This window comes from Streptomyces sp. NPDC005566 (assembly GCF_040605575.1).
Lineage (GTDB): Bacteria > Actinomycetota > Actinomycetes > Streptomycetales > Streptomycetaceae > Streptomyces.
Window position 1 is genome coordinate 1 of sequence record NZ_JBEXDB010000018.1, and the last position, 55,058, is coordinate 55,058.

A 55,058-nucleotide genomic window follows, 5' to 3' on the forward strand; every position below is an offset into this window, starting at 1 on the left:
CGCCCGGTTACATTCCGAACCCGGAAGCTAAGCCTTTCAGCGCCGATGGTACTGCAGGGGGGACCCTGTGGGAGAGTAGGACGCCGCCGAACAATTATTCCGGGAAAGCCCCGTGCCCTTGTGGCACGGGGCTTTTCTGCGTTCTGAACCCGTTCACGACCCCTTTCGGGTTGTCAGGCCATGTCAGGCCGGGGTCACCAGGTGCGTGTCGTAGGCCAGGATGACCGCCTGGACGCGGTCTCTCGCTCCCGTTTTCGCGAGGATGCGCGTGACGTGCGTCTTCACGGTCGATTCTGCGAGGTGGAGCCGCTCGGCGATCTCCGTGTTGCTCCAGCCCTGCCCGATGACGGTGAGGATTTCTCTTTCCCGTCCGGTGAGCGAAGCGATCCGCGTGTCCTGGGTGGCGGAACCGCCGGGGGCGGACGGCAGATGCTGTACGTACGCGTCCAGGAGTCGGCGGGTCAGGCTCGGGGCGACCACCGCGTCACCGCCGGCCACGGCCCGGATGCCGGAGAGGAGTTCCTCCGGCAGGGCATCCTTCACCAGGAAGCCGCTGGCGCCTGCGCGCAGCCCGTCGTACGCGTACCGGTCCAGGTCGAACGTGGTGACGATCAGGACGCGGGTGGGGGCACCGGCCCTGACGATGCGCCGGGTGGCTTCGATGCCGTCCAGCAGGGGCATGCGGATGTCCATCAGCGCGACGTCCGGCTGATGCCGGGCGACCAGCTGGAGTGCCTCGTGGCCGTTGGCGGCTTCGCCGACGACCGTCATGTCGTCCTGGCTCTCCAACAGCATGCGGAAGCCGAAGCGTTGCATCGCCTGGTCGTCGGCGATGAGCACGGTGGTCACGAGGGGGAGTCCTCCAGAGGGAGTCGGAGCCGTACCTGCCAGCCGGTCGTGGTGGGCGGGCCCGCTTCGAGTGTGCCGTCGTAGAGGGAAGCGCGTTCCCGCATCCCGGTGATTCCCTGCGCGGTGCCGTCGGGTGGGACGGGTTCGTGTCGCGGGGTGCCGTTGTCGGTGATCAGGGCTTCGAGCTCCGTCGCCCGGTAGGTCAGGGTGACCTCCGCCGCGAGGCCCGGGTGCGGGCCGCCGTGTTTCAGCGTGTTGGTGAGGGCCTCCTGCACCACCCGGTAGACCGTCAGTTGCCTGCCTGCGGTGAGTGCTTCGGGCGGAGGCGTCCCGTGGCGGTGGAGACGTACCGGGAGGCCCGCTCGTCGTACACCCGCGAGCAGGGCGTCCATGTCGTCCAGGGTGGGTTGCGGGGTGCGGTCGGCCTCGGCGGGTCGGTCGCGCAGGACACCGAGCAGCCGGCGGAGTTCACCGAGGGCCTGACGGCTCGTCGTTCCGATGGCTTCCAGGGCCTGGGCGGCGTGTTCGGGGCTCTTGGCCGCGGCGTAGGAGCCGCCGTCCGCGAGGCCCGTGATGACGGACAGGTTGTGGCCGATGATGTCGTGCATCTCCCGGGCGATCCGGGTGCGTTCGGCGGCGGCCGCGAGGCGGGCCTGCTGGTCGCGTTCGAGTTCCAGGCGGTTGGCGCGGTCGACGAGGGCCTCGGTGTACTCCTTGCGCGTACGGCCCACGATGCCGAGCAGGGCCGCGAACGCGAACGCCAAGAGGTGCGGGAGGAAAAGCCGGTCCAAGCCGTCCGGGAAGTGGCCCGAGGCGATCACGAGCGGGGCGATCACGATCGCGCCGGACCATGCCAGGGCGCGCAGCTGCAGCCGCACCGCGATGTTGAAGACCACGATCTCCTGGAGGAACGCGGCTTGGATGACCGCCCCCGACCAGACGTTGATCAGCGAGAACGGGGCCATGAACACGAGCACGGCCAGGGGGTGGCTGCGGCGCCACAGCAGCGGGGCGGAGAACGCCACGCTCATCGTGAGGACCAGCGGCGCGGGCACGTCCGGGTCGACGGCTACGGTGCGCCAGCCGCCGGATGAGATGTCGAGGACGGCGAACAGCACCCAGAAGGCCGCTGTCAGCGCGTTCCAGACGACGGGCCGGCGCCGGTCGTACGCGCGGACGCGCTGGAGCAGGCGCTGGATGTGCCCGGTGAGCGGGGCGGGGCCGGCGAGCCGGTTCGTGTCGTCGTCGTCCGTCACGCGTACATCCTCGCCTCCGGGCCCGGCGGGCGTCATGCGTCGCGGCGTCGCAGGAGCAGGGCTGCCGCTCCGAGGACTGCCGCGCACCACAGCACGAGGGCGACCAGGGCTCCGCCGACGGGTGCGGCGCCGGGGAGCGGGGTCGCGGAGCCGAGTACGCCTGCGGCCTGGGTGGGGAAGTAGCGGACGGCGGCTTCCACCGCGTCGTACGGGAGCATGGTCAGGACCTCCGGAAGGACCATCACGCCTCCGATGAAGGCGCCGATCGCTCCCGGTACCGAGCGGATCAGGGCGCCGAGTGCGAGGGCGATCAGGCTCAGGAACGTGGTGCCGGCGGCGTTGCCCAGCACCGCGCCGAGCACGGCCGGTTCGGTGAGGGAGGCGGCCTGGTCGGTGTCGTGGAGGAAGAGCTGGGCGGCGGCGAAGGTGATGAGTGCGGTGCCGGCCATGACGGTGAAGACGGTGACGGTGAAGACCGCTGCCTTGGCCCACAGGACGGGGAGTCTCGTGGGTACGGCGGTGAGGGTGGCGCGGATCATGCCGGTCGAGTACTCGCCCGCGGTGACCAGGATGCCGAGCACGACGGTGCAGAGCGTGCCGAGTGTGGAGCCGAACAGGACCAGGATGACCGTGTCGACGTCCGAGTCGCCGCCGTCGGACGTGTAGGTGGCGCCCATGATGATGCCGACGGACAGGACGAGGGCGGCGGCGGAGCCCAGGGTGATCCAGCTGGAACGCAGGGTCCGGAGCTTGTGCGCTTCGGAGCGCAGGACCCGGGCCGGGGTGACGCGGTACGCCGGGGTGGGTGCGGGGGCGGTGGTCATGCGGGGACTCCGGTCGGTTCGGGGGCGGTGATCCGGTACTCGACCGACTCCTGGGTGAGGTCCATGAAGGCCTGCTCCAGGGAGGCGGTGCGCGGGGTGAGTTCGTACAGCGGGATGGCGTGGGCGGCGGCGAGGCGGCCGATGTGTGCCGCGTCCGTGCCGCGGACCTCCAGCTGTCCGGGTTCCGCGCCCGGGGCGTGGGTGATGTCGATGCCGGGTCCCCCGAGGAGTGCGCGCAGCGCCGGGGCCTGTGGGGTGACGACCGTGACCGAGGCGCCGCCCGCCGTGGCCACGAAGTCGGCGACGGTGGTGTCCGCGAGGAGCCGGCCGCGTCCGATGACGACCAGGTGGTCGGCGGTGAGGGCCGTCTCGCTCATCAGGTGCGAGGAGACGAACACCGTACGGCCCTGTTGGGCCAGGGACTTGAGCAGGTTGCGGATCCAGAGGACGCCTTCCGGGTCGAGGCCGTTGACGGGCTCGTCCAGGATGAGGGTGGCCGGGTCGCCGAGGAGCGCGGCGGCGATGCCGAGCCGTTGGCCCATGCCCAGTGAGAAGCCCTTGACGCGTGTGTGGGCGACCGCGGTCAGGCCGGCCAGGTCGAGGACGTGTTCGACGCGGCTGCGCGGGATGCCGTGGGTGTGGGCGAGCGCCATCAGGTGGTTGAAGGCGGTCCTGCCGGGGTGGACGGAACGGGCCTCCAGCAGGGCGCCGACCTCGGTGAGGGGTGCGCTGTGGGTGGCGTACGCGCGACCGCCGACCGTTGAACGGCCGCGGGTGGGGGCGTCCAGGCCGAGGAGCATGCGCATGGTCGTGGACTTCCCGGCGCCGTTGGGGCCGAGGAAGCCGGTGACGGTACCGGGCCGGACCGTGAAGTCGAGGTCCTGGACGACGGTGGTGTCGCCGTAGCGTTTGCTGAGTTCGTATGCCCTGATCATGCGGCCGACGCTACGGAGCGGGCCGCCGGTGGTCGTCCGACCGGGGGCGGGACGCCGGTGCTGCCGTAGTACCGGGGTACGACGCGGGGGCGCCGCTACTTCTGCGGTCCGGCCTGTCCTTCGATGACGGGTGTGAGTCCGTCGAGGAGGGCCTTGAGGCCGAGCTCGAAGAGTGTGTCCAGGCGCAGGTCGTAGCCGTCCTCGAAAGCCCCGACCACCTTGGCGAAGGTCGGGAAGCGGCCGGAGTCCACCAGGTTCTTGAGGGTGGAGGCGCGGCTGTCCATCCACTGGTCCTCCGACTGGCCCGTGGTGGCTGCGGCGTTCGCCTCCCGCTCGAGGTGCACCGCAAGGCCCTGGACGTGGCTGTAGAGCAGTACGTGGATGTCGAACAGCTGGGTGGGCGCGAGGCCGTGACCGTCCAGGGCACTCAGCGACCATTCGCCGTGGACCATCAGATTGGGCACCAGCAGGGGGCGGGTGAGGGAGTCGAGCTGGGCCAGCCACGGGTGCTTGCGGTGCAGGGTCCACAGGGTTCGCGCGCCGAGCTCCGCGCGGGCGCGCCAGCCCTGCGGAACGTCGGCGGGGTAGAACGTCTCGCCGAACGCGGCGTCGGCCATGAGCAGGACCAGGTCGTCCTTGCTGGGCACGTACCGGTAGGGCGTCATGGCGGCGACTCCGAGCCGGGCCGCGATGCCGCGCATGGAGAGCGCCGAGAGCCCTTCGGTGTCGGCGATGTCGACGGCGGTGCGGACGATGCGCTCGAGGGTCAGCTCCTGATCGTCGGACGGGGCGGAGAAGGCCGTGGAGGAGGACGGGGCAGGGGTCTGACGCTTGCGGGGCGGTGCGAGGGGGGCGGCCGCGGCAACGACCGTGCCGGTCCTGGGCCGGGCCTCGACCAGTCCCTCCAGGCGCAGGGTGGTCAGGGCCTTGGTGGCGGTGGCGAGCGCGACGCCCCAGTCCTTGGCGATCTGACGGGTCGAGGGGACCCGGTCCCCGGGGGCCAGTTCGCCGTCCCGGATGCGCCGCCGGATCTCGGCAGCGATGCGCAGGTACGGCGGCTCCCCCCGCACGGCTGTGGGCTTCGTCACGCTCCTGCACCTACCTCTCCTGTACTAGTGCAGAGGGTAGCAGCGGGAATGTGGATCCCATGGCAACTGCCCTAGTACAGGGGAGTTCTAGGCCCGGTTGAGGCGATCGCGCGTACGTCGTACGTTCAGTCGCGTACACCGTACGAAAGGAGCTTCTGATGCACACTGTTCTGATCTCCGGCGGCGGCATCGCCGGGCCGGCACTCGCCCACTGGCTGCGCGGCCACGGCTTCGGGGTCACCGTCGTCGAACGCGGGACGGGCCCCCGCGCCGGCGGGCAGGCCGTGGATGTGCGGGGTGTCGCACTCGATGTCGTCGAGCGGATGGGCCTGCTGGAGCGGGCGAGGCAGGTCCGTACCCGCATGCGCGGGATGTCGGTCCTCGACCCGGAGGGTCAGGAGATCCACCGGTCCACGGAGGCGACCTTCAGCAGCGGGCGCCTCGACAGCGAAGACATCGAGGTGCTGCGCGACGATTTGGTGGACCTCGTGCACGAGCACACGCAGGAAGGTGTCGAGTACCTCTTCGGCAACAGCATCACCGCGCTCGACGAGGACGGGGCGGGTGTCGAGGTCGGCTTCGCGCACGGGCCGTCCCGCCGTTTCGACCTCGTGGTCGGGGCCGACGGGCTGCACTCGGCGGTACGGCGTCTGGCCTTCGGGCCGGAGGAACGCTTCGCGCACCATCTGGGCAGCTATCTGTCGGTGTTCCGCGCGGACAACTTCCTCGACCTGGACAACTGGCAGATGTGGCTGAACGACGGCGACGTGGGCTTCGGCATCATGCCCGTACGCGACAACTCCGAGCTCAGGGTCGCCTTCGGCTTCGAGTCCGGCCCGCTCGCCCACGACACCGGTGCACTTCGGCGCATCGTGGTGGACAGGCTCGCGTCCTTGCGTTGGGAGGGTCCGCGCCTGGCCGAGGCCGCGCAGGCGGCGCCCGACTTCTACTGCGACGCCATGGCGCAGATCCGTATGGACCACTGGTCGCGCGGCCGGGTGGCCCTGCTCGGCGATGCAGGCTACTGCCCTTCCCCGCTCTCCGGGCAGGGAACCAGCCTGGCTCTCGTGGGCGCCCATGTGCTGGCCGACTCCCTGGCCCGGGCGCAGGGCGACCACACCGCCGCGTACGCCCGCTACGAGGAGCGGATGCGCCCCTTCGTCACCCTCAACCAGGACCTGGCCACCGAGAACCCCGGCGGTCCGGCCTCCGAGGAGTCCGTCACGCGCGCCAAGAACGCCTTCGCGCTGGACAGCTGAGAAGGCGGTGGAATCCCGTTTGCCTGGACACGTGCGGCGGGGCACCATCGCCGGATGGAACACGTCATACGAGCGGTGAGGGCTGAGGAATGGCCCCTGGCCAGGGAGATCCGGCTGGACGCCCTGCAGGATCCCGTCGCGTCGGTCGCGTTCGCGGAGACGTACGAGCACGCGACCGCCATGCCCGACGCGTTCTGGCAGCAGCGGACGACGGATGCCGCCGACGGTGCGCAGGTCCGGCAGTTCATCGCCGAGGCACCTGACGGCCGGTGGGTGGGTACCGCATCGGTGCTCGTGGAGCGGCCCGCGCAGGAGGTGCGCTTCGGGGAGGCTGCCGAGGTCGACCAGGCACATGTGGTCGGGGTGTTCGTGCGGCCCGAGGCGAGGGGGAGCGGTGTGGTCGACGCGCTGTTCGGGGCGGCTGTCGACTGGGCCTGGTCGCTGTCCGCGCCCCGTGTCCAGCGGGTGCGGCTGTACGTCCACGAGCACAACCCCCGGGCCGCGGCGTTCTACCGGAGGTTCGGCTTCGTGCCGTCGGGGCGCACCGTGCCCGCGCCGCACGATCCGGCCGCGCGCGAACTGGAGTACGTGATCGAGCGGGCCTAGCGGCTGTGTGACCTGGGGGATTTCGGTGGGCTCAGCGGATGCCGGTGCCGGGGGGCTGCAGTTGCTGTGTCCAGCGGGCCCGGCCCTGTTCCTGCGAGCGGAGCAGGACCAGGGTCGGCATCCCGTGGTCCTCACCGGTCGACAGCAGCTCCGGGAGCTGGGGAAGCGGAGCCACGGCTGCGACGTCGTCGAGGACGAGGGTCATTGGTGGGTCGAGCCGACCGTCGGTTGACCGTGCGGCCATGCGGCGGCCGTGCTCGACCACGTGTGAGGCGAGTGCGGTGAGCAGGGGCATCGCACCGGGACGGTGGCGGGGATCCTCGATGGGTTCGCCGACCACAAAGAGCGTTCCCCCCTCACGCGCAAAAGATTCCAGTGCGAGCGAATCGGATCGGTTGGGTGTGCAGGCTTCGCGGATGTGGACCGAGGAGAGGGCCGCGAAGGCCCGTACGGTCAGTTCCTGTGCGCTCTCGCGGCGTTCGGGGTATGCCGTGAGCGCCGACTCCAGCAGTCCGGCGAGTCCGGAGGCGGCCTTGGGGTGGGTACGGAGCAGGCGCACCGGTTCGTGGGCGCTGCCGCCGGACGCCCAGCGGTGGACCTGGCGGAAGGGGCGGCCGTCCACGGCCGCGGCGTGCAGCCAGCACTGCAGAAGCGTTTCGGCGGTGTCGGCCATGGAGCTGTCGGCCCTGGCCGACGGGCGCACCGGGGCGAGCAGGGCGGCGGCCCGGGCGGCCGCGGTGGCGGGGTCCTCGCAGCCGGCGGTTGGCGCCCAGTGGAGGCGGGCCGGGGTGTCGCAGAGATGGCCCGGGTCGTAGACGAGGACCGGACCGAGCTTGCTGCGGGCGTCCTTCGTCTCGGCCCAGACCGTGGGGTCGGACGTGACGACGAGCGCCGGGCCGCCGGCCTCCCGGATGGCCTGGACGACGGTGGGGCGGCGGGTGGCGGCGGTGCCGTAGACGAGGAGAGGGGTGCGGGGAGAGGGGACGGACGCGGGAGCGGGCTCGCGCTCGTACTCGCGGACGGGGGCGGGGACCGCTTCGACGAACGCGGGGGCCGGCGCAGCGGGACGTACCGGCTCGGGCTCGGGTTCCGCACGGCGAACGGCCTCGCGCTCGGGCTCGTACGTTCCGGCCCCCGCGGCCCTCTGCTTCCGCACCATCCGCCAGCGGGCCACCACGCCCACCACGAACACCGTCAGGACCACCAGCACCATCAGCTCGCCGATGAACAGGCCCCAGAACAGGCCGTACCCGGAGAGCTCGCCCGCCGGGGTGTCGGGCCAGGCCGCCGGAAGGTTCTGCGGGTCGGTGACCAGCGCGCGCAGGGCCAACGGCGTCCGCATGAAGGTGACGGCCGTCGGCCAGGCGCCGTGCGCGAACAGTCCGGCCAGCCCCGTGGCCGTCCAGGCCAGCACCGTCAGCCCGAACATGAAGGCCAGGAGGCCGATCAGCAGACCGTCCGGGATGCCGCCCTGTCCCTCGCCGCCGCGCTCCGTACGGGATGGTGCCTGGCGTGCCATGTCATGCCACCGTTGACTCGGACGACTCGTTCAGCCGGTGCTGGTGCTCGATCCGCGCCGCCCGCTGCTCCGCCTCCAGCTCTGCGGCCCGGATGTCCTCCGGGAGCATGTCGGACGTCGAACCCTCTGTCATCGCACGGTCGGTGAACACCAGGGGGCGTTCCGCTTCGGTGATCAGGTGCTTGACGACCTGCACGTTGCCGTTGACGTCCCAGACCGCGATGCCAGGGGTCAGCGTCGGGATGATCTCGACCGCCCACCTGGGCAGGCCGATCACCTTGCCCGTCGCTCTGGCCTCGTCGGCCTTCTGGGCGTAGATCGTCCGCGTCGACGCCATCTTCAGGATGGCCGCCGCCTCCTTCGCAGCGGCCCCGTCGACGACATCGCTGAGGTGGTGGACCACCGCCACGAAGGACAGCCCGAGCCGTCGCCCGAACTTCAGCAGTCGCTGGAAGAGCTGCGCCACGAAAGGAGAGTTGATGATGTGCCAGGCCTCTTCGACCAGGAAGATGCGCTTCTTCCGGTCGGGGCGGATCCAGGTGTGCTCCAGCCAGACGCCGACGATCGCCATCAGGATCGGCATCGCGATGGAGTTGCGGTCGATGTGCGAGAGGTCGAAGACGATCAGCGGTGCGTCGAGGTCGATACCGATCGTCGTCGGGCCGTCGAACATGCCGCGCAGGTCACCGTCGACCAGCCGGTCCAGGACGAGGGCGACGTCCAGGCCCCAGGCCCGTACATCGTCTATGTCGACGTTCATCGCCTCGGCCGACTCGGGCTCCGGGTGGCGCAGTTGTTCCACGATGTCCATCAGGACCGGCTGGCGGTCGGTGATGGTGTCGTTCACGTACGCGTGCGCGACCTTGAGCGCGAAGCCGGAACGCTCGTCGAGGCCGTGGCCCATGGCGACTTCGATGATCGTGCGGAGCAGGGCGAGCTGGCCGGTCGTGGTGATCGACGGGTCGAGCGGGTTGAGCCGGATGCCGTCGTTCAGCGCGGCGGTCGGGTCCAGCCGGATGGGGGTTATACCCAGCTCCTGGGCGATGAGGTTCCACTCGCCGACACCGTCCTCGCCCTGGGCGTCCAGGACGACGACCTGGCGGTCGCGGAAGCGGAGCTGGCGCAGGACGTACGTCTTCTCCAGCGCGGACTTGCCGTTGCCGGACTCGCCGAGCACCAGCCAGTGCGGGGCGGGAAGCTGCTGTCCGTACAACTGGAAGGGGTCGTAGATGTAGCCCTTGCCGGAGTACACCTCACGCCCGATGATCACGCCGGAGTCGCCGAGGCCGGGCGCGGCGGTCGGCAGGTAGACGGCCTGGGCCTGGCCCGTCGACGTACGGACCGGCAGCCGGGTCGTCTCCACCTTCCCGAACAGGAAAGCGGTGAAGGCATCCGACAACGCGGACAGCGGGTCTCGCATGGCGTGACTGCCCTGCCTCTCGGTTGGTGGTCAGCGGCGGATGCCGGTGGCGAACGGCAGGGTGTTCACGAAGGCGCGATGGTGCTCACGGTCGCACCACTCCAGCTTCAGGTACGACTTGCCGGCCGAGGCCCGGATCGTCCGCTTGTCGCGGGCGAGGGCTTCGGGCGACCGGGACGACACGGTGATGTACCCCACCAGGTTCACCCCGGCCGCACCGCTCGCCAGATCTTCACCCCGCTGGTCGAGCCGGCCGTGCGCGGCGATGTCGCGCGGGTCCACGGTGCGGTTCATCTTGGCCTGGCGGCTCGCCTCGGCCTCGTCGTTCGTCTTCTCCGTCAGCATCCGCTCGATGGCGACCTCCGTGGGCTCGAGGTCCATGCAGACCGCGACCGTACGGATGACGTCGGGCGTGTGGACGAGGAGAGGGGCCAGGAAGTTGACGCCGACGGGCGTCATGGGCCATTCCTTCACCCAGGCCGTGGCATGGCACCAGGGGGCGCGGGTCGTCGACTCACGGGTCTTCGCCTGCAGGAACGTGGGTTCGACCGCGTCCAGTTCGGCCGGCCAGGCGTTGCGCTTCGTCATGGCCTGGATGTGGTCCATGGGGTGGTCCGGGTCGTACATCGAGTGCACGAGCGAGGCCAGCCGGCTCTGGCCGAGCGGCTGGCGGACCCGGATGTCCGCCTCGGCGAGACGTGCGCAGATGTCCGTGAGCTCGCGTGCCATGACGACGGCGAGCCCGGCGTCACGGTCGAGCTTGCGGCGGCCCTGGGGGCGGACCGCACGGGCCATGGCGTTTGCCTCGGCGGCCAGATCGCGGCTGTAGTGCATGCAGGCGACGAGATAAGCGCGGTGCTGCTCGCTGGAGGTGGAGACCATCGACTGGAGCTGGTCGTAGGACTCCTGGAGCCAGCCCGGCGCGGCCTTGTCGCCGCGCTGGGCGACGTCCTTCGCGTGGGCGTCGGGGTCGGCGGGGAGCGTTCGGGCCAGCATCTGGATGCGGGTCACGAAGCCGTCGCCGTTGGCCACATGCTTGAGCAGGGTGCCGAACCTGTCGACCAGGGCCTCCTGGTCCTCGCTGTCGCGCAGACCGACACCGGGGCCCTCGATCTCGATCGCGGCGGTGACGGTCCGGCGGTCGGCGTGCAGGAGCACGGCGATCTCGTCCGGTCCGAACGGCGCGGCGAGCCAGCTGATCCGGCCGATGCCGGGCGGCGGGCCGATCTCCACCTCACGCCCGTCGGCGCTGACACCCGCCTCCATGGCGGTGGAACGGTAGGCCGTACCGCGGCGCAGGGTGCGCTTGAAACTGCGGTTGATTTCGAACCACTTGTAGAAGGTGCGGCCCTTGTAGGGGACGTACACGACGGCCAGGGCCAGCATGGGGAAGCCCATGAGGGCCACGATCCGCAGGGAGAGGACCGGGACGAGGAGCCCGCTCATCATGCCGAGGAACGCACCGACGATGATCAGCGCGATCTCGCCCGTCTCACGGTTCTTGCCGACGATCGCGTTCGGCCTGGCGCGGCCGATGAGATACGTACGGCGGGGCGCGATCGTGTGGGACTGGGTCGTCAACGCCCGCCACCTCCTGTGCTCGTGCTACCTGTGCTGCCTGAACCGCCGCCTCGCGAGGAGCGGCTGCCGTGGGGGGTTCCGAAGGTGGGCCCGGACCCGCTGCGGGGCGGAGGTGCGGCGGAGGGGACAGATCCGCCGCCGACCCCGCTCCCCGAACCGCGGGAGCTGTGCGCGGCCACGCCGCCGCTGGCGGGGTTGGCGGGGCGGGCACCGCCGCCTCCACCGCCTCCCTCGCCGCCGCGTCCGCTGTGGGTCTTGATGCCCTGGGAGACGAGCGCGGCCGGGGAGCTGATCAGCGCGGCGGCCTGGGAGCCGTCGGTGGCCTGCTTGCGGTTGGTACGGGCGCCCTGGATCTCGTCGCCGAAACCGGGGACGAAGCGGTAGATCATCGCGGACGCGAAGATGGCCAGCAGGATGATGGCGAGCCCGGACACGACCGCGGACATGGCGTTCGGCCCGTCGTCCTCGGAGAGCGCACCGGCCAGGCCGAGCACGATCACGATGACCGGCTTGACCATGATCACGGCGATCATGATGCCTGCCCAGCGGCGGACGTGGCCCCACATGTTCTTGTCGACGAGCCCGGCGTAGACGACGACGCCGAGCAGGGCGCCGACGTAGAGCAGGGCAGCCCGGATGACGAGCTCCAGCCACAGGATTCCGGCGGCGAGGATCGACACGAGCGACACGACGATCAGCATGATCGGGCCGCCGCCGATGTCGGTGCCCTTCTTGAGGGCCTCGGCGAACGAACCGAAGAAGACGTCGGTCTGGCCGCCGGTGGCCGTCGCGATGCCTTCGGTCACGCCGTCGGTCGCGGAGACGACGGTGTAGAGGATGAGCGGCGTGAACGCGGAAGCCAGGACGGTCAGCCAGAGGAAGCCGATGGCCTCGGAGATCGCGGTGGTCAGCGGAACGCCGCGGATCGCGCGCTTGGCCACGGCGAGGAGCCACAGGACGAGCGTGAGGATGGTGGAGGCCGCGAAGACGACGGCGTACTGCTGGAGGAACCGCTGGTTCGTGAAGTCGACGGTGGCGGTGCCCTCCACGGCCTCACTGAGCTTGCCGACGGTCCAGGACGCGGCGTCGGCGCAGCCGCGGGCCAGGGAGGAGAGGGGGTCGAGGGCGTCGTCGGTGACGGTGGGGGAGCGGCGCCCGCGGGCTGAGTCGCCGTCCACGCAATACTCCTTGGCAGGGCCAATGAGTAGGTCGCAGGGACTGTTGCTTTCGCTCGGGGAGGGAGTTGGAGATGGCGCGGCTGCAGCTCGGGTTGCAAGGAGCACAGAAGTTGCTTGCAGTGCCGCCATTACGGACAGGAACGACCGCAGGCGAAGCGGACGGCTAGCGGGCATAGGTGAAGCCTCCGAACTCCTCAACGGCCTTGCTGATCTCGTCCGAGGTGGAAGCAGCGACATCACCGGGGACCGGGGCAGGGCCGTCCTTCTGCGTGTCACTTGCAATCTTCCAGTCACCATTAGCCCAGGTCAGCTCAGCGGTCCAGGTCTTCCACGAGGTACTCACAGGGTCTGTAGACCCTTGCCCGGACATGCCGATCAGGCCCGTGTACCAGACGTCGACCGTGGCGGTGTCTCCGCGATAGCTGACCACCTTGGTGCCTACGGGGATTGTCCGCGAGACAAATGTGCTGCCCTGTGGCGCCTTGCCCTCAGGATCCAGGCCGAGCTTGGACAGAAAATCAGCTGAATACGCTGCGTCCTGAGGGACTGTGAGTTCAGCGGCAGTCTTGGAGGTGTAGATCGCATTGACGATCTCGTGGCGGCTGTCCTTGTTGAACATTCCCGCAGACCCCAGCGCCACCGCGTAGTTCGCCGCCGCGCTCTGCGCCCCCTGCTCGTCCTGTGCGAAGCCTGACGGGATCGTGCCGTTCTTGCCCTGTACCGGCTTCGTGCCCGTCGCGGCCGTGGGTCCGGTGCCGGCGGCGGGCGGTTCCTTCCCGCTGCCGCCGGAAGCATCGCCCCCGTTCCCGCTCTGGTTCGCGAACGCGATAGCGGCGATGAGGAGAACGACCACGCCCACGATCATGACCAGGGATCGGGAGTTCCTGGCGGGCCGGCGTCCGTAGCCGTCGCCTTCGTCGCCGCCGGGAAGCCGCGTACGGGTCTGGCGCGTGCCGCCGAGCGTGCTGTACATATCTTCCGTACGGCCGCCCGGTTCGTCACCGTATCCGCGTTCGTCGCCCTGGCTCATGCCGCGTACGCCCCCTCAGCCGTGTGCAGTTCCGCGTAGTACGACGGTAGCTGTGCTGGTTGCCGCGTGGGCGCGGTGTGGTGACTCGACATCAGGGGACGCAACCTCTGCCGGTGGGCACGACGGACGGGTGGTGTGGGTGGGCGGGACAGCCCGGGGCAGGGAGGCCGGCAAGCAGGTCAGACAGCCATCCCGTACACAATCGTGAATAGGGTGCCGAGGGAGCCGATGATGAAGACTCCGGTCAGGCCCGCCACGATCAGGCCCTTGCCCTGTTCCGCGCTGAAGGTGTCACGCAGGGCCGTCGCGCCGATGCGCTGCTTCGCCGCACCCCAGATCGCGATGCCGAGGCAGAGCAGGATGGCTACCGCCATCACCACCTCGATCATGATGCGCGCCTCGTTGCCCAGGGTCCCGAACGGCCCCCAGTTCGGGGCGATTCCGCCGATGATGGTGGTGATGTCGCCCTTCTCAGCTGCCAGGATCATGTAAGTCACCGCCCCTGATGGGTAGTTCGCCGCCCGTGCCGTACGACACGGGTCGCCCTCTATCTTCGCTGATGAAACCGGCTCAGCACGACGCCTTCCCGCTCTCTTTACCCGGATCTCGCACGTTTGACCGGGGCGGCCGCCCTGACCTGCGGCTCGTGCGGGAATGTGAGCGCATATGCACGGTTACTCTGTGTATCACGCGGTGTGACCGCTAGCAACGACGGTGGCCATGGGTTCCGGATGCGGTTGCGGCGTTCGCCGGTTGCGGAGTGTTCGTATGCGCTGTTCGAGAGCCGTGAGTGCGCCGGTGGCTTTCTGTCGACGCGTCATCAGGTGACGTACGGGGAAGGGCTCGAGGTTCCCGCAGGTTCAGAGGACCGTCCGGGCCGGGGGCGTGGCGAGGGGCGGGGTCGTCCAGTGCTTCGGCGGCCTGAAATCACACCAGGAACCGTCGAACGGGAAGGCTCCCGCTTCGGCGAGCCCGGCCATCCTCTCGCCCTCGGTGCGGATCGCTGCCGCCTCGTCGGCCGACCAGTAGGCGGGGTGCCCCGTCTTCTCGGCGAACGACCGCTCGTCCTTCCATTGCCAGGTGCGGTCCGGCGCCACGTTGATGTCGAGTTCGTGGTCCGCGACGTCGATGTCCTCGCCGTGGTGGACCCGTTGCTCGAGGTTCACGTACCAGCCGCGGAACTTCTGGCTCCGCCCGAAGAACCAGAACACCGCGTGGCCCGCCCCGGCCGGCTGGTGGATGAGGGCGCTGCCCATGGGCCACCGGCCGGCCTTCGCCGGATAGCCCTCGGTGGGACGGTCGTGCGGCGGGATGTCCCTGAGGTGGGCGCCGCCGGGCAGCTCCGTACGCCACATCGGGGTTCCGGTCTCCAGCCACACCAACTGCCCCTCGTCCGTGCGTTCGACGAGGCGTACGGGGACGGAGGAGCTCAGGTGGCCGCCGATGAAGAGGTTCCAGCGGAGGATCTGCCCGCTCATGCGGCGAGCAGGGCCAGCTCGTCGGCTGTCAGCTGCAGCGCGCCGGCGGCCACGTTCTCGGTCAGGTGGTCGGGGTTGCCGGTGCCGGGGATGGCCAGCACGTGAGGTCCCTGGTGCAGGGTCCACGCCAGGCGCACCTGGGTCGGCGTCGCCCCGTGGGTGCGTGCGACGGTGAGCACCGCCTCGCTGTCGGCGGTGGTGGCCCCCGCCTCGCGCCCGGCACCGGCGATCGCGTAGAACGGCACGAACGCGATGCCCTGCTCGCCGCAGTGGCGCAGAAGAGCGTGGTGCTCGGGCGGGGAGCCGATGCCGTACATGTTCTGGACGCAGACCACGGGCGCGATGGCTTGTGCCTCGGCGAGCTGTTCCGGCGAGGTGTTGGACATGCCCAGGTGGCGGATCAGCCCGGCCTCACGCAGTTCGGCCAGTGCGCCGAAGTGCTCGGCGACGGACGAGGACGTGTGGGTGCGGGCGATGCGCAGGTTGACCACGTCGAGGTGGTCGCGTCCGAGCTGGCGCAGGTTCTCCTCCACCTGCCCGCGCAGTTGGTCCGGGTCGGCCCATGTCCATTCGCCGGAGGGGTCGCGGCCCGGTCCGACCTTGGTGGTGATGACCAGGTCGTCGGCGTACGGGGCGAGCGCGCTGTTGATGAGCTCGTTGGCGGACCGCAGGGGCGAGAAGTAGAAGGCGGCGGTGTCGATGTGGTTCACGCCGAGCTCGACCGCACGGCGCAGGACACGTATGGCGCGGCCCCGGTCGCTGGAGTCGCCGCGTGCGAAGGCCGGCCCGTTCTGCGGGAGGCGCATGGTGCCGAAGCCGATCCGGTTGACCAGCAGGTCACCGAGCTTCCAGGTGCCTGCTGCCGACGCGTCGATCGTCTCTGAGGATGAGGTCATCATCGGATTCTTTCACCGGTCCGCCCCTGGTGCGGCGGTAGTAGGACACAGTGATCATCCCGAGCAGCGGTCCCCAGAGGACCAGCGGCTGGTAGATGACCCCCACCAGATGGTGGCCGAGGCGCGTCATGTCGTCGTGCGGGAACGTCCACCACAGGGGCATCGTCGCCCAGATCGCCGTCAGCGCCGCCGCACCGACGGCAGCCGGCACGACAGCGGCCATGGGGCGGACCCTGCGCCCGCCGAGGACGGGTATCCACCGGGGGAACACCTCGCCCCAGGGCCGTACGAGGCCGAGCGTGAGGAGGGCCGCCAGCTCGGTGACCACGCTCAGCGCCAGCATCCACACCTTCGCGCCGGGCGTCTCGAACGCTGCGAAACCGGCGTGGGTGTACCCAGCTGGGTGCCCGAGCACGAGGGCGATCCGCCACAGGGCGGTCGGCAGCACGATCAGGGCGATCAGGTGCGCGGACCGGACTGCCCAGCGGGGTGCGGGTGCGGAGGGCTCTTGGGTTCGCATACGTCTCATCCTGGAGCCGGCCGCGTGGGGCGTCGTCAGCCTCTGTTCCGGGACTGCCCGGCCCCGGGGAGGATCCGGCGGCCGGACCTCTCCGCCGTGCGGCGGAGAGACCTCGGCCGTGGGGTGCGGGAGGTGAGCTCGCGTGCGGTGGTCGACTTTCCTGCGCCGAAGGTGCCGTTCAGCCAGATGATCACGAGGTCTCCTGGGCGAAGTGGTCGAACTCGCCTGCCCGGACGCCCCGCGTGAACGCGTCCCATTTGGTGCGGGTGGTGGTGACGACCGTTCCGGGAGCGCTGGTCTCGCGGAGGAGGACGAGGTCCCCGGCCCCGAACGCGATCTCGATCCAGGGCCCGGGGCCCTCGGCGTCCTCGGGTGCGGCACGGGTCCAGACGAGGCCGGCGGGGGCCTCAGCCATGGGACGGGGTCTCTTTGACGGTACGGATGAGGGCGGCCCACGCGGTGGGGGTGGCCTGGAGTATCGCGCCGCTGGGGTCGCTGCTCTCGGTCAGGTGAACCGAGCCCTGGTGGGTGGCGACGTGCACACAGGAGTTTCCTTGGGCGCAGTATGAGGACTTGCGCCAGACGAGAGCGGGCATCGTGGACCCCTTCACAGGTTCTGGGCGATGTTGTGGATGAAGTCTCGGGATGTCTCAGGGGCGAGCGCAATCGCTTCCATGCGGCTGAGGAGAACGCGGTACTTCTCCAACTGGGCCTCGGCATCGAGGAACACGGGGCCGTGCGACTGGTCCAGATTGACCGTGTCGAGGTTCGGTACCGCACCTTGCAGGTAGTAGATCGACTGGCCCGACCCGGCGAAGGCCCCGGCCGAGAACGGGATCACCTTGAGTGTGACGTGATCGCGCTCGCTCATCTCCAGCAGGTGCCGCAGCTGCTGTTTGGTCACCTCCGTTCCGCCGAACTGCATCCGGAGAGCGGCCTCGTGGATGACGAACTGTTGGGCGGCAGGGGAGTCCCGGAACAGGACGGCCTGTCGTTTGATCCGGAACGAGACGCGGTGCTCGATGGCGGGTGGAGACAGCTCCGGAACGTCCTGGCGAAAGATCGCGCGGGCATGCTCCGTGGTCTGGAGGAGTCCGGGGATGTGGACGGTGACCGCAGTGCGAAGGTGGCGGGCGTGGTGCTCGACCTCGGCCAGATCGAGGAGCGGCGTCGGCAGGAGATCCCGGTACTCCTCCCACCAGCCCTTCGTGCGGTCGGCGGTCATCCCGCACAGAGCCGTCACGAGGTCCTGATCCGCGCAGTCGTAGTGGCAGGCCAGAGTGCGCACCCGTTCGGGGCTGACGCCGACGCGTCCGGCCTCCATGTTGCTGATCTGGTTCTGCTTCACGCCCAGGAGCTGTCCGGCGTGGGTGGCCGTCAGACCCGCGCGCTCGCGCAACTTGCGCAGCTCGCTGCCGAAGCGGAGTTGACGACCCGTCGGGTTGGTCCTCACGTTCGCCCCCTTGAGCGGCTGGTCACCCACACGGGTGCGAGTTCACGGATTTCTTGAGATTCGGTTAACACGTTAGCTGGAGGTCGCTACTTTGGACCTCGGGTCCCCGCCCGGAAGAACCCCGCTCGACGGAGCGACCTGGTCACTGGGCAATCGCGACAGCACACCGCACCCAACGTCCCTCCGTGAACGGAGACTTCCATGGCCACCGCCACCGTAACGCCGCCCTGGGCGTACACCCTCCAACTCCCGCAGGATCCCCGCGCACCGGGCGTCGCCCGCGCCACCCTCCGTACGGTCCTGCGCGTGCACGGCCTGGCCCAACTCACCGACACCGCTGAGCTGCTGGCCGGCGAGCTGGTCACGAACGCGTACCTGTACTCCAAAGGCGCGTTCTCGCTCAGGCTGCGCGGTGCGGGGCGGCAGCGCATCAGGCTCAGCGTATGGGACACCAACCCGCACATTCCGGCTCCGTTCAGCCGGCCTACGGAGACTCCCCCGGTCCTGGCCGAGCGCGGGCGCGGTCTGCACCTCATCACCCACTGGGCGGAGAGCTGGGGCGCGCACCCGATGGGCAGCGGGCTGCCGGGGCAGGGTGGAAAGCTGCTGTGGGTCGAATGCGCGGTGTGAGGCGGACCAAGGGTCGTCCCGCCCCACCCCGCACGGGCCTGCTCAGCCCACGTACCGGGCCTCGAACGCCCGGAAGGACCGCTCCTGGCGGGCCTCCAGTCGCGCCTTCGGACTGTCCGCGAGCAGTCGTGCGCAGCGCGCCGACTCCAGGACCCGGCACTCCTCGACCAGCCGGAAGCCCCTGCGTACGGGGTCGGGTCGCCACAGGCTGCGGCCCGGCAGGAAGGCGTACTCCAGAGACGCCCGGGCCAGGTCCTTCAGTTCGGGATAGCCGAGCCCGTAGGTGCGGGCCGCGCGGCGGTACTCGTGGCTGATGTCGGTGCGTGACACACCAGGATCGTCCGTGGCCAGCACCACCGGAACTCCGTACGCCCGGTACACCGGGAACGGGTGCTCCCTGCCCTCCACCTGGAGGATCTGCGCGTTGCTGGTGAGCGGCACTTCCACGGCGATCTGCCGACGGGCCATGTCGCGGGCCAGGCGACGCCAGTCGTCCTCATGCACGAGGTCGACTCCGTGCCCGATCCGCTCGGCCTGCCCCGTGCGTACGGCGTCATTGATGTGGAAGGTCAGGTCTTCGGGCTTCACCAGGCCGGGCACCAGTTCGCCGGCGTGCAGGGTGATGTGGGCGCGCGGGTAGACCGTGTGCAGGTAGTCCAGCATGCGCATGTGGAGGCGGTAGTCGCGCAGCGAGATCTTGGCGTCCTCCGGCTGCACCAGGTTCACCGCGAGGAAGCGCCGGTCGCGCTCGGCCAGGCGCAGTCCCAGGGCGATCTGGGTGAAGACGTACTCCGGAGCGTTGTTGCGCAGCACCTGGAAGATTCTGCGCACCGTGACCCGGCAGCCCGGACCGGGGCGGCTGCTCCCGCAGCGCGCGGTCTCCCGGAACTCGGCGTCGGCCGCGTCGGACTCCTGCTCGGCAGCGGTGACCAGTTGGTCGAGCTGCCCTCCGGCGAGCAGTTTGCGGTGCAGGGCGGCGAGGTCCGGATCCCACCCGACCTCGGTCGCGAGCTCTCGGGTGGCGGCCCCGACGGGGGTGACCATGGTCTCCAGGTACGTCTGGTTCTGTACGGCGGCGGTGCCCGCCACATCGGCCAGCAGCTTTCCCGTGTGGCTGGTCGCGGCGCCGAACTTGCCGAACGTGGCGAAGAAGTGGTCGTGCCCCGATTCGCCCTGCGGGAAGTCCTGCATGGACCAGGCCCGGATGACGGCCTGCCGGAACCCGGCATCCGTGAGCGCGTCGGCGGCCGGCCGGGTGCCGGGGCCGCACGGTGGGGCGACGGCGGTCAGGGTGGCGTCGATGCAGAGGCCGTCGTCGGCGGCGAGCTGGACGAGGTACTCGGTCCGCACCGCACCGGAGAGGTGATTGTGCAGGTCACCTCCCTTGGGCAGGTCCCGGAAGAACCGGGCGGCCGCCCCCTCGCCCTCCCCGTGCGCCTCCAGCCATGCGGCGGTGCGGGTCTCGGCGGCGGTCGTGGGCCGGGGCGGTACGGGAGCGGCGGTGGCGGCAGCCCGGGCCGGCGGTCCGGCGGGCAGCGACGAGACGAGGGCCGCTGCGGCGAGCCCTGCGGTCATCAGCAAGCGGCGGACGCGCGATGAATTGCGCTGGATTGAGATCACCTTGTGCATGGTCACGAAGTCCGCGGTGCGCCAACCCGTACCGGGTACACAGCGCTCGATAAACCATCCGTCCGAGGGACCTGAGGGACGACCATCCGCTGGGCACGGGTCAGAGGCGGAGCTCCGGCGGGAAACCGGTCCAGTGGAGCTCGGCGGGAAGGTGACCCATGTCGTTCACCATGACCACGGCGGCCGGCCGGCCGGGCGTGTAACGGATGACGGTCAGTGCCGCGTTGGAGTGGTTCAGGCCCATCCATCGCCACGCGGGGGCGTCGAGGGCGTCCCGTACGAACCAGGCGGCCAGGAACGCGTGGGTGACGACCAGTTCATGGCGGGGTTCGTCGCCGTCGACGGGCCCGGTGAAGCGCGCCGTCGCGGCGCGGGCCAGCTCCGGTCCCCGGTCGCGTTCCTCGGCAGGGAACTGGTCCATGAAGGCCAGGAGACGGTCCGCCGAGTCGGGCGGGAGCTCGTCCCGCTGCGGGAGGTACGGGAGGTAGTCCCCGGCCGGTTCGCAGGCGTACAGGGGGACACCGTCGAGCCGGTCGCGGACCAGCCGGGCGGTCTGCGCGGCGCGGGGGAGCGGGCCGTGATGGATCGCGGAGACGGGGCTGCCCCGGAGCCGCTCGCCGAGCAGCGCCGCCTGGCGCCGCCCGTTCTCCGTCAGCTCGGTCTCGTCCGGCGACGCCTCGCCGTGGCGGGCGAGATAGAGGTAGCGGGTTGCGGTCACGGTGCGGTCCTTCTCGCTGCGGCGCGGATCCTGGGGACGCGGTGGTGGACGTTGCGGGGGATCACCTTGGTTCCGCGACCGGACGGCACACCCGGATCGACTCGTCGCGCGTTCGGGTGAATGCCGGGGCGGTGGTGCCTTGGGGGGCCGGGGCGGAGGGCTCCGGCGGGGGTGGACCCGGCGTGTCGCGTACGCCGGGTTTGGCACAGTGCCGCTCCATGATCAAGGAGCGGGGTGAACGGTGTGTCCGGGGTGCAGGGACTGAGTGATCCGACGGGTCCGTCGGGGCAGGCGCGTGGCGGCGCCGGCCGGGAGCAGCTGAGGCACAGCGACGGGCCATGGCTGCGGGCCGCGGGGGGTGCGGAGGCGCTGCGTACGCACCTGGGCCCCGTGCCCTCGGAGCTGGCGCTGGCTCACCAAGGGCTCACAGCGGGGGCCGGTGACCTGTCGGCGCTGGCCGAACTCGGCACCGTACGCACGTCGTGGGAGCGGCGGATCGCGGCGGCCCAGGGCGAGTGCGCGAGCCTCGCGGGCAAACTGCGGGCCGTCGCGCGGATCCAGGGCGCGACGAACGAGGCCGTGAGGTCGTCGTTCGCACCGGCGGCGCGGTGAAGCCGGCCGCAGGGCTGACCTGGGCGGCGTTACGGGACCTGAAATGCGCCGAACTGGAAGGAGCGGCCGACGGATGGGGCCGCGCGAGCAACCGGGCCGACGCGGCACGCGACCGGATCGACAAACAACTCCTGAACGGGCTGCGCGACACGCAGCAGGGCGAAGCGGCGGACTCGGCGGTCGCGCGGCTGCGGCAACTGAGCCGGAACTTCCAATACGTGTACACGGAGTGCGGGCTGCTCCGTACGACGCTGAACAGCCTGGCCCACGAGATGAAGGCACAACAGCGGGTGCTGGCGGATGCGCTGGACGATGCGGCTGCGCTGAAGTTCACGGTGCACCCGAACGGTTCGGTGGCGTATCCCGCAGCCGGCGAGGGACTGATCGACGGCAAGCCGCTCCGGGGTGGCACGGCGTCGTCGGGCGGGCTGCCGGGGCTGGTCGCACCCTCGGGGCTGATCGCGCCGAACCCGAACACGGCGAAGGCGCAGGACATCGCCGACCGGGTGGCGGGGGCGGTACGGGCAGCGGCCGAGATCGACTGGCGGTACGCGGGGATCCTGCGACGCCTGAAGGCCGAGGAGGGCCTGAAGGTCCCGGACTCGACGTGGAAGGACGCGGCTGGGGACGCGGCAGCGGTCCGGGACGCGGCGCGGTCGTACCTCAGGGACGGCATCCCGCAGGACGCGACCCCGGCCGAACGGCACGCGTGGTGGGCGGGCCTGACACAGGAACAACGCGAGGAGTACCTGGCGGTGTACCCGGACCGGATCGGCAACCTGGACGGGATCCCGGCGGCCGTGAGGGACGCGGCGAACCGGGACAACCTGCAGCTGCTGATCGGGAAGCTGGAGGGGCGGGACGACGAGAGGTCGGTGACGCAGCTGGCGGGGCTGCGGGAGATCGACCGGCAGTTGCAGGCGGCTCCGAAGCCGGGGGAGCCACCCATGTTTTTGCTCGGCATCAGCGATGAGGGTAACGGGAGGGCGATTGTCTCGTACGGCAACCCGGACGCGGCTAGGAACGTATCGGCGTACGTGCCGGGGCTGAACACGTCTTTGGATCGAGAGTTCGCGGAGGGCGACCTTAAGCGTGCCCGTGACACGGCAATTGGTAGTCGCTATTACGACCCCTCTAGTGCAGCGATTGTATGGTTGGGATACGACGCGCCGCAATCTCCAGATGGGTTCGGAAGTTTAGCTGTCATAGGAGAGGACAGGGCTGAGGAGGGTGGGGCCGCATTTACGGGATTCATGGGCGGGTTGGTGGCCGCCAATGAAAACGAGGACCCGCACTTTACGGCGATCGGTCACTCGTATGGTTCGCGAACTGTCGGTGCTGCCACCCAACAGGGTGATGGCATTCCAGGAGTTGACGACATTGTCCTTGTCGGCAGCCCTGGAGTGGGTGTCGATCGGGCACAGGACCTGGGGGTGGGGGAAGGGCATGTATTTGTCGGTGCGGCAGAGAACGACGTGGTGACGAAACTCCCATCCAAGCAGCAGGTGGCTTTAGGTGCCGCCGCGGGCCCTTTTGCATCCGTGGTCGGGGGCATCGCCGACCGCGGTGACGATGATCTCTGGTTCGGAAGGGATCCGGCGAGCGAGGCGTTCGGCGCCAACCGATTCCGTGTTGATGACGGGCCACGTCTTGTGGGCGCCAACGGGCTGTCCATCGACGCGCATTCTCAATATTTCGATCCAGTCAGAGATTCGACATCAGCCAACAATATCGCCTTGATTGCTGCTGGGCGTTCCGAGAAAGTTAAGGCGGAGGAGCACCGGTAATGCGAGGTTCCTGGGGTGTAGTCGCTGCTCTGGTTATTTTTGGGTCGCTCTCTGGTTGCGTGGAGAGCGTCACGCCACTAAGTGGAAGTAAGAGGGCTGATATGGATATGCAGGAGGCGGCGGGGCGCGCCGACGGGATTCTCGACGAAGTGCTGAAGGAGATTCATCCAGAGGTTCGATGGACTCACGGGCCTACCACGACAGGCAGCTGTGATGTGACTCGAAGGCGCGCAGTCATGACCATCGTGTCCCCGGATCGCCGAGGCAGTTTCCTTGGCGTAGTCGACCGCTCCTGGCGAAAGAGCGGGTACAGGATCAAGTCCATCAACAACGATCCAGATGTGCCGGCAATCTTCGCTCAGACGAAGGACGGATTCGGGGTCAGTCTGATCGTCGGAGGCGAAGGGCAAGTGTTCTTCGAGGTCGACAGCCCCTGCGTCCAGGAATCAGAAGTCGCCGAGTCCACCACCAGGCCGACCGCGCCCACCTACGAGGGCATGGAGCACATCCCCCGCCCCAACATCCACTCCGCCTTCTGGTCCGCCGGCGCCCCCTGACCCCCCGTAGCCGCCCCTGACGCCCCCTCATGCCCCCATCCACCCGTACACACCAGCGAATCGCGACGTGAACCCCGCCCGAATGGGGGATGGTTGTGGGGTGCGGAAATACTGGGTGTTCCTCGGCGGCGGCATCGGGCTGGGTCTGTGCTTCATCGCTCTGCTCGTCGTGGGTACGTACTCCGCCGCCGCCGGTATCTCCGGGGCGGGCGGTGCCGTAGGGCTGGCCAAGGGGGCCGTTCCTGCGCGGTATCAGCCGCTCGTGGAGAAGTGGGGCAACCTCTGCCCGGCCATCAACCCCGCCCTGCTGGCCGCCCAGCTGTACCAGGAGAGCGGCTGGAATCCCCGTGCCCAGAGTCATGCGGCCGCGCAGGGCATCGCGCAGTTCATCCCCGGTACGTGGGCCGCGCACGGCGTCGACGGGGACAACGACGGGGACCGGGACGTGTGGGATCCGGCCGATGCGATTCCGTCCGCCGCTTCGTACGACTGCGAGCTGGCCGGGTACGTCAAGAAGGTGCCGGGCGATCCGACCGACAACATGCTCGCCGCCTACAACGCCGGGGCTTACCGGGTGATCCGGGCCGGCGGGGTTCCCGCGATCTCCGAGACGCAGAATTACGTCAAAATCATCCGGTCGCTGGAGAAGAGCTTCGCCAGGCCCGTGGGCCGGGTCGCGCCCTCCCAACAGGCGGCCGGGGCGATCTACTTCGCGCAGAAGAAGCTCGGTACGCCCTACCTCTGGGGCGGCAACGGTACGGCGGCCCAGGGTGGCCGGTTCGACTGTTCGGGGCTGACGCAGGCCGCGTACCGGACCGTCGACATCGAGCTGCCGCGGGTGGCCAATGACCAGTACAACGCCGGGCCGCACCCCTCGCGGGACGAGTTGCTCCCCGGTGACCTGGTGTTCTTCTCGGACGACCTGAACAACTCGCGGGCCATCCGGCACGTGGGGCTCTACGTCGGAGGCGGGTACATGATCAACGCACCGTTCACCGGGGCCGTGATCCGGTTCGACAAGATCGACACCCCTGACTACTTCGGTGCGACGAGAGTCACAGAGGACGGAGCCGCGGCTCTTCCGACCGCTCTCCCGCAGGGCTGACGGACCGTGGACCATGGCCGGAACTCTCCGTAAGGCCCAGGCCCTGAGCAGCGACGATGAGTCACTCTTCGATAACGTCATGGTGATCATTCGGTGGAGAGCGGAACGTACGCAGCCAACAGGCCGTTCCCTGGACTGGGACAGCATGCGCACTGACCATGCGGCACTGGCCAGGACAGTCACGCGGCACGGCGCCGACGGCGTCACGCAGTACTGAATCGCACCGACCACGGGGGTCCGACAAAGGCGACGCACAGCGCTGTGCGTCGCAGCAGCAGACAAGGCAAGGGGCCGTAGCAGATGGCTGGACTCGCACTCGATGGGTCGAACCCGGACGTCAGCCTGCTCTACGACATCAACGGGCTGGCGAAGGCCGCTCCTGCCTGGTTCGACCGGGTCATGGAGTTCGTCGGTGAATACGGGATCATGCTCGGCATGGTCCTGGTGGTCCTGTGGTGCTGGTGGAGCGTGCGCCGACGCGGGACGGCCGACGATTCGGTGACGGCGGTCGCCGGGCTCGTGTGGGCACCCCTCGCGGCCGGAATCGCGTTGCTCGTGAACATCCCGATCCGAGGGTTCGTGGAGCGGCGGCGTCCGTTCTACGACCACGAGGGACTCGACGTCCTGGTGGCGGGCAAGACCGACTTCTCCTTCGTGAGCGACCACGCGACGATGGCGATGGCGATCGCGGTGGGGCTCTTCGTGGCCAACCGGAAGTTCGGCCTGGCAGCGATCGCGCTGGCGCTCCTGGAGGGCTTCTGCCGGGTCTACATGGGCGTGCACTACCCGACCGACGTGATCGGCGGCTTCGCTCTCGGTACGTCGGTGGCGCTGCTGCTGGCCCCGCTGGCCATGATGCTGCTGACTCCGCTGGTGACGGCCGTGTCGCGTTCCGGGTCGGTCGGGTGGCTCGTCCGCTCGCGCCGGCCGATCGCTTCCTCGGCCGATGAGCTGGATGAGTCGCGCGGGATCCCCGAGCCGCGTCCCGGCTCGGGGCGTGGCGGCTCGCCCGGCGAGAAGGACCTCGCAGCGTAGGGACCGCGCAGCGCGGCGCGGCGTTCGACGGCCGCAGAGGGGTGCCCCCGAAGGGGCGTCCCTCTGCGGCCGTCCTTCGTTGTCCGGTGTTCCGGCAGGCGTGTTGACGGGGCATCATGTTCACCATTCGGGGGTGATGCGGTGTGGCTGGGCGTCGGCCGTCACGGCAGGAAGTCAATCGGCGGCACGGGCGTGCGGGGTTCGTGGGGCGCCGCGGTGAGCTGGCGGTCTTCCGGGAGACCTTTGCCCGCGATCCGGAAGAGGTCGACTTTCCGTTCCTGTTCCATGTGCGCGGCAACGGCGGCGTGGGCAAGTCCACCCTCGTACGGCAGTGGGAGGCCGCGGCGCGCGAGCAGACCTCGGTGGTCACGGCGTTCGTCGACGACGACGTGCACGACGCGCTCGAGGCGATGGAGGCGGTCAGTGCCCGGCTCGGCCAGCAGGGGCACCCGCTGAAGCGGTTCGACAAGCAGTTGGCGACCTACCGTCAGCGCCGCCACCAGGCCGAGAACGCGGCTCCCGCTCCGCAGGCCCTGCCGGGTGAGCCGGGTGCGGCCGAGACCGGACCCGCCCCCGCCGCGTCGCCGTCGAGCACGGTGGCCGCGCAGGTGGGTCTGGTCGGGCTGGGGATGCTGCCCGGTGTCGGGGCGTTCGTCGGGGCGGTCGATCCGCAACAGGTGGCGCTGGGAGCCGACCGGATGCGGACGATGCTCAACATGCGGTTGCGCAGCCACGACGATGTGCAGCTGGTGATGAATCCGGTGGCCGGTCTCGCCCCGGTGTTCCTGGAGGACCTGGCGGAGGTCTCCGAGCGGTGCGAGCGGGTGGTGCTGTTCTTCGACGTGTACGAGCGGACCGGACCGGTGCTCGACGGCTGGCTGCGGAGCATCGTCTTCGGCGAGGAGTACGGGGGCCTGCCCGTCAACGTGCAGGTCGTGCTGTCCGGGCAGCTGCGCCTGGACGCCCGGGTCTGGGGCGACTGGCTGGGGCAGGTCACCGAGGTGCGCCTGGAGGTGTTCACCGAGGAGGAGGCCCGTACGCTCCTCGCCACGCACGGCGTCGCCGACGAGCCCAGCATCGAGCTGGTCCTGCGCCTGTCCGGGCGGCTTCCGCTGCTGGTCGACATGCTGGCCCGGAGCGACCCGGGCACCGGGGACAGCATCGGGGATCCGTCGGAGACGGCGGTCGAGAGGTTCCTGAGGTGGGAGCCGGAGGCCGAGCGCCGTGAGGCTGCGCTGGCCTGCGCGCTGCCTCTGCAGTTGAACGAGGACATCTACCGGTCGGCCGTTCCGGAGGCCGCCGCCGACGGTTACCCGTGGCTCCGCGGCCTGGCCTTCGTCTCCTCGCAGGCGGGCCGGTGCCGCTACCACGACGTCGTCCGCGCAGCGATGCTGCGCCTGCAGCGCACCCGGTCCCCCTCCCGGTGGCAGCAGGCGCACACCCGCCTCGCCGACACGTTCGAGCAGTGGCGGCTGGCGGCGGAGGCCGATCTCGGTACCGAGGCCGACGGGCACTGGGCGGACGCGGCCTGGCGTGAGCACCGGCTCAACGAGACGTACCACCGGCTGTGTGCGAACCCGCGTACCGCGCTTCCGGACGCCCTCCACCAGGCGGTTCAGGCCGTCGATCTCGACCTGGCGACACTGCGCCGCTGGGCCCAGATCCTCGGTCAGGCCGGGGAGGACACCGGGACGGCCGTACTCACGTCCTGGGGGCGGCGCCTGGAAGCCGCCGGGGAGCAGGAGACGGCAGGCGTCGCCGTGCTGACGCTGCTGCTGGCCGCGACCGAACTGGACGCGGAAGGAAGGAGTCTGGCCTACCGCGTCCGCTCCCGCGAGCACGTGGCGGTGGGCGATCACGAGAGCGCGCTGGCGGACTGCGCCGCGGCCCTGAGCCTCGCGCCGGACACCGCGCGCAACTATGCGGCGCGCGGTGAGACGTACCGGCTGATGGGCCGGCTCGAGGAGGCGCTGGCCGACTGCACCCGCGCGATCGAGCTCGAACCGGACTACGAGTGGGCCATCGCCAGCCGCGGGCAGACGTACCTGGCCATGGGCCGGCACGAGGAAGCCCTGGCCGACCACACCCGCGCGATCGAGCTCGACCCCGGGTACGAGTGGGCCGTCGCCAACCGTGGGGAGACGTACCGGCGCATGGAGCGCTTCGACGAGGCCCTGGCCGACTTCTCGCACGCTCTCGACCTCAACCCCCGGTACGCCTGGGCCCTCGGCAGCCGCGGGCTGACCTACCAGGTGCTGGAGAGGTACGAGGACGCGCTCGCCGAGTTCTCGCGCGCCCTCGACATCAACCCCCACTACGCCTGGGCCCTGGCCAGCCGTGGGCAGACGTACCAGGCGATGGGGCGGTACGAGGAGGCGCTCGCCGAGTACACCCGCGCCCTCGACATCGACCCCGACTATGCGTGGGCCTTCGCCAACCGCGGTGAGACGTACCGGGAACTGGCCCGTTTCGACGTGGCGCTCGCCGACTACACGCGTGCCCTCGACATCAACCCCCAGTACGCCTGGGCCCTGGGCAGCCGTGGGGAGGCGTACCAGGCGATGGGGCGGTACGAGGAGGCGCTCGCCGATTACACGCGGGCCCTCGGGATCGCCCCACTCTCCGAATGGATCATCAACGGCCGCGCCCAGGTCCTTCTTCTGATGGGCCGCCATGACGAGGCGCTCGCCGACTGTGTCCGGGGCCTGGACCTCGACTCCGAGGACGGCTGGAACCTGGGTCTCCACGCCGTGGCTCTGCGCCTGACCGGTGACGAGGAGGCGGCCGGGGAGCAGTTCCGGCGCGCTGTCCGGGTGTCCGCGGCCGGCGCGGAGAGTGAGGGCCCGAAGGCAGCGCGGGCGCACGAGTGCCTGTTCGTCATGACCTGCGCGCTGCCGGACCCGGACGGGGCCGCCGTACTGTTCGACGCCCTACTCGACCGTGCGCCCGCCCGGAACCTCATCCAGGACCTTCTGGAGGACCTGGCGATCCTCCGGAGGCTCCTGCCGGAAACAGGTCCGGCCACGGAGGTCTTCGTGCGGCGGCTGGAAGAGATCCTCGAACGTCCGGTCACCCCTTAGCCCGGGACAGCTCCCAGCCGGAACCCCTCAGAGACCGGGCGCCTCGGGGCGGCCCGGCGCCGCGTTGTGGTGTTCGGCGTCGGTGCGGGCCCGGTCGCGCGAGCGTCTGGCCGGTCCCGACCAGCCGCAGGTGCAGCGGGCCAGGCAGAAGGAGCCTCGTTCGACGGTGGTGGTGGTGTGTGCCGGGGCGGGGGCATGGACGGCGGAGTCCGGGGGGTCCTCATACACGCGTCCACGGTACTGGGGCCGGCCGGCGGCGTCCGCGAGTGGGCCGATCGGCTTCCCGAAGCGCCCGCATGGGGTGGGGCGGGCCCTTGTGGCGTGACGGGGCGCCCCGGTGGTCGTTATGCGAGGCGGGCGGGAGCTCGGTCAGGGGTACGTCGTTGGGGGTTGGCAGGCGATGGTGGTGCAGCAGCACAGGTGCGGAGGCGGGGCACTGGCTGTGTGCGCCCTGGCCGTGGCGGGTGTGATGGCGGTGAGCACCGGGTGCTCCGGCAGGGGCGACGGTGACGGGGCCGGGGAGCGGTCCGTGGCCGGTGACGGCGGACCGGCCGGCGCCCCGGCTGCTGTGGTCCGGAGGGCCGCCGACCGGCTGACCGGCGCGGGCAGCGCCGAGACGCGTACGTCGATGGAGACCGCGGCCGGCGGGACCCGGGTGACGATCAGGGGCCAGGGAGCGTACGACTTCCGCAGGCAGCTGGGCCGTATCAAGGTCGTACTGCCCAAGGACGCGGCGGGCGCGGACGGGCACCGGCCGATCACCGAGCTGCTGGCGCCAGGGGCGCTGTACATGAAGAACCGCGGTGCCGGAGTGCCCGACGACAAGTGGGTCAGGATCGACACGACGGCTCTGGAGGACGGCAATCTCGTCACCGGCGGCGTCACCGATCCGATGGCCGCCGCCGAACTCCTGCGCGGTGCGGGAGAGGTGACGTACGTGGGGAGGACGGAGCTCGCCGGGGTGGCGGTCCGTCACTACCGGGGGACCTCCGACATCGGGCGCGCGGCAGGAGCGGCTTCGCCGTCCTCGCGCGGGGCGCTGACGGCCGCGGCGAAAGGGTTCAGCACGGACGCGGTGCCCTTCGACGCGTATCTCGACGACAAGGGTCTGCTGCGGAAGGTGCGCCACCGCTTCAGCTTCGCCACGGAGGGGCCGGCGGTGTCGGTGGTGTCGACGATGCTGCTGTACGGGTTCGGGGCACCGGTTGCCGTGGAGCTTCCGCCCGCCGGGGACATCTACACGGGCAGCATCCAGCAGGGGCGGGGTGGCCCGGAAACACCGTAGGGAGGGGGCTGAAATGGTCCGTCCGTGCCATGCGCGGTGCGTGTTGCGCTGCCTACCCTAGGAAGTCGGTGCGCCAGGGTCGGCGACGGCAGAGAGAGGTGACGCAGGTGGTGACGCTCAGCGCTCCGAACGCTCAGGACTGTGTGGCTCTCGCCGAGATCGAACTGTGCGGCGAGCTCATGATCGCGGCTTCGGACACGTGTGAGGACCGGCTGAGTGCGGACCGCATCGACGAGGTGCTCAACGTCACGACGGTCTTGGCCGAGCGGCCGCCGACGATCCCCCGGCAGTGCACCCACGGGGGATGAGCTCCGGCTCCGCCACTGTCGGACATCTCACGGACCTCGTCGCCGTCCGTACGTTTCCGGCCACCTCAGGTACGCAGGAGGCGGGCGATCGCCTTCGTGGCCTCTTCGACCTTCGCGTCGACCTCCGCACCGCCCTTGACCGCGGCATCGGCGACGCAGTGGCGCAGGTGTTCCTCCAGCAGCTGGAGGGCGAAGGACTGCAGGGCCTTCGTGGACGCCGAGACCTGGGTGAGTATGTCGATGCAGTAGATGTCCTCGTCCACCATGCGCTGCAGGCCACGGACCTGGCCCTCGATGCGGCGCAGCCGCTTCAGGTGCTCGTCCTTCTGGTGGTGGTAGCCGTGAATGCCGCGGTCATGGTCGGTGACGACCTCTTCCGTACCGGCTGCGTCGGCTGATTCAGTGGCCTCGGTCGTGGTCATGGGGTCCTCCCGTTGTCCTCGTGCTCTGCGTCCGCAGACCTGTCTGCGCAGTCTGTATACCCCTGCCGGGTATATCGTAACGAATCCAGCCGAAACGTGACCGGGGGTCCGTGCTGATCACTGTGCCCGATGCGCGACACTGAATAACGCCGGTTAGCCGTGGCCGGATGATGCGCCTAGCATCAGCCTGACCGAATCCAAAGCACCCCGAGGACCCCACGTGCGCTTTCGTCTGACCCCCAGGGAGACGAGCTTCTACGACATGTTTTCCGCATCCGCGGACAACATCGTCACGGGCTCGAAACTCCTGATGGAACTGCTCGGGGCGGATTCTGCCTCCCGAGTCGAGATCGCGGAGCGTATGCGGGCAGCGGAGCACGCGGGGGACGATGCCACCCACGCGATCTTCCACCAGCTGAACTCCTCCTTCATCACGCCGTTCGACCGCGAGGACATCTACAACCTCGCGTCGTCGCTCGACGACATCATGGACTTCATGGAGGAGGCCGTCGACCTGGTCGTGCTGTACCAGGTGGACGAGCTCCCCAAGGGCGTCGAGCAGCAGATCGAGGTGCTGGCCCGCGCTGCGGAGCTGACCGCCGAGGCCATGCCGAGCCTGCGGACCATGCAGAACCTCACCGAGTACTGGATCGAGGTCAACCGTCTCGAGAACCAGGCCGACCAGATCCACCGCAAGCTGCTCGCCCAGCTCTTCAACGGCAAGTACGACGCCATGGAAGTGCTGAAGCTCAAGCAGATCGTGGATGTGCTGGAAGAGGCCGCTGACGCGTTCGAGCACGTTGCGAACACCGTGGAGACCATCGCGGTCAAGGAGTCCTGAACCTCGTGGACACCTTTGCGCTGATCGTGACCATCGGCGTCGCGCTCGGCTTCACGTATACGAACGGCTTCCACGACTCGGCGAACGCCATCGCCACCTCGGTCTCCACCCGGGCGCTGACCCCGCGTGCGGCTCTGGCGATGGCCGCTGTGATGAACCTCGCCGGCGCCTTCCTGGGCCAGGGGGTCGCCAAGACCGTCAGTGAAGGGATCATCGCCACGCCCGAGGGGCAGAAGGGGATGGGAATCCTCTTCGCCGCGCTCGTCGGCGCGATCATCTGGAACCTCATCACCTGGTACTACGGCCTGCCCTCCTCGTCCTCGCACGCCCTGTTCGGCGGCATGGTCGGCGCGGCGCTGGCCGGCGGGACGATGGTGCACTGGGACGGCGTCCTCGACAAGATCGTCATCCCGATGTTCCTCTCACCGGTCATCGGTCTGGTCGTCGGCTATCTGGTGATGGTCGCGATCATGTGGATGTTCCGGAAGTCCAACCCCCACAAGGCCAAGCGCGGCTTCCGTATCGCGCAGACGGTCTCGGCGGCGGGCATGGCGCTCGGGCACGGCCTCCAGGACGCGCAGAAGACGATGGGCATCGTCGTGATGGCGCTGGTCATCGCCGATGTCGAGGGACCCAACGACGAGATTCCGGTCTGGGTGAAGATCTCCTGCGCGCTGATGCTCTCGCTCGGTACGTACGCGGGCGGCTGGCGCATCATGCGTACGCTCGGCCGGAAGATCATCGAGCTGGACCCGCCGCAGGGCTTCGCGGCGGAGACGACGGGTGCGTCGATCATGTTCGGCTCGGCGTTCCTGTTCCACGCACCGATCTCCACCACGCACGTGATCACCTCGGCGATCATGGGTGTGGGCGCCACCAAGCGGGTGAACGCCGTGCGGTGGGGCGTGGCCAAGAACATCATCCTGGGATGGTTCATCACCATGCCGGCGGCGGCGCTGGTCGCCGCGCTCAGCTATGGCGTCGTGGTCCTGCTCTTCGGGTGACGGCGTGACCGCACCACCGTGGTGACCGCGTGTCCGCAGTGACCGCGTGACCGGCCACATGGGCCCGCCCCCGCTCCGATCGGAAGATCGCGAGCGGGGGCGGGCCCTCTGCCTTGTGGTGGCACCGCCATGCAGCACCCCAAGGCCGTCTGTGGTGATCCGAAGCGGGTTATCCGAAGCGGCCCGAGATGTAGTCCTCGGTCGCCTGGACCGACGGGTTGGAGAAGATCCGCTCCGTCTCGTCGATCTCGATCAGCCGGCCGGGCTTGCCCACCGCCGAGAGGTTGAAGAACGCCGTACGGTCCGAGACGCGCGCCGCCTGCTGCATGTTGTGCGTCACGATGACGATCGTGAAGCGCTCCTTCAGCTCACCGACCAGGTCCTCGATCGCGAGGGTCGAGATCGGGTCGAGTGCCGAGCACGGCTCGTCCATCAGCAGCACGTCCGGCTCGACGGCGATGGCGCGGGCGATGCACAGGCGCTGCTGCTGGCCGCCGGAGAGGCCGGAGCCGGGCTTGTTCAGGCGGTCCTTGACCTCGTTCCAGAGGTTGGCGCCCCGCAGGGACTTCTCGACGACGTCCGACAGCTGGTTCTTGCGGTACGAGCCGTTCAGCTTCAGGCCCGCGGCGACGTTGTCGAAGATCGACATGGTCGGGAACGGGTTCGGGCGCTGGAAGACCATGCCGACGGTGCGGCGCACGGTGACCGGGTCGACCCCGGGCCCGTACAGGTTCTCGTCGTCCAGCAGCACCTTGCCCTCGACGCGGCCACCGGGGGTGACCTCGTGCATGCGGTTCAGGGTGCGCAGGAAGGTGGACTTGCCGCAGCCGGACGGGCCGATGAAGGCGGTCACGGAGCGGGGCTCCACGGTCATCGAGATGTCCTCGATGGCCTTGTGGGAGCCGTAGTAGGCGGTGAGCCCGCCGATGTCGATTCGCTTGGCCATGGAAATCACTGCTTCTTTCGGAGGTCGCTGCGGGGCCGCGTCAGCGACCGGTCTTCGGGGCCTTCCAGCGGGCGATACCGCGCGCCGCCAGATTGAGGATCATGACGAAGGCGATCAGGACCAGGGCTGCGGCCCAGGCACGGTCGTAGGACGCGGCCTCGCCGACCTTGTACTGCTCGTAGATGTAGAACGGCAGTGAGGACTGGGCGCCTTCGAAGGGGTTCGTGTTGATCAGCTGGCTGCCGAAGACCAGCAGGATGATCGGTGCCGTCTCCCCCGCGATACGGGCGATGGCGAGCATGACGCCCGTGGTGATGCCGCCGATCGCGGTGGGGAGGACCACCTTCAGGATGGTGCGCCACTTGGGGATGCCCAGGGCGAGGGAGGCCTCGCGGAGCTCGTTCGGGACGAGCTTGAGCATCTCCTCCGTGGAGCGGACCACGACCGGCATCATCAGGATCGTCAGGGCGAGCGCGCCCATCAGGCCGGACGGCTCGATGCTCGCGATCAGCATGATCGACAGGATGAAGAGGCCGGCGACGATCGACGGGATCCCGGTCATCACGTCGACGAAGAAGGTGACGGACCTGGCCAGCGCGCCCTTGCCGTACTCGACGAGGTAGACCGCGGTCAGCAGTCCGAGCGGGGCGGAGATCACCGTGGCGATGCCGACCTGCTCCAGGGTGCCGATCAGCGCGTGGTAGACGCCGCCGCTGTCCTCCGAGCCGAGGACTCCGGCCATGGAGTGGGTGAGGAAGTACCCGTCGAGGCGCTCGGAGCCGCGGCTGATGGTGGTCCACAGCAGCGAGGCGAGCGGGACGACGGCGACGACGAAGCACACCCAGACGATGCTGGTGGCGAGGCGGTCCTTGGCCTGACGCTTGTTCTCGACCGCGGTCGTCACGACGTAGGAGACGGCCAGGAAGAGCAGGGCGGACACCAGGCCCCACTGCACGCGGCTGTGCCAGCCGGCGGCGATGCTGATGCCGACGCCGAGCGCGATCGCGACGGCGGCGAATCCGAGCGGCGCCCACCGGGGGAGGCTGCGGCTGCTGAGGCTGCCCTTGCGGTGGTCCGGCGAGGTCCGCGGACGCTTGTCCTGGACGTCGGTGGTGGTGGCGTGGCTCATGCGTTGGCCCCCGAGTACTCCTTGCGGCGGGCGATGATGAGCCGGGCCGCGCCGTTGACCAGCAGGGTGAGGACGAAGAGGACGAGGCCCGAGGCGATCAGGGCGTCACGCCCGAATTCGTCGGCCTCGCCGAACTTGGCCGCGATGTTCTGCGCGAAGGTCCCGCCGCCCGGATTGAGCACGTGCAGCGAGATGAGGAAGCTCGGCGACAGGACCGTGGCGACGGCCATCGTCTCGCCGAGCGCCCGGCCCAGGCCCAGCATCGAGGCGGAGATGATCCCGGAGCGGCCGAAGGGCAGTACCGAGAGGCGGATGACCTCCCAGCGGGTGGCTCCGAGGGCGAGCGCGGCCTCCTCGTTCATCTTCGGGACCTGGAGGAAGACCTCGCGGCTGACGCTGGTGACGATCGGCAGGATCATGATCGCGAGCAGGATGCCGACGGTGAAGAGCGAGCGGGCGACGCCGACCTCGGTCTTCTCGAAGATGTACGTCCAGCCGAAGAACTGGTCGAGCCAGAGGTTCAGGCCCTCCAGGTACGGCACGAGGACGAGCGCGCCCCAGATGCCGTAGACGATGCTGGGCACGGCGGCGAGCAGGTCGATGACGTAGGCGATCGGGGCGGCCAGCCTGCGCGGCGCGTAGTGCGAGATGAAGAGGGCGATGCCGACAGCGATCGGAACCGCGATGAGCATCGCGATGATCGAGCTGACGACCGTGCCGAAGAGGAGGACCGCGATGCCGAAGACCGGCGGGTCACCGGCCGGGTTCCAGTCGAAGGTGGTGAGGAAGTTGCCCTCGTCCTTCGAGATCGCGATGACGGCGCGGTAGGTGAGGAACACGGCGATCGACGCCATGATCACGAGCAGCAGGATGCCCGAGCCCCGCGAGAGGCCCAGGAAGATCTTGTCGCCGGCGCGCCCGGTGGTCCTGGGGCGGCCGCGCGTGGCCGGCGGAGCCGGTGGGATGTCGAGCGGTGTCGTGGAAGCCATGGTCTTTCCGGTCTGTGTGGGGGAGCGGCGGCTCCCCTGGCGGCGGTGCACCGGATGGGGCTGGTGGCGGGCCGGTCCGGAGGGGTGCGCCGGACCGGCCTGCCGTATGCGTCGTGCGCGGTACGGGTTACGAGAGGGCGGCGACCGTCTCGCGGACCTTGGCGTTGATCTCCGCGGGGATCGGCGCGTAGCCGGCCTCGGAGAGGACCTTCTGGCCGTCCTCGGAGGCGGCGTAGGTCAGGAAGGACTTGACCGTGCCGAGGGTCTCGGCCTTGTTGCCGGTGTCGCAGACGACCTCGTACGTCACCAGGACCAGCGGGTACGCGCCCTCGGCCTTGGTGGTGTAGTCGAGGTCGAGCGCCAGGTCCTTGCCGGTGCCCTTGACCTTGGCGGCGGCGATGGCCTTGGAGGCGTTCTCCGAGGTGGCCTCGACCGGGGCGGCGCCACCGGTGTTGATGTCGACGGTGGTGATGTCCTGCGAGGCGGCGTAGGACAGCTCGAAGTAACCGATGGAGCCGTCGACCTGCTTGACCTGGGTGGCGACACCGGAGGAGCCGGAGGCGGCCTGGCCACCGGGCGCGGGCCACTTCTTCTCGGCCTCGTACTTCCAGTCGCTCGCGGCCGCGGCGTTCAGGTACTTGCCGAGGTTCTGCGTGGTGCCGGAGTCCTCGGAGCGGTGGAAGGGCTGGATGGCCTTGTCCGGCAGCTTGACGCCGTCGTTGAGCTTGGCGATCGCCGGGTCGTTCCACTTCTTGATCTTGGTGTCGAAGATCTTGGCGAGCGTGGGGGCATCGAGCGTGAGCTTGTCGACACCCTCGAGGTGGAAGCCGATCGCGATGGGGCCGCCGACCATGGGGAGGTTGATGCCCTGGCCCGTCTTGCAGATCTTCTTCGACTCGGCGACCTCTTCGGGCTTCAGGGCGGAGTCCGAGCCGGCGAAGCCGACGGTGCCCTGGTTGAAGGCCACGATGCCCTCGCCGGAGGAGGAGGAGTTGTAGTTGACCTCCACACCCGAGCAGGCCGCCATGTAGTTCTTGACCCAGAGGTCCATGGCGTTCTTCTGGGCGCTCGACCCGGAGGCGCGCAGCTGGCCCTCGGCGCCGTCACACTTGATGTTCGACGCGGCGGCGCTGGTCTTGGTGCCGCCGTTCGCGTCGGCACCGGTGTTGTCGTCCGAACCGCACGCCGTGAGGACCAGGGCGCCGGAGACGGCGAGGGCACCGAGCGCGGTGGCACGAAGCCGGTTCTTGCGCTGAAGCTTCACTTTCGGGGTGTTCCTTCCAGGAGCCGCCGCGGCTGGTGGTGCGGGGCGGCGTGCGATGAGGAATGGTGCGTGGCGTGGCGCCGTGCACCGTGTACGTCCGAAATTAGGCAGAACAGGTGAAGCGGCCTACGGGGCAGGGTGAACGGAAGGTGAACCGTGCCGGGCGGGCTGGTTCCGGTGCTAAAGGCCCGGCGGGGGAGGTGCCCTCGTCGCCGGGCCGGTGTCCTGGGCCGGGGTGCGCGGCCGGGCCCGAGGACAGCTCGCCGTCCCGCGTCAGGCGGTGGGCGTCTCCATGAACGCGTCCAGCTGGTCGCGGTCGCGGGGGTGGGTGAGGCGGTTGCGGGCGGCCGTGGGGGAGAGCCAGATCAGCCGGTCGACCTCGTCGTTGGGTACGAACGTGCCGCCGGCCGCCTCGGCCGCCCAGTAGGTGACCTCTTTCGGACGCCCGTTGACCAGGTACCGGGACGTGGGCAGCCGGGAGCCCGGGGTGCAGCGGTGGCCCGTCTCCTCGAGGACCTCGCGCAGGGCACCCTCCAGCGCGGTCTCGCCGCGCTTCAGCTTCCCCTTCGGGTAGGACCAGTCGGCGTAGCGGGGCCGGTGGACCAGGCAGATCTCCAGTCCTCCGTCGTACGGGGACCGGCGCCACAGCACGCAGCCCGCGGCCAGAACGGGGCCGTCGGCGTGGGTGCCCGGGTGGTGGCTCACGGCGCCGTCACCGTGGCTACCGCGTACGGCCAGGTCTCCCGGAACACGCTGCGCGCCGCCTCCACCTCGTGCCGCTGGTCGGCGTGGAGCACCCCCAGGGCGTACGCCGTCGCCGGGGCGATCCGCGGGGTGCGGGCGGCGGCCTCCGCGGCGGCGGCGGCCTCCGCCGCGTCCCGGTGCAGGTCGAGTGCGTGCCCCGCCCCGGCGAGCACGGGATCGGAGGCACCCTGGACCACTTCGTGGGCGTACCGGTGCAGCCGCAGCAGCAGGCGGGCCTGGTGCCAGAGCGCGTCCTGCGCGTCGTTGTACGGCTCCACCGTCTCGTCGGGCGGCAGCGCGGCCACCGCACCGAGCATCCGCTGCTCGGCCCGCTCCGCGGGGCCGTTCAGCACGTCGGCGGCCGGGGCCGCGGCGGCGGGCGCCAGGGGGACGTCGGAGGCGAGGAGCGCGACGGCGTCGGCGACCGCGTGGAAGCGGGAGGAGCCGAGCGCCTGGAGCGCCGCCGAGTGGGCGCGGGTCCTGGCGAGGGTCAGCCGGCGTTCGAGGAGGGCCCCGGCCCGCGCCGCACCGACGCCGAGCGCTGCTCGCTCCTTGTCGCGGGTGTCGCCGGAGTCCTCGTCGGCCGCGGGTGCTGCCGCCCGCGCTGCCGGGAGCGAGGCGCCCGACAGCTGGTGGAGTGCTTCCAGCAGCCTGGCCAGCCGGGTGGCGTAGGCGTGTTCGCGGGCCAGCGTGCCGGAGAGCCAGGCCAGTTCCGTGCGGAGCTGGTCGGCCCAGACCGGGTCGACCACGCCCCGGAAGGTGTGCAGTGTGCCGCTGATGCGGCGTGCGGAGCGGCGCAGCGAACCGGCGGCCTTCTCGGCCCCTTGCGTGCCGGCGTCCGTCGGGGCGCTGTGCTCGCGGTGCAGGCGCAGGCTCCGCAGGAAGCCGGCGGCCTGTTCCCGCAGGTAGGGGGCGAGGACGTCCTCGGCGGGGAGGTCCGGTGCCTGCGTCGTCGTCAGCTGGTCAGGGCGTCGCACGCCGGCGCCTCCGTGCGTCGATGAGCATCTCTTGTACGTGCCGCAAGGGCTGGCCGTCCGCGTCCGAGGCGTGCCGGGTCCAGTTCCCGTCGGGACCCAGGTGCCAGGAGGACGTGGTGTCGGACATGCCTGTTTCGAGGAGCCTCGAGAGGGCGGCGCGATGCGCGGGGTCGGTGACCCGGACCAGTGCTTCGATCCGGCGGTCGAGGTTGCGGTGCATCATGTCGGCGCTGCCGAACCAGACTTCGGGCTCGCCGCCGTTGCCGAAGGCGAAGACCCGGGAGTGTTCGAGGAAGCGGCCCAGTATCGAGCGGACCCGGACGTTCTCGGAGAGCCCGCTGACGCCGGGGCGGATCGCGCAGATGCCGCGTACCCAGATGTCGACCGTCACGCCGGCCTGCCCGGCCCGGTAGCAGGCGTCGATGATCGCTTCGTCGACCATGGAGTTGACCTTGATGCGGACGTAGGCGGAGCGGCCCGCGCGGTGGTGGGTGATCTCCTTGTTGATGCGGGCGATCAGTCCGTCACGCAGGGACTTCGGGGCGACCAGCAGCCGGCGGTAGGTCTCGCGGCGCGAGTAGCCGGAGAGGCGGTTGAAGAGGTCGGAGAGGTCCGCGCCGACCTGCGGGTCGGCGGTGAGCAGGCCGAGGTCCTCGTACAGCCTGGCGGTCTTGGGGTGGTAGTTGCCGGTGCCGACGTGGGAGTAGCGGCGCAGCGTGTCGCCCTCCTGGCGTACGACGAGCGACAGCTTGCAGTGGGTCTTGAGGCCGACGAGGCCGTAGACGACGTGGCAGCCGGCCTCCTCCAGCTTGCGCGCCCACTTGATGTTGGCCTGCTCGTCGAAGCGGGCCTTGATCTCGACGAGGACGAGGACCTGCTTGCCGGACTCGGCGGCGTCGATCAGGGCGTCCACTATCGGGGAGTCGCCCGAGGTCCGGTACAGGGTCTGCTTGATCGCGAGGACGTCCGGGTCGCCCGCCGCCTGTTCCAGGAAGGCCTGGACGGACGTGGAGAACGAGTCGTACGGGTGGTGCAGCAGCACGTCCCGTTCGCGCAGGGCGGCGAAGATGTCGGGCGCGGAGGCGGACTCGACCTCGGCGAGATCGCGGTGGGTGCCCGCGATGAACTTGGGGAACTTCAGCTCGGGCCGGTCCAGCGACGCTATGCCGAACAGCCCGGTGAGGTCGAGCGGGCCGGGCAGCGGGTAGAGCTCGGTCTCGGAGATCTTCAGCTCGCGTACGAGCAGGTCCAGCACGTACGGGTCGATGGACTCCTCGACCTCCAGGCGCACCGGCGGGCCGAAGCGGCGCCGCATGAGCTCCTTCTCCAGGGCCTGGAGCAGGTTCTCGGCGTCGTCCTCCTCGACCTCCAGGTCCTCGTTCCTGGTGACCCGGAACATGTGGTGGGCGAGGACCTCCATGCCGGGGAAGAGCTCTTCGAGGTGGGCCGCGATGATGTCCTCGATGGGGACGTAGCGCTGCGGCGACGCCTCCAGGAAGCGGGTGAGCAGCGGCGGCACCTTGACGCGGGCGAAGTGGCGGTGGCCGCTGACCGGGTTGCGTACGACGACGGCGAGGTTGAGCGAGAGGCCGGAGATGTACGGGAAGGGGTGCGCGGGGTCGACGGCCAGCGGGGTCAGCACGGGGAAGACGCGCTGCCGGAAGAAGGTGAACAGGCGGGCCTGTTCCTTCTCGGTCAGCTCGGGCCAGCGGATGAGCTGGATGCCCTCGTCGGAGAGTGCGGGCGCGATGTCCTGCTGGTAGCAGGCGGCGTGCCGGGCCATGAGCTCGCGCGAGCGGGTCCAGATCAGGTCGAGGACCTCGCGGGGCTGGAGGCCGGACGCGGAGCGGGTGGCGACGCCGGTGGCGATACGGCGCTTGAGTCCGGCCACCCGGACCATGAAGAACTCGTCCAGGTTCGAGGCGAAGATGGCGAGGAAATTAGCCCGTTCGAGGAGTGGGGTGGCGGGATCCTCGGCCAGTTCCAGCACTCGTTCGTTGAATGCGAGCCAACTGCGTTCCCGGTCGAGGAACCGGCCCTGCGGCAGCTCTTCGCCGTCCGTCTCCGGCTCGTACGCGTCGGCGTCGTTGTCCAGATCGGGGTCCAGGTCAGCGGCTGTGGACAGGCCCGCGGGCGCGGACGACGAGCCGGCGACGGCATTCGGCCGGTGCGCGGCGAGGGAGCCGACCGACGGCTGGGCGGGCTGGACCGGGACCTCGGAGCTGGGCTGCTGGCTCATGGACCTATTCTTCCGTGCGTTCGGCTCCAGGGGCGCGTCGGAGCCGTTAAAGATCACGGAAGATGCGGGAGAGGGCGGAGGACCGGGTTCGCTCCCGTTGCGGGGGGTGGGCAGAGCTGGCTGCATCCCGTGAGGGTCGCAAGCGTGTCTGAATGGCTGGTAACGGCGACATGACATGCAGGAAGCGGTGTGACTGCGGGGGTGTCCCCGTTCACCGTATGTGTCCTCCCTGTCCGGGCACCCCCCGGGCCCGGACAGGGAGGTTTCTCAGCCGTGGCGGCGCCGCAGCACGCGGAAGGCGAGTGCGAGGGCCAGGGCGGCGAAGGCGAGGAGGATGCCTGTCTCGACGAGCTGGAGCGGCCAGAAGTGCGAGGCGGGGTGGTAGTCGAGGTAGGCGCCGGTGACGTCGTGCTCGGTCAGGCATCGCTTCATGAACGTCTCGTCGGCCCGCGGCAGGCACACCTCCCACGGCAGCCGTTCACCGCTGCCGGTGACCCGGCCGAGGTCGATGACCCAGGAGGTGTTCGGAATGCCTGAGTTCCCTTCGGTCGGGCGGATCACGGTCCGCAGGGGCCAGAGGCTGCTCCGGAGGCTCGCCAGCGTCGTGATCACCGTGCCCATGACGAGTGCGGCCACCGACATCGCGGCCACCGTGCGGCGCACCAGCAGCCCCGTGAGCGCGCCCACGGCGATGCCGAGCAGCGTGCAGCCGATGACCGCGGGGGGTGTCGCGGCGAAGACCGGTGCCTCGTACCAGTAGAGCGGGCTCTCGACGCCCGCCCGTGGCCGTGCCCAGGTGAAGACGGCGGACAGCAGGGACACACCGGCGACCAGCAGCACGGCCGGGACGGCGAGCTTGGCGGCCAGCCAGCGCGTGGGTGTCACGGACTGGGTCCAGGCCATGCGGTACGTACCGCTCTCCAGCTCCCTGGCGATCACGGGGCCGGCGACGAACGCGCTGACGACCCCGGGCAGGACCGTGAGTATCAGCGACGCGTAGGTCAGCACCCTGCTGTACAGGTACATGGCGTCGCTGAAGTCCCTGATCCGCTGGTCGCACTCGGGGCCGGAGACACCCGAGGCCTCGCAGGGGCCCGCCGCGAACGTGTCCATGACGTGGGACGTCCGCAGCGCGAAGACGACGAGGACGATGATTCCGGCCACGGCGACCAGGCCCGCGATCTGCAGGGCGCGCCGGTGCTGGCGCACGGCCACGCGGGCGGGGCCGCGCAGGGGGGTGAGGGTGCTCATACGGAGGCCTCCGCCTGGTTCGGTATGCGGGACGCGCTCGGTGTGAGGAGGGGCGGAGCCTCGGGGGAGCGGAGGTGGGCCAGCAGGAGCTCCTCCAGCGAAGGCTCCGTGACGTCCCAGGCGGTGAGGTCCACCGGGCCCTCCTTCCGTACGAGTGCGGTGAGCTGACGCCCCGTCGTACGTGACTCGACGACGGTGTGCGGGGCGAGGTCGCGGACCTGGCCGGTGAGTACGGCGTGCGCGGCGACGATGTCGTCGCTCTCGCCGCCGAGCCGGACCGTGCCGCCGTCGACGAGCAGGAGGTAGTCGCAGGCGCCCTCCAGCTCGGTGAGGATGTGCGACGACATCACGATGGTGGTGGAGTGCTCGGCGGCCTCGGCCATCAGGACGCCCATCAGCTGGTGCCGGGCGAGCGGGTCGAGGTCGGCCATCGGCTCGTCCAGCAGCATCAGTTCGGGCCGTTTGCCCAGCGCGAGTGCGAGGGCGAGCCGGGTGCGCTGCCCGCCGGAGAGCGTGCGGACCTTCGCGTCCTGCGGGAGCGGTCCGGCGATCCGTCCGGCGGCCTCGCCGTCCCAGGCGGCGGGGTTGAGCTCCCGGCCGGCCCACAGGGTGTCGGCCACGGTGAACTGCGGGTACAGGGGCTTGTCCTGGGACACGTAGGCGATACGCGGCCGGGCCTCGGCGGGGGTGGCGGAGCCGAGGACCCGCACCGTTCCCTCGGTGGGCCGGAGCAGGCCCGCCGCGAGGGTGAGCAGGGTGGATTTCCCGGCACCGTTGGGCCCGACGAGGGCGCACACCCGTCCGGCGGGCAGCCGGAACGAGCAGTCGCGCAGCGCCCACCCGGCCTTTCGCCCGTACTTCATACCGAGGCCGGTCGCCTCGATCGCGGCGCCTGTCATGAGTCCTGGTCCCCCTTGAATGTGCTGTCCAGTACGGCGGTGAAGAGAGCGCTCACGTCGTCCTTGTCCAGTCCCGCGGTGCGGGCCCTGCGGGCCCAGTCGGCGAGTTCGGCCCGCAGCGGTGCGTCGCCCGCGGCGGCCGCGCTGCCGAGGGTCCGGCGGACGAAGGTGCCGAGGCCGCGGCGGGCCTCGACGAGACCTTCGCGTTCGAGTTCGCGGTAGGCCTTGAGGACGGTGTTGGGGTTGATGGCGGTGGCCTCGACGACCTCGCGGGCCGTGGGCAGCCGGTCGCCGGGTTCCAGCACGCCCAGCCGGAGGGCCTGTTTGGTCTGCTGCACGATCTGCAGGTAGGTGGCGACGCCGCTGCGCCGGTCGATGCGGAACTCGACCGCTGCGGACTCGGCCATGTTCACCACCCTTTCACTAATTGAGTAGTGAAAGGGTGTCGCAAAGAAGGGGCGGCGTCAAGCGACGCCGCCCCCAGGGCCCTTGACGGAGCTGCCCGGTGTCAGGACTCCGTGCGGTACATCAGGTCGACCTCGTGCGTGGCGAAACCCATCCGCTCGTACACCGACAGGGCCGCCGGGTTGTCGGCATCGACGTAGAGCATCGCGTTCGGCAGCCCCTGCGCCGCCAGGTGGCGCAGCCCGATCGCGGTGAGCGCCTTGCCGAGGCCGCCGCCCTGGGCCTCGGGCAGGATGCCGACGACGTACACCTCGCCGAGCTGCTCCTCGGCGTGCACCTTCGTCCAGTGGAAGCCGATGATCGCGCCGTCGCGCTCGGCGAGGAAGAAGCCCTTCGCGTCGAACCACGGCGCGGCCTTGCGGTCGTCCAGGTCACGCTGGGAGAGGGAGCCCTGCTCGGGGTGGTGGGCGAAAGCCGCCCGGTTGACGGCGAGCCAGGCCGCGTCGTCCCGGCCCGGCACGAAGGTGCGGACGGTGACGCCCGGAGGCAGGACCGGCTCGGCGATGTCGATCGAGTCCAGGGGCCGGCGGAGCTGGCGCAGCTCCCGGAAGAGGGAGAGGCCGAGGACCTGGGCGAGGTGCCGGGCCGCCGACTTGCCGCCGTGCGCCCAGACCCGCAGCCGCTTCCCGGTCGCGGCGAGGAGGGCGGCGCCGAGGGCCCGGCCGTGCCCGTGGCCCCGGTGGGCGGGGTGGACGACGAGCTCGGCGGCGGGGGCCTCGACCGGGTCGGTGTCCTCCAGTTGCGCGTACCCGGCGAGTGTCCCGTCGGCGGTGAGCAGGAAGTGCCGGACGCCCTCGCGGTGCCCGCCCCTGAGCTGGAGCCGCCCCTGCTCGGAGACCGCCTCCCTGCCGTCGGTCCCGGCCGCCTCGCCGAGGAGGGCCAGGACGGCGTCGGCCTGCTCGGAGGTGAGCGCGTCGAGGGTCTCGATCGCCCGGCCGGGGGCGGGGAGGGGTACGTCAGTCGTCATGGGTACGAGCGTACGGGGCGGGGGTGGGGCGTTCCATGCCGTCGCGTCCGGCGCCGGGGGAACGGCCCCACCGAGCGGGTGCGGGGCCCTACTCGACTTCCTCGAAGCCGGGCGCGTTGTAGCCGGCCGGGCCGACGGTGACACGCAGGGTCTTGTAGCCGCCGTCGCCGTCACCGCCGTACTCGCTCCAGAACGTGCACGTGTAACCGGAGTCGGTGTCGAAGTCGTAGGCCTTCGCGGCCGGGATCTCGTCGCAGGAGAGCTTGCTCGCGTCGCTGCGCCCGGAAGCGGCACCGTACTGCTCGTTGAACTGGTGGTAGACCACCTTCGCGACCAGCAGGCCCTTGCCGGGCTCGGCGGTGTAGGAGGTGATGAAGCTGCCTTCGCGGTACGAGTCGCTGATCGTGACCTCGTAGGGGATCTCCGCCCCCTCGTACGTCACCGTGCATGTGCTGACCGCACCGGCCTTCTGCGTCACGCCGTCCGGGCAGTCGGCCGCTGTCGTGCCCGGCACCTTGGTGGACAACAGGACCGATTCGCGCAGCCGGTGCTCCACCTGCTTCGTGAACGACGCTCCGCGTGCGGGTGCGGGAGTGACCTTGAGGCCCTTGTCGCCGCTCTTGAGCACGTCCTTCTGGGGGCCGTCCACGACAACCGGCAGGGCCTTCCCCTGTGCGGCGGCGTCCCCGGACTTCTCGCTTCCTCCGGACGCGGACCCCGATGCGGAGCCGTCGTCGGACCCGCAGCCGGCGGTGAGCAGGCCTGCTGCGAGCAGGGCCACCAAAAACTTCGAATTCCTCATGAGGCGGAGAATATGGGGTGCTGCCGACAGGCCGGCCGGCTGCGCGGGGCCGCCTCGACGTGCGGTTACAGCGGGAATCACGGCATATTTCAGGGCCGGTGGGACCCGAAGCGCGCACCGGACGTGGATGCATCGCGCGTAGCGCTGATCAGCTTGTGGCGCTCCTGTCGTGCAACCGTGACAGTGGCGCACCGTCAGATGAGGTGCCCGGCGCGATATGTGAGGTTTGCTTGCTACGCGGCTTCTGGACCAGGAAGCAACCAGGTCGTAACCCCGTAACCCTGTCGCGCTACGCGCGTTGACTCTAGGCTGCGGCTCGCATGTGATACCGATTCACCACCCTCCGCTGAACTCACAAGGGGACCGATGTCAGCGACTCCGCAGAAGAACCGCGCGTCCAGGCGGGTGCTCGCCGCCGCGGCCGGTCTGGCCACCGTCGGCGCGCTCGTCGCCGCGATGCCGGCCGGCGCCCATGACCGAGGGCACGGCCACGGTCACGGCCACAAGTCCCGTACCGTCGACGTCCAGTTGCTCTCCTTCAACGACCTGCACGGCAACCTGGAGCCGCCGGCCGGTTCCGCCGGATCGGTCAGCGAGACGCAGGCCGACGGCACCGTGAAGTCGATCCCGGCCGGTGGCGTCGAGTACCTGGCGACCTCGCTGCGCACCGCGCGCGCGGGGCACCCGTACTCCGTCACCGCGGCCGGTGGCGACATGGTGGGCGCGAGCCCGCTGCTCTCCGGGCTCTTCCACGACGAGCCCACGATCGAGGCGCTCAACGGCCTCGACCTCGACGTGACGGCCGTCGGCAACCACGAGTTCGACGAGGGAGCCACCGAGCTGGCCCGTCTGCAGAACGGCGGCTGCCACCCGGTCGAGGGCTGCTACGAACAGGGCAAGAAGTTCAAGGGCGCGGACTTCCCGTACCTCGCGGCCAACGTGACGGCCGAGAAGACCGGCAGGCCGATCCTCAAGCCGTACACGGTCTGGAAGAAGAACGGCGTCAAGATCGGCTTCATCGGGGTGACCCTGGAGGGCACGCCGAACATCGTCACGGCCAACGGCGTCAAGGGCCTGAAGTTCCACGACGAGATCGAGACGGTCAACAAGTACGCCAAGGAACTGGACCGCCAGGGCGTCAAGTCCATCGTCGCGCTGATCCACGAGGGCGGGGCCCCGGCCTCCTCCTCGTACAACTACGACTGCGACAGCCCCGGCGCCGGTGACGGCATCTCCGGGCCGATCGTCGACATCGCGAAGGGCATCACGCCGAAGGTCGACGCCCTGGTCACGGGCCACACCCACCAGGCGTACGTGTGCACCGTCCCGGACCCTGCGGGCAACCCGCGCATGGTCACCTCGGCCTCCTCGTTCGGCAAGGTCTACACGGACACGACGCTCACCTACGACCGCAGGACCAAGGACATCGTCCGTACGTCGGTGAAGTCGGCGACGTCGGTGAACCACGTCGTCACCCGTGACCAGGCCAAGGCCACGGACATGACGGCGCTGATCGCCCGCTGGAACACGCTCGCGGCCCCGATCGCGAACCGGCCGCAGGGCTTCATCTCCGCCGACATCAACGGCCGCGGCTCCACGGCCCCCGAGAAGCCTCTCGGCAACCTGATCGCGGACGCCCAGCTGGAGGGCCTGGCCCCGGCGGACAAGGGCGGTGCGGTCGTCGCGTTCATGAACCCGGGCGGCATCCGCTCCGACCTCGTGTACGCGCCGTCCGGCAGCGAGGGCGCCGGAGTGGTGACGTACGGCGAGGCGTTCACCGTCCAGCCGTTCACCAACATGATGAACGTCGTCGACCTGACCGGCGCGCAGCTCGTCACCGCGCTCCAGCAGCAGGTCAGCGGCTCCAACGCGGCCTCGCCGAAGATCCTCCAGGTCTCGAAGGGCCTCACCTACACCCTCGACCTCACGAAGGCCGGCGCCGACCGTGTGGTCGCCGATTCGATCCGGCTGAACGGTGAGGCGATCGACCCGGCGAAGACGTACCGCGTCGCGATGAACGAGTTCCTCGCGGGCGGCGGCGACGGATTCGCGGCCCTCGGCCAGGGCACGAACAAGCTGGTCGGCCCGTCCGACCTGGACCTGTTCAACGCCTACCTGGCGGCGCACTCCACGGCCGCCGCGCCGCTGGCCCCGCCGGCCACGGACCGGATCACGATCGTGCAGTAGCCCTGCACGGCCCGGGAACGGGCCCAGGGACACCGATGGCCCGCCACGGGAAGTGGCGGGCCATCGGCTTGTTCAGGCCGGTCCGGGGACGAAGATCTCGTGTCCTCCCACGCGGCGCCACAGGATGTGCGTTACTCCTGGACGGACTTCGTCTCCGTACTGCCAGGTGGCACGACCGTCGGGAGCCCATGTCATCTCCATGACAGGGCGCGCGCCCTGCGGCAGGGAGATGCCCTGAACCGGCTTGACCCGGAGCCCGGGTCGGAACTGCCCTCGCTCCACATCCGGAACGAACTTCTTCCGGATGACGTCTTCGAAGCGCTTCTGCTCCTCAGGCTTCAGGGCCTTGAAGTCGCGCTTGAAGTGGGCAGTCGTCTCGAAAGTCGGCAATCGGGCCTCCCGGTGTCAGGGGTCAGTCTTCGTCGAGGTGCGCGAACATGCTGTCCGTGTCCTCGTGGACGGTGGTGCGCCCGGCAGCGATGTCCTCGCTGGTCCTGCGCTCACCCTCCTGCCACTCGGGGGTCCAGAACCAGGCCTGGTCGGAGCGGATCTTGGTGAGTCCGTGCACCGTCACTTCGCCGGCGCTGGTGATCTCGAACTCGAGCTCGTCGCCCTGTTCCACCCCGAGGGCGGCCCGAATGGCCTTGGGCAGCGTGACCTGCCCGTTCGTGCGCAGTGTGGCCGTGGCCGTAGTCATGTGATGACCTCCTACCTCTGTCGCCATCCCAGCCAACGTATCACGCAATCTCGAAGATTGAAAATTTGCGAAATTCGTAATTTTCCATCCGGGACGGCGGGGTGGAGATGGTTCGGTCCTGTTCCGCGATTGAAGTGGACCCGTCATAATTCAGGCCCGCTCCCCCCACGGCTGACCGGAGACGCATCCGCATGAGTCCGTACACCACCACACGCCGGACCTTCCTCACCGGAGCCCTCGCCGCCACCGCCGGAGTCGCTCTCGGCGCGCCACCCGCCCACTCCGCACCCGCGAGGGTCCTCGGCACCCAGGACTGGATGGCCGGCATCGCCGACGCCACCCCGCTGCGACGCCTCACCATCCCGGGAACGCACAACTCGGGTGCGCGCTACGGCGGCCCCTGGACGGCATGCCAGAACACCACGATCGCCGAACAGCTCAACAGTGGCATCCGCTTCCTCGACATACGCTGCCGGATCAGCGGCGACGCGTACGCCATCCATCACGGGGCCTCGTACCAGAACCTGAACTTCGACGACGTCCTGGGCGCCTGCCGGGACTTCCTGGCCCAGCGGCCGTCGGAGACCGTACTGATGCGGGTCAAGCAGGAGTACTCCGAGGAGAGCGACGCCGCGTTCCGGCGGATCTTCGACATCTACCTCGACGGCAAGGGCTGGCGCCCGCTCCTGCGCCTCGACTCCGCGCTCCCGGACCTCGGCGGGGCGCGGGGCAAGGTCGTGCTGCTCGCCGACAACGGAGGCCTGCCGGGGGTCCGGTACGCCGATTCCGCGCTCTTCGACATCCAGGACGACTACATGGCCGAGCCGTTCGGCAAGTACCCGAAGATCGAGGCGCAGTTCCGCAAGGCCGCACAGCAGCCCGGCAAGCTGTTCATGAACTACGTGAGCACCGCCGCCCTGATGCCGCCGCGCTGGAACTCCGACCGGCTCAACCCGCAGGTCCACTCGTTCCTCGACGGGGCGGAGGCGACGGGCTGGACCGGGCTCGGCATCGTCCCGCTCGACTATCCGGCGACCCGGTCGGGGCTGGTCGAGTCACTGATTCGGCACAACCCGGCGGGCTGAGGCGTCGGACCCGGTGGCGGCGGGGTCAGGCGGTGCGCGCGGCCCGTTTGACGGCGTAGGCGCACAGCCGGGTTCCGTACAGGTCCAGGGCGTCGTCAGGGTCCTGGTCGTAGTGGGCGGCCACCTCGTGCCACCGGTCCCAGGCGTAGAGCCGGGCGTGGCGGCGGTCGTCGTCCGTACGCGCCGGGGTGTCGGCCCGGCGGTTGTTCAGCCACCACTGCCACTCCTGGTGAGCGGCCGGGTCGGCTGTGAGCTCCTCGTCCGGCCGACGGGCGGCTTCGGGACGCCGGTCCCGGGCGAGAGCGGCGGTGATGTACGCGGCAGGCCGTGCGGGGCGCCAGTCGACGGCCAGGCCGATGAGTTCGGCCGCGATGTCGTGCGCCTCCAGGCCCCGGTCGATCAACGGGCGCAGCGCGAAGCCCAGTCGGCGGAGTCCTTCGCGCCGGGTCCAGCCGACGAGGGGCCGGACCTGCCGGGCGATCCCGATGTCGCGGGCCACCTGCCACGGGCTCCGGGGCGAGGGGCGGCCACCACTCCCCCTGACTCTCCTGGTGCTGCGGTTCGCCCGCGAGGTGTAGTTGATCCCACCGTCAAGGTCAGCGCGAGGCACATCGTGGTGGGGCACAGGAGAATGGGGTGCACGCGATGCGGGACGGACCGCGCCTTGGTGCCGGTTGTCCACAGGGTGTGGGGTGGCGCGGCCGGCGCCGACCGCGCGCATCCGCCCCTCGGCCGTCACTCCGAGCAGCCGGGCGCCGTAGCCGGTGCCGTCGAGCCGGTGCCCCATGGCGGTGTCGTACGCTGCCGGGATCGTTGCCGCGTAGATGGTTGCCGTGGCCGTGTACGAGCGGCCCGGGAGCCTCAGGTTCTTCTTGCTGCCGTGTCTGTGCCAGGCCAGCGCGCCGAGCTCCCGCAGCACCCGGACATGGCGCTTCACCGTCGCCGTCGACACTCCGCACCGGGCAGCGGTGCCTTCGAGGTCGTACAGGACGAGTCCCAGTCGGTAGTCCATCCGCGCCGCGAGATCCCGGGCCACGGCGAGCGTGGTCCCGCCCGCGCGCGGGTGGAGGCCCGCGCCGACCAGCCACGTCACGGCGGGCAGCCACGCGCGCGGCTGGGAGCGGCGGGCGGACGTCGAGTCGACCTCCTGCGAGGCGCGGGGAACGCGGGTCCATACCGGATCAGGGCATGCCGGAGGAGCGCAGCGCGAAGCCGCGCCGGTGGTGCGGCGCATCAGGGTCCGTAGTAGGGGCGGGGCGGGCCGACGACCAGGCCTGCCGGTGGATCACGGCGGGCGGTAGGCCTCAACGCCGTGCGGGCGCGCGAGCTGAGCGCTATGCGGCAGTTCTCGCGTCCCCGGAGAGCGTGAACCAGACCGCCTTGTGGCTGGGTGCGCAGCACCCGCAGACGTCCGATCCCCACGCGAGGGCAAGTGCCTCCAGGAGAAACAGCCCCCGCCCGCGCTCCTGCGCGGGGCCGGTGCGGACCCCGCCTGCCGGGGGCGCGGTCCAGGGCGCGTCGTCGGCGACGGAGACGGTCACCTGCTCCGGGCCGACCGCCACATGGACGCGGATCAGCGAAGTGCGGGTATGGCGGTGGGCGTTGGCCACGACCTCGGTGACGCAGAGGCGGGCGTCGTCGACGATGCCGCTGTGCGGGGTGCCGGTGAGCAGCGAGGCGACGAAGTGCCGGGCGATCCCGGCCGAACGTGCGGTGTTGGGGAGGGAGAGCCGGTAGTTCTCGCCGTCCTGCCGGTGTGGTGATGCGGAGGGTGCGGTGGTGTTGGCGCTGGTCATGTCGGTCTCCCCACGTGATGCGATCCGAACTGGCGCGCTGCTCGTTGACCGTGCGGGCGTGCCCGTCAGAGGGCGCGTCCGTGTGGTCGTACGTCGAGGGGCCCGTGCGCTGCGCGGGGTGCTAACGAAAGTACCTTGCCGCATAACTAGTGATACGCCTCGATGTTCTGGGTAACGAGCGCGCAGTGGTTCGGGTACGGCCAGACTGGGATTCGAGGGAAGGGAGATCTTGATGCCGCCAAGGAAGCTGCTCACGGTGCGGCAGCGCCGACTCGGCTCCGAACTACGGAGGTTGAGGGAGCGCGCGGGTATGACGCTCGCCCAGGCTGCCGAGCGGCTGGGAGCAGACCGCACCACCGTCAGCAACACGGAGTCCGGACGGTTCGGAGTGAGCCCTCAGCGGGTTCGCATGTGGGCCGACCACTACAAGTGCCCCGACGAGGCGTACGTCAATGCGCTCGCCGCCATGGCCGGAGAGCGGGTGAGCGGATGGTGGGAGCACTACCGTGGCGAGCTGGCGACCGACGCCCTCGATCTCGCCGAGCTGGAGCATCACGCTGCTGCCATCCGCTCCGTGCAGGTCATGTATATGCCGGGTCTGTTGCAGACCGAGGGCTACGCGCGCAGCGTCTTCGCCGAAAGTGTCCCTCCGCCGAGCCCGACACGCCAACGGCGTCTGCTGTCCCATCGGTTGCAACGCCGCGATGTCCTCGACCGGCCGGACCCGCCCGCCTGTACGTTCCTGATCCACGAGGCGGCGTTGCGGATGACCTACGGGGGCGTGGCTGTCGCGCGAGGCCAACTTGCCCATCTCCTGACTGAATCAGATCGTGGCAACGTCACCGTCAGGGTGATTCCCTTTGCTGCCGGTGGCTTCCCGTTCGCAAGCAGTTCGGCACACTACGTGTGCGGAGTCGTCCCGCAGCTCGACACCGTGCAGGTGGACACCGCGACCGGTTCGTCCTTCCTGGACGCCGAAACGAGCCTGGTGAACTGGCGTTTCGCTCTGGACCGGACCGAGGAGCGGTCCCTCGACCCAGTCGGTTCGCGGGATTTCATCCTGAAGATCGCACAACAAGCATGAAGGCGTGAGGATCATGGAAATCCAATGGCGCAAGTCCTCGAAGTCCTCGAACGCCGAGGGCTCGGACTGCCTCGAACTCGCCGAGCACGAAGGCGAGATACTGCTCCGCGAGAGCGACCACCCGGGCGTGGTCGTACGCACCACCCGCGCCAAGCTGCGGGCCTTCCTCGGCGGCGCCAAGGAGGGCGAGTTCGACGATCTGGCTTGAGCGGGCGCACGGGGGGCCTTCGAACTCGACCGCGCAATCCTGCCCGGCACACTCACCGGTGTGAGGGCTGCAGGCCGACGTTCTCGCGTACGCCGAGCGGTCGATATCAAAGCCGTTGCCGGAGTCCGTGCGGACAGTCGATCATGGGCCGATGAGCGAATTGCCTGACCGGCAGGTCCCGGATCTGGATGCGCTGTCGGTGCTCTGGGAACAGCGATGGCCGGCCCTGCCCGGGGATCTTCAGATGCGGCACGCCCACCCTGATCGGTGGGTGCGCTTCCACAGTCTTCCCGGATCCAAGCGATACCCCGAAAACGACGACGAGTACGCAATCATGCTTGATCGTCATCACGCCGTGCTGAACGAGCTGGGGCCACATGACACTGAGCTGTACGTGATCACCCGTGAATGGAACTGGGATGCCGAACCCGTCACGCGCATGCCCCAACTGGCGCAGGTCGACCCGGATGCCCGGCACTGGGGCAGCCACGTCCACGACGATGAGTTCCCGGATGACATCGTTTACGAGCACGAATACGTCAGTGTTCGCCCTCGCACCAGGCGGGAGCTCTCCCCGCTGTTGAGGTTGGTCGCTGATGAGGTGATCGCGGGAGTCACGCTGGCTCCGCTCGACCTTCGCTGGTTGTACCACCCGTACGACGGAGGCGGGGATGTCTACGCTTCAAGCGCCAGCGTCACCGGCCTCAGGGCGGCACATCCCGATTGGCTCTCCACCCACCCGAGTGGTATGTGAGGCTTGTGGGGCTGCTCACCCGGGCCGGTCCCGACGAGTTCTGCCGCCGTCTGTGATCCGGCCGCCCCCGCTCACAGCTCCGGCGGCGGCTGCGGTGCGCCCGGCAGACGGATCGAGGCCACCGTGCCCTCGCCGCCGGAGGGCGGGCGCAGGGCGATCTCGCCGCCCGCCTGCTGGACCGTGCGGGCCACGATGGACAGTCCGAGCCCGGATCCGGGGAGCTGGCGGGCCGAGGGGGAGCGCCAGAAGCGTTCGAAGACGTGCGGGAGTTCCTCGGCCGGGATGCCGGGACCGCGGTCCCTCACGGTCAGCTCGCCGCGGTACAGGGCGACGTCGATCGTGCCGCCGGGCGGGCTGAACTTCACCGCGTTGTCCAGGACGTTGACGACCGCCCGCTCCAGCGCGGCCGGCTCGGCCCGTACGTACCAGGGGGCCAGCTCGGCGGTGATCGTCATATCGGGGCCGCGCAGCCGGGCGCGTTGCAGAGCGGTGCGGGTGATGTCGTGCAGGGCGACCACCTGGAGGGGGCCGGGCTCGGCGGCGTCCGGGCGGGAGAGCTCCTGGAGGTCGCCGATGAGGGCCGCCAGCTCGGTCATCTGGGCCTTCACCGAGGCCATCAGGGCCTTGCGGTCGTCGGGCGGGATGGCCCGGCCGGTCTCGTCGCTGCGGGCGAGCAGCTCGATGTTCGTACGGAGCGAGGTGAGCGGGGTGCGCAGCTCGTGCCCGGCGTCCGCGATGAGCTGCGACTGGCGGTCGCGCGAGGTGGCCAGCGAGCTGGTCATCGAGTTGAAGGAGCGCGAGAGCCGGGCGATCTCGTCCTCGCCCTCGGCCGGGATCCGCACGGTGAGGTCCTCGGTACGGGCGACGTGCTCGACGGCGTCGGCGAGCTCGTCGACGGGCCGCAGGCCGGTACGGGCGATCCAGAGCCCGGCGGCGCCGGCCCCGACGACGCCGATGCCGGAGACGAAGAGGAGCATCCAAGCGAGGGTGGAGAGGGGCTCGTCGACCTCGCTCATCGGGCGGGCGACGGAGACCGCGAGGGTGTTGACGGGGGCGGGCCCGGGGCGGGTGAACTTGATCGGCCGGGTCAGGACCCGCAGCTGCTTGCCGTCGGTTCCGGTGACGGTGTGCAGGACTTCCTCCCGGTCCCCGCCGGCCACCGCGATGTCCGCGTCGGTCGTGGGGAAGGGGCCGCCCCGCGACGGGGCGGCGCAGGGTTCGCCGGTGGTCGCGATGATCTGCACGCTGTACGAGCCGGGGGAAGGGCGCTGGCCGGCCGCCGTGCCCGCGCAGGCGTTGAGCAGGTTCTGGACGTACTCCTTGTCGATCGCGGTGGAGTTGCGCAGCGACTCGTCCAGCTGGTGCTCCAGCTGCTCGCGCGTCACGAACCAGCAGGAGGCGGCGACCGCGGCGACCGCCACCGCGACCGCCGTGGCGACCAGCAGGGCGAGGCGGGAGCGGAGCGGCAGCGTGCGGAAGCGGCGGAGCAGGCCGGTCACGCCTCACCGCCGCCGGAGCGCAGCGCGTACCCGACGCCCCGCACCGTGTGGACGAGCCGCGGCTCGCCGCCCGCCTCGGTCTTGCGGCGCAGGTACATCACGTACACGTCCAGGGAGTTGGAGCTGGGTTCGAAGTCGAAGCCCCAGACGGCCTTGAGGATCTGCTCACGG

At 70.0% G+C, this 55,058-nt stretch carries 57 protein-coding genes and 1 rRNA gene (1 of these 58 running past the window's edge); 19 read left to right on the top strand and 39 right to left on the bottom strand.

The annotated features are described in order from the left end of the window. A 5S ribosomal RNA gene (gene rrf, locus ABZS61_RS26175) occupies positions 1-92 on the top strand; the annotation flags it as partial. A gap of 91 nt (positions 93-183) precedes the next feature. Here the strand turns inward: rrf and ABZS61_RS26180 are convergent. The 5 genes from ABZS61_RS26180 to ABZS61_RS26200 form a co-directional block, all read right to left on the bottom strand. Next, positions 184-849, bottom strand: a complete 666-nt coding sequence (locus ABZS61_RS26180) for a response regulator transcription factor (protein WP_356426036.1) — start codon at positions 847-849, stop codon at positions 184-186. Further along, a complete protein-coding gene (locus ABZS61_RS26185; protein WP_356426039.1) occupies positions 846-2,105 on the bottom strand; it encodes a histidine kinase in 1,260 nt (419 codons plus the stop codon). Before ABZS61_RS26185 ends, ABZS61_RS26180 begins: the two co-directional genes overlap by 4 nt. 32 nt (positions 2,106-2,137) lie before the next feature. After that, positions 2,138-2,929: an ABC transporter permease gene (locus ABZS61_RS26190; protein WP_356426042.1), complete on the bottom strand. Its 792-nt coding sequence runs from the start codon at positions 2,927-2,929 to the stop codon at positions 2,138-2,140. After that, positions 2,926-3,864, bottom strand: a complete 939-nt coding sequence (locus tag ABZS61_RS26195) for an ATP-binding cassette domain-containing protein (RefSeq protein WP_356426046.1) — start codon at positions 3,862-3,864, stop codon at positions 2,926-2,928. Before ABZS61_RS26195 ends, ABZS61_RS26190 begins: the two co-directional genes overlap by 4 nt. 95 nt (positions 3,865-3,959) lie before the next feature. Further along, on the bottom strand, positions 3,960-4,952 hold the full coding sequence (locus tag ABZS61_RS26200) for a GntR family transcriptional regulator (RefSeq protein ID WP_356426049.1): 993 nt from the start codon (positions 4,950-4,952) through the stop codon (positions 3,960-3,962). A gap of 158 nt (positions 4,953-5,110) precedes the next feature. On the opposite strand from ABZS61_RS26200, the gene ABZS61_RS26205 reads away from it, so the two are divergent. Next, complete coding sequence (locus ABZS61_RS26205) at positions 5,111-6,211, top strand: FAD-dependent monooxygenase (RefSeq protein WP_356426052.1); 1,101 nt, start codon at positions 5,111-5,113, stop codon at positions 6,209-6,211. A gap of 54 nt (positions 6,212-6,265) precedes the next feature. Further along, a complete protein-coding gene (locus ABZS61_RS26210; RefSeq protein WP_356426055.1) occupies positions 6,266-6,817 on the top strand; it encodes a GNAT family N-acetyltransferase in 552 nt (183 codons plus the stop codon). A 31-nt stretch (positions 6,818-6,848) separates the two neighbouring features. On the opposite strand, the gene ABZS61_RS26215 is transcribed toward ABZS61_RS26210, so the two are convergent. The 12 genes from ABZS61_RS26215 to ABZS61_RS26270 all read right to left on the bottom strand — a co-directional run bounded on the left by ABZS61_RS26215 (position 6,849) and on the right by ABZS61_RS26270 (position 17,892). Beyond that, complete coding sequence (locus ABZS61_RS26215) at positions 6,849-8,336, bottom strand: type IV secretory system conjugative DNA transfer family protein (RefSeq protein ID WP_356426058.1); 1,488 nt, start codon at positions 8,334-8,336, stop codon at positions 6,849-6,851. Between the two features lies 1 nt (position 8,337). Further along, on the bottom strand, positions 8,338-9,756 hold the full coding sequence (locus ABZS61_RS26220; protein WP_356426061.1) for an ATP-binding protein: 1,419 nt from the start codon (positions 9,754-9,756) through the stop codon (positions 8,338-8,340). 30 nt (positions 9,757-9,786) lie between these two features. After that, on the bottom strand, positions 9,787-11,337 hold the full coding sequence (locus ABZS61_RS26225; protein WP_356426064.1) for an SCO6880 family protein: 1,551 nt from the start codon (positions 11,335-11,337) through the stop codon (positions 9,787-9,789). After that, positions 11,334-12,689 (bottom strand): hypothetical protein, encoded by a 1,356-nt coding sequence (locus ABZS61_RS26230; protein WP_356426067.1) that lies wholly within the window; start codon positions 12,687-12,689, stop codon positions 11,334-11,336. Before ABZS61_RS26230 ends, ABZS61_RS26225 begins: the two co-directional genes overlap by 4 nt. Beyond that, positions 12,679-13,545, bottom strand: coding sequence for a hypothetical protein (locus tag ABZS61_RS26235; RefSeq protein ID WP_356426070.1), 867 nt, complete (start codon positions 13,543-13,545; stop codon positions 12,679-12,681). Before ABZS61_RS26235 ends, ABZS61_RS26230 begins: the two co-directional genes overlap by 11 nt. A gap of 179 nt (positions 13,546-13,724) precedes the next feature. Continuing rightward, positions 13,725-14,033, bottom strand: coding sequence for a hypothetical protein (locus ABZS61_RS26240; protein ID WP_014047394.1), 309 nt, complete (start codon positions 14,031-14,033; stop codon positions 13,725-13,727). 372 nt (positions 14,034-14,405) lie between these two features. Beyond that, on the bottom strand, positions 14,406-15,023 hold the full coding sequence (locus tag ABZS61_RS26245; RefSeq protein ID WP_356426073.1) for a DUF402 domain-containing protein: 618 nt from the start codon (positions 15,021-15,023) through the stop codon (positions 14,406-14,408). Next, entirely contained in the window at positions 15,020-15,919 is a 900-nt protein-coding gene (locus ABZS61_RS26250; RefSeq protein WP_356426076.1) for an aldo/keto reductase, read from the bottom strand. The genes ABZS61_RS26245 and ABZS61_RS26250 overlap by 4 nt, the downstream gene beginning before the upstream one ends. Beyond that, the gene (locus ABZS61_RS26255) at positions 15,861-16,448 is read right to left on the bottom strand and encodes a hypothetical protein (RefSeq protein ID WP_356426079.1); all 588 of its coding nucleotides are present in this window, start codon (positions 16,446-16,448) and stop codon (positions 15,861-15,863) included. The genes ABZS61_RS26250 and ABZS61_RS26255 overlap by 59 nt, the downstream gene beginning before the upstream one ends. Before the next feature lie 181 nt (positions 16,449-16,629). After that, on the bottom strand, positions 16,630-16,854 hold the full coding sequence (locus ABZS61_RS26260; RefSeq protein WP_356426082.1) for a DUF397 domain-containing protein: 225 nt from the start codon (positions 16,852-16,854) through the stop codon (positions 16,630-16,632). Further along, positions 16,847-17,035, bottom strand: coding sequence for a DUF397 domain-containing protein (locus ABZS61_RS26265; protein WP_356426084.1), 189 nt, complete (start codon positions 17,033-17,035; stop codon positions 16,847-16,849). Before ABZS61_RS26265 ends, ABZS61_RS26260 begins: the two co-directional genes overlap by 8 nt. 11 nt (positions 17,036-17,046) lie before the next feature. Beyond that, entirely contained in the window at positions 17,047-17,892 is an 846-nt protein-coding gene (locus ABZS61_RS26270; protein ID WP_356426087.1) for a helix-turn-helix transcriptional regulator, read from the bottom strand. A gap of 201 nt (positions 17,893-18,093) precedes the next feature. Here ABZS61_RS26270 and ABZS61_RS26275 point away from each other — a divergent pair, with 201 nt between their 5' ends. Continuing rightward, positions 18,094-18,522: an ATP-binding protein gene (locus ABZS61_RS26275; protein WP_356426090.1), complete on the top strand. Its 429-nt coding sequence runs from the start codon at positions 18,094-18,096 to the stop codon at positions 18,520-18,522. 42 nt (positions 18,523-18,564) lie between these two features. Here ABZS61_RS26275 and ABZS61_RS26280 read toward each other — a convergent pair whose 3' ends face one another. Both ABZS61_RS26280 and ABZS61_RS26285 read right to left on the bottom strand, forming a co-directional pair. Beyond that, the gene (locus ABZS61_RS26280; protein WP_356426555.1) at positions 18,565-20,151 is read right to left on the bottom strand and encodes an adenosine deaminase; all 1,587 of its coding nucleotides are present in this window, start codon (positions 20,149-20,151) and stop codon (positions 18,565-18,567) included. 100 nt (positions 20,152-20,251) lie between these two features. Further along, entirely contained in the window at positions 20,252-20,869 is a 618-nt protein-coding gene (locus ABZS61_RS26285) for a histidine phosphatase family protein (RefSeq protein ID WP_356426093.1), read from the bottom strand. Between the two features lie 261 nt (positions 20,870-21,130). On the opposite strand from ABZS61_RS26285, the gene ABZS61_RS26290 reads away from it, so the two are divergent. The 6 genes from ABZS61_RS26290 (at position 21,131) to ABZS61_RS26315 (ending at position 29,045) form a co-directional block, all read left to right on the top strand. Then, entirely contained in the window at positions 21,131-21,481 is a 351-nt protein-coding gene (locus ABZS61_RS26290; RefSeq protein ID WP_356426558.1) for a hypothetical protein, read from the top strand. Continuing rightward, positions 21,478-23,268 (top strand): alpha/beta hydrolase, encoded by a 1,791-nt coding sequence (locus ABZS61_RS26295; protein WP_356426096.1) that lies wholly within the window; start codon positions 21,478-21,480, stop codon positions 23,266-23,268. The genes ABZS61_RS26290 and ABZS61_RS26295 overlap by 4 nt, the downstream gene beginning before the upstream one ends. 341 nt (positions 23,269-23,609) lie before the next feature. After that, complete coding sequence (locus tag ABZS61_RS26300) at positions 23,610-23,825, top strand: hypothetical protein (RefSeq protein ID WP_356426099.1); 216 nt, start codon at positions 23,610-23,612, stop codon at positions 23,823-23,825. A 115-nt stretch (positions 23,826-23,940) separates the two neighbouring features. Next, positions 23,941-24,930, top strand: a complete 990-nt coding sequence (locus ABZS61_RS26305) for a bifunctional lytic transglycosylase/C40 family peptidase (protein ID WP_351166749.1) — start codon at positions 23,941-23,943, stop codon at positions 24,928-24,930. A gap of 300 nt (positions 24,931-25,230) precedes the next feature. Then, the gene (locus ABZS61_RS26310; protein WP_356426102.1) at positions 25,231-25,965 is read left to right on the top strand and encodes a phosphatase PAP2 family protein; all 735 of its coding nucleotides are present in this window, start codon (positions 25,231-25,233) and stop codon (positions 25,963-25,965) included. Positions 25,966-26,168: 203 nt separating this feature from the next. Further along, the gene (locus ABZS61_RS26315) at positions 26,169-29,045 is read left to right on the top strand and encodes a tetratricopeptide repeat protein (protein WP_356426105.1); all 2,877 of its coding nucleotides are present in this window, start codon (positions 26,169-26,171) and stop codon (positions 29,043-29,045) included. 27 nt (positions 29,046-29,072) lie between these two features. Here the strand turns inward: ABZS61_RS26315 and ABZS61_RS26320 are convergent, their stop codons facing one another. Next, on the bottom strand, positions 29,073-29,273 hold the full coding sequence (locus ABZS61_RS26320; RefSeq protein WP_356426108.1) for a hypothetical protein: 201 nt from the start codon (positions 29,271-29,273) through the stop codon (positions 29,073-29,075). A 172-nt stretch (positions 29,274-29,445) separates the two neighbouring features. On the opposite strand from ABZS61_RS26320, the gene ABZS61_RS26325 reads away from it, so the two are divergent. Both ABZS61_RS26325 and ABZS61_RS26330 read left to right on the top strand, forming a co-directional pair. After that, positions 29,446-30,330: a hypothetical protein gene (locus ABZS61_RS26325; protein ID WP_356426111.1), complete on the top strand. Its 885-nt coding sequence runs from the start codon at positions 29,446-29,448 to the stop codon at positions 30,328-30,330. A 98-nt stretch (positions 30,331-30,428) separates the two neighbouring features. Beyond that, the gene (locus ABZS61_RS26330; protein WP_356426114.1) at positions 30,429-30,638 is read left to right on the top strand and encodes a hypothetical protein; all 210 of its coding nucleotides are present in this window, start codon (positions 30,429-30,431) and stop codon (positions 30,636-30,638) included. A 65-nt stretch (positions 30,639-30,703) separates the two neighbouring features. Here ABZS61_RS26330 and ABZS61_RS26335 read toward each other — a convergent pair whose 3' ends face one another. After that, a complete protein-coding gene (locus tag ABZS61_RS26335) occupies positions 30,704-31,060 on the bottom strand; it encodes a metal-sensitive transcriptional regulator (RefSeq protein ID WP_356426117.1) in 357 nt (118 codons plus the stop codon). A gap of 220 nt (positions 31,061-31,280) precedes the next feature. Here ABZS61_RS26335 and ABZS61_RS26340 point away from each other — a divergent pair, with 220 nt between their 5' ends. Both ABZS61_RS26340 and ABZS61_RS26345 read left to right on the top strand, forming a co-directional pair. After that, the gene (locus ABZS61_RS26340) at positions 31,281-31,901 is read left to right on the top strand and encodes a DUF47 family protein (protein WP_329208774.1); all 621 of its coding nucleotides are present in this window, start codon (positions 31,281-31,283) and stop codon (positions 31,899-31,901) included. Positions 31,902-31,906: 5 nt separating this feature from the next. Further along, a complete protein-coding gene (locus tag ABZS61_RS26345; RefSeq protein WP_356426121.1) occupies positions 31,907-32,905 on the top strand; it encodes an inorganic phosphate transporter in 999 nt (332 codons plus the stop codon). 169 nt (positions 32,906-33,074) lie between these two features. On the opposite strand, the gene pstB is transcribed toward ABZS61_RS26345, so the two are convergent. From pstB to ABZS61_RS26405, 12 genes are all read right to left on the bottom strand, one after another. Further along, complete coding sequence (gene pstB, locus ABZS61_RS26350; RefSeq protein ID WP_356426124.1) at positions 33,075-33,851, bottom strand: phosphate ABC transporter ATP-binding protein PstB; 777 nt, start codon at positions 33,849-33,851, stop codon at positions 33,075-33,077. Positions 33,852-33,891: 40 nt separating this feature from the next. Beyond that, entirely contained in the window at positions 33,892-34,980 is a 1,089-nt protein-coding gene (pstA, locus tag ABZS61_RS26355) for a phosphate ABC transporter permease PstA (protein WP_356426127.1), read from the bottom strand. Beyond that, positions 34,977-35,969: a phosphate ABC transporter permease subunit PstC gene (gene pstC, locus ABZS61_RS26360; RefSeq protein WP_351166614.1), complete on the bottom strand. Its 993-nt coding sequence runs from the start codon at positions 35,967-35,969 to the stop codon at positions 34,977-34,979. Before pstC ends, pstA begins: the two co-directional genes overlap by 4 nt. 127 nt (positions 35,970-36,096) lie before the next feature. Further along, positions 36,097-37,233: a phosphate ABC transporter substrate-binding protein PstS gene (gene pstS / locus ABZS61_RS26365; protein ID WP_356426132.1), complete on the bottom strand. Its 1,137-nt coding sequence runs from the start codon at positions 37,231-37,233 to the stop codon at positions 36,097-36,099. Between the two features lie 273 nt (positions 37,234-37,506). Continuing rightward, complete coding sequence (locus ABZS61_RS26370) at positions 37,507-37,938, bottom strand: NUDIX hydrolase (protein WP_356426135.1); 432 nt, start codon at positions 37,936-37,938, stop codon at positions 37,507-37,509. Further along, positions 37,935-38,954: a CHAD domain-containing protein gene (locus ABZS61_RS26375; protein WP_356426139.1), complete on the bottom strand. Its 1,020-nt coding sequence runs from the start codon at positions 38,952-38,954 to the stop codon at positions 37,935-37,937. The genes ABZS61_RS26370 and ABZS61_RS26375 overlap by 4 nt, the downstream gene beginning before the upstream one ends. Next, positions 38,941-41,193 carry an RNA degradosome polyphosphate kinase gene (locus tag ABZS61_RS26380; protein WP_356426142.1) on the bottom strand — a complete coding sequence of 751 codons (2,253 nt, stop codon included), beginning with the start codon at positions 41,191-41,193 and terminating at the stop codon, positions 38,941-38,943. The genes ABZS61_RS26375 and ABZS61_RS26380 overlap by 14 nt, the downstream gene beginning before the upstream one ends. Positions 41,194-41,460: 267 nt before the next feature. Continuing rightward, positions 41,461-42,444 (bottom strand): hypothetical protein, encoded by a 984-nt coding sequence (locus tag ABZS61_RS26385; protein ID WP_356426145.1) that lies wholly within the window; start codon positions 42,442-42,444, stop codon positions 41,461-41,463. After that, a complete protein-coding gene (locus ABZS61_RS26390) occupies positions 42,441-43,343 on the bottom strand; it encodes an ABC transporter ATP-binding protein (protein WP_356426148.1) in 903 nt (300 codons plus the stop codon). The genes ABZS61_RS26385 and ABZS61_RS26390 overlap by 4 nt, the downstream gene beginning before the upstream one ends. Next, positions 43,340-43,750, bottom strand: a complete 411-nt coding sequence (locus tag ABZS61_RS26395) for a GntR family transcriptional regulator (protein WP_329208763.1) — start codon at positions 43,748-43,750, stop codon at positions 43,340-43,342. The genes ABZS61_RS26390 and ABZS61_RS26395 overlap by 4 nt, the downstream gene beginning before the upstream one ends. A 101-nt stretch (positions 43,751-43,851) precedes the next feature. Further along, positions 43,852-44,775, bottom strand: coding sequence for a mycothiol synthase (mshD, locus tag ABZS61_RS26400; RefSeq protein ID WP_356426153.1), 924 nt, complete (start codon positions 44,773-44,775; stop codon positions 43,852-43,854). Between the two features lie 88 nt (positions 44,776-44,863). Then, on the bottom strand, positions 44,864-45,577 hold the full coding sequence (locus ABZS61_RS26405) for a DUF4333 domain-containing protein (protein WP_356426156.1): 714 nt from the start codon (positions 45,575-45,577) through the stop codon (positions 44,864-44,866). Positions 45,578-45,943: 366 nt separating this feature from the next. On the opposite strand from ABZS61_RS26405, the gene ABZS61_RS26410 reads away from it, so the two are divergent. Beyond that, positions 45,944-47,764, top strand: coding sequence for a bifunctional metallophosphatase/5'-nucleotidase (locus ABZS61_RS26410; RefSeq protein WP_356426159.1), 1,821 nt, complete (start codon positions 45,944-45,946; stop codon positions 47,762-47,764). A gap of 72 nt (positions 47,765-47,836) precedes the next feature. On the opposite strand, the gene ABZS61_RS26415 is transcribed toward ABZS61_RS26410, so the two are convergent. Both ABZS61_RS26415 and ABZS61_RS26420 read right to left on the bottom strand, forming a co-directional pair. Then, positions 47,837-48,154, bottom strand: a complete 318-nt coding sequence (locus ABZS61_RS26415; protein ID WP_356426162.1) for a hypothetical protein — start codon at positions 48,152-48,154, stop codon at positions 47,837-47,839. 22 nt (positions 48,155-48,176) lie between these two features. Continuing rightward, entirely contained in the window at positions 48,177-48,461 is a 285-nt protein-coding gene (locus ABZS61_RS26420; protein WP_356426165.1) for an AbrB/MazE/SpoVT family DNA-binding domain-containing protein, read from the bottom strand. 191 nt (positions 48,462-48,652) lie between these two features. Here ABZS61_RS26420 and ABZS61_RS26425 point away from each other — a divergent pair, with 191 nt between their 5' ends. Continuing rightward, positions 48,653-49,546, top strand: coding sequence for a phosphatidylinositol-specific phospholipase C domain-containing protein (locus tag ABZS61_RS26425; protein ID WP_356426168.1), 894 nt, complete (start codon positions 48,653-48,655; stop codon positions 49,544-49,546). Between the two features lie 25 nt (positions 49,547-49,571). On the opposite strand, the gene ABZS61_RS26430 is transcribed toward ABZS61_RS26425, so the two are convergent. Next, a complete protein-coding gene (locus ABZS61_RS26430) occupies positions 49,572-50,780 on the bottom strand; it encodes a cell wall protein (protein ID WP_356426171.1) in 1,209 nt (402 codons plus the stop codon). 100 nt (positions 50,781-50,880) lie between these two features. Then, positions 50,881-51,342, bottom strand: coding sequence for an ATP-binding protein (locus ABZS61_RS26435; RefSeq protein WP_356426174.1), 462 nt, complete (start codon positions 51,340-51,342; stop codon positions 50,881-50,883). 232 nt (positions 51,343-51,574) lie between these two features. Between ABZS61_RS26435 and ABZS61_RS26440 the strand changes: the two genes are divergently transcribed. The 3 genes from ABZS61_RS26440 (at position 51,575) to ABZS61_RS26450 (ending at position 53,388) form a co-directional block, all read left to right on the top strand. Further along, complete coding sequence (locus ABZS61_RS26440; RefSeq protein WP_356426178.1) at positions 51,575-52,426, top strand: helix-turn-helix transcriptional regulator; 852 nt, start codon at positions 51,575-51,577, stop codon at positions 52,424-52,426. Positions 52,427-52,439: 13 nt separating this feature from the next. Beyond that, a complete protein-coding gene (locus tag ABZS61_RS26445; RefSeq protein WP_356426563.1) occupies positions 52,440-52,634 on the top strand; it encodes a DUF397 domain-containing protein in 195 nt (64 codons plus the stop codon). A gap of 151 nt (positions 52,635-52,785) precedes the next feature. Next, positions 52,786-53,388 (top strand): hypothetical protein, encoded by a 603-nt coding sequence (locus ABZS61_RS26450; RefSeq protein ID WP_356426181.1) that lies wholly within the window; start codon positions 52,786-52,788, stop codon positions 53,386-53,388. A gap of 71 nt (positions 53,389-53,459) precedes the next feature. On the opposite strand, the gene ABZS61_RS26455 is transcribed toward ABZS61_RS26450, so the two are convergent. Together ABZS61_RS26455 and ABZS61_RS26460 are read right to left on the bottom strand one after the other, a co-directional pair. Next, positions 53,460-54,887, bottom strand: coding sequence for a HAMP domain-containing sensor histidine kinase (locus ABZS61_RS26455; RefSeq protein ID WP_356426184.1), 1,428 nt, complete (start codon positions 54,885-54,887; stop codon positions 53,460-53,462). Next, positions 54,884-55,058, bottom strand: partial view of a response regulator transcription factor gene (locus ABZS61_RS26460; RefSeq protein ID WP_356426187.1) — the 3' portion only. It continues 557 nt past the right edge of the window; the window shows 175 of its 732 coding nt (coding positions 558-732); its start codon lies beyond the right edge, outside the window — the gene reads right to left on this strand; the stop codon is at positions 54,884-54,886. The genes ABZS61_RS26455 and ABZS61_RS26460 overlap by 4 nt, the downstream gene beginning before the upstream one ends.

Coding starts and splice junctions, on each gene's coding strand:
- ABZS61_RS26190 (WP_356426042.1), bottom strand. CDS start 2,929: ATGACCACCGCCCCCGCACCCACCCCGGCGTACCGCGTCACCCCGGCC.
- ABZS61_RS26195 (WP_356426046.1), bottom strand. CDS start 3,864: ATGATCAGGGCATACGAACTCAGCAAACGCTACGGCGACACCACCGTC.
- ABZS61_RS26205 (WP_356426052.1), top strand. CDS start 5,111: ATGCACACTGTTCTGATCTCCGGCGGCGGCATCGCCGGGCCGGCACTC.
- ABZS61_RS26210 (WP_356426055.1), top strand. CDS start 6,266: ATGGAACACGTCATACGAGCGGTGAGGGCTGAGGAATGGCCCCTGGCC.
- ABZS61_RS26215 (WP_356426058.1), bottom strand. CDS start 8,336: ATGGCACGCCAGGCACCATCCCGTACGGAGCGCGGCGGCGAGGGACAG.
- ABZS61_RS26220 (WP_356426061.1), bottom strand. CDS start 9,756: ATGCGAGACCCGCTGTCCGCGTTGTCGGATGCCTTCACCGCTTTCCTG.
- ABZS61_RS26230 (WP_356426067.1), bottom strand. CDS start 12,689: ATGCCCGCTAGCCGTCCGCTTCGCCTGCGGTCGTTCCTGTCCGTAATG.
- ABZS61_RS26235 (WP_356426070.1), bottom strand. CDS start 13,545: ATGAGCCAGGGCGACGAACGCGGATACGGTGACGAACCGGGCGGCCGT.
- ABZS61_RS26240 (WP_014047394.1), bottom strand. CDS start 14,033: ATGATCCTGGCAGCTGAGAAGGGCGACATCACCACCATCATCGGCGGA.
- ABZS61_RS26245 (WP_356426073.1), bottom strand. CDS start 15,023: ATGAGCGGGCAGATCCTCCGCTGGAACCTCTTCATCGGCGGCCACCTG.
- ABZS61_RS26250 (WP_356426076.1), bottom strand. CDS start 15,919: ATGACCTCATCCTCAGAGACGATCGACGCGTCGGCAGCAGGCACCTGG.
- ABZS61_RS26255 (WP_356426079.1), bottom strand. CDS start 16,448: ATGAGACGTATGCGAACCCAAGAGCCCTCCGCACCCGCACCCCGCTGG.
- ABZS61_RS26260 (WP_356426082.1), bottom strand. CDS start 16,854: ATGGCTGAGGCCCCCGCCGGCCTCGTCTGGACCCGTGCCGCACCCGAG.
- ABZS61_RS26265 (WP_356426084.1), bottom strand. CDS start 17,035: ATGCCCGCTCTCGTCTGGCGCAAGTCCTCATACTGCGCCCAAGGAAAC.
- ABZS61_RS26275 (WP_356426090.1), top strand. CDS start 18,094: ATGGCCACCGCCACCGTAACGCCGCCCTGGGCGTACACCCTCCAACTC.
- ABZS61_RS26280 (WP_356426555.1), bottom strand. CDS start 20,151: ATGCACAAGGTGATCTCAATCCAGCGCAATTCATCGCGCGTCCGCCGC.
- ABZS61_RS26310 (WP_356426102.1), top strand. CDS start 25,231: ATGGCTGGACTCGCACTCGATGGGTCGAACCCGGACGTCAGCCTGCTC.
- ABZS61_RS26325 (WP_356426111.1), top strand. CDS start 29,446: ATGGTGGTGCAGCAGCACAGGTGCGGAGGCGGGGCACTGGCTGTGTGC.
- ABZS61_RS26335 (WP_356426117.1), bottom strand. CDS start 31,060: ATGACCACGACCGAGGCCACTGAATCAGCCGACGCAGCCGGTACGGAA.
- pstB (WP_356426124.1), bottom strand. CDS start 33,851: ATGGCCAAGCGAATCGACATCGGCGGGCTCACCGCCTACTACGGCTCC.
- pstA (WP_356426127.1), bottom strand. CDS start 34,980: ATGAGCCACGCCACCACCACCGACGTCCAGGACAAGCGTCCGCGGACC.
- pstC (WP_351166614.1), bottom strand. CDS start 35,969: ATGGCTTCCACGACACCGCTCGACATCCCACCGGCTCCGCCGGCCACG.
- ABZS61_RS26380 (WP_356426142.1), bottom strand. CDS start 41,193: ATGAGCCAGCAGCCCAGCTCCGAGGTCCCGGTCCAGCCCGCCCAGCCG.
- ABZS61_RS26385 (WP_356426145.1), bottom strand. CDS start 42,444: ATGAGCACCCTCACCCCCCTGCGCGGCCCCGCCCGCGTGGCCGTGCGC.
- ABZS61_RS26390 (WP_356426148.1), bottom strand. CDS start 43,343: ATGACAGGCGCCGCGATCGAGGCGACCGGCCTCGGTATGAAGTACGGG.
- ABZS61_RS26395 (WP_329208763.1), bottom strand. CDS start 43,750: ATGGCCGAGTCCGCAGCGGTCGAGTTCCGCATCGACCGGCGCAGCGGC.
- mshD (WP_356426153.1), bottom strand. CDS start 44,775: ATGACGACTGACGTACCCCTCCCCGCCCCCGGCCGGGCGATCGAGACC.
- ABZS61_RS26405 (WP_356426156.1), bottom strand. CDS start 45,577: ATGAGGAATTCGAAGTTTTTGGTGGCCCTGCTCGCAGCAGGCCTGCTC.
- ABZS61_RS26410 (WP_356426159.1), top strand. CDS start 45,944: ATGTCAGCGACTCCGCAGAAGAACCGCGCGTCCAGGCGGGTGCTCGCC.
- ABZS61_RS26420 (WP_356426165.1), bottom strand. CDS start 48,461: ATGACTACGGCCACGGCCACACTGCGCACGAACGGGCAGGTCACGCTG.
- ABZS61_RS26425 (WP_356426168.1), top strand. CDS start 48,653: ATGAGTCCGTACACCACCACACGCCGGACCTTCCTCACCGGAGCCCTC.
- ABZS61_RS26430 (WP_356426171.1), bottom strand. CDS start 50,780: ATGCGCCGCACCACCGGCGCGGCTTCGCGCTGCGCTCCTCCGGCATGC.
- ABZS61_RS26435 (WP_356426174.1), bottom strand. CDS start 51,342: ATGACCAGCGCCAACACCACCGCACCCTCCGCATCACCACACCGGCAG.
- ABZS61_RS26440 (WP_356426178.1), top strand. CDS start 51,575: ATGCCGCCAAGGAAGCTGCTCACGGTGCGGCAGCGCCGACTCGGCTCC.
- ABZS61_RS26445 (WP_356426563.1), top strand. CDS start 52,440: ATGGAAATCCAATGGCGCAAGTCCTCGAAGTCCTCGAACGCCGAGGGC.
- ABZS61_RS26450 (WP_356426181.1), top strand. CDS start 52,786: ATGAGCGAATTGCCTGACCGGCAGGTCCCGGATCTGGATGCGCTGTCG.